Origin of the sequence: Metabacillus sp. 22489 (genome assembly GCF_052044855.1) — a bacterium.
Classification (GTDB): Bacteria; Bacillota; Bacilli; order Bacillales; family Bacillaceae; genus Metabacillus; species Metabacillus niabensis.
In genome coordinates this window covers 1-57,671 of record NZ_JBQENT010000017.1, presented here as the reverse complement: position 1 = coordinate 57,671, position 57,671 = coordinate 1, and the positions used below count along the sequence as shown (strand labels likewise).

The window sequence follows — 57,671 nt, the reverse complement described above, 5'->3', positions numbered from 1 at the left end:
TGTCGGCTCTGGATCTGGTGTTGGTGCTGGATCCGGTGTCGGCTCTGGATCCGGTGTCGGCTCTGGATCTGGTGTCGGCGCTGGATCCGGTGTCGGCTCTGGATCCGGTGTCGGCTCTGGATCCGGTGTCGGCTCTGGATCTGGTGTCGGCTCTGGATCTGGTGTCGGCTCTGGATCTGGTGTTGGTGCCGGGACCACTGAATCATCATTATAAGTGATAGACATTATAATTAAATGTGCACTTTCTAATGTATCTAAATTAACAGGTCCTTCAGTTAGTGCTGTCTTAAAAGTATAATCACCGTTAGCAATTCCCTTATAACTTGTTTCTATTTCGACCCAAAACCCGTAACTAGTGTCTTCAACGGTTTTTAGCCCATAGGATTTTAAATAGTCAGAGAATTTAAAAACCACACTGTTTGTATTTTTATTAATTTGTACATAATTTTCAGGTGGATGGTAATAAGAACTTAATGTAATCTGCTCATTATTACTGTCCAATACAAAACCTGTAACTACAAACTCATCTACTAACCTACTTACAATTTGGTCATCATCAAGTAAATAAGCAAGTTCATCAGGAAATTTAATTGTATAAACAAGATTATTTTGCTCAGCCGTTAGATAAGTACGTCCGTCATTTACCAAAGTGTGAGAAGTATATTCATTATCGTATCCATGATTTATATGAAATTTACTTGTGATTTCAGATGAATCCATAAGGTTGCTTGATTGAGCGTACGCTACAGACGAACCAAACAAAGAATTATTCAAGGGATTATTATAGAGAGTTGGGGTAACAGTCAAAACTAATGTCGAAGCAACCGTTAAAGTAGCGATTCGTTTGACAAATAGTTTTCTGCTTTGATTTAATTTTGTTTTGTAATCAAAACTACTTTTAGTCATTATATACCATCCTTTTACATTTTTTATAACATTTTACATATTAACAATCAAAAACTAGATTTTCAAAAGAAAAATAGACTAAAAGATCATTTTGATTCATAGAACCTACTCCATTTATACTATTTTCATTTTGTGCAGTCGCAAACTTATCATACCTTTTCCCTATTTTTCGGTAAGACAAAAGCTTTTTTCATAATATCTTCTGTCCGTTCCATATATACAATGTACCTGTCTATTACTCTTTATTATATTTTTCAATATCATTTGTTACTAATGATACATTACTAATTTTCAAAAACTTCTTTCACTGCTAACAAAGCACTGGAAAATAGATAATTTTTTTCATATGCCCTCTATGGATTTCAACCCTTAAAAAAAGGACTGACATTGAATGTATTGTCAGCCCAATTGTTTCAATTTTTCTATTCTGTTGTTACCTTCGATTTACGAATAACAAAGATCGTTATGCCAACAGCAAGAACTACTAAACCTAGTAATAACCAATTATATTGACTAGTTGCTGTACTTGGTAATTCATTCCTGCCCTTTTCCTTATTCCTATCAGTTTGATCTACTTGTACAGGAGTGGCTGCTTCTTTTTCTGGTTTGTTTGTTACCGTCTCCTCTTTATCTGGAGTTTCCGTAGCTGGGACCTCCGTTTTAGGGTCTTCTGGAATTTCTTTTCCGGGATCTGTTCCTGGACCTGTTCCCGGATTTGTTCCTGGGTCTGTTCCTGGATCTGTTCCCGGATCTGTTCCTGGGTCTGTTCCTGGGCCTGTTCCTGGGTCTTCACCTTCACCATGTAACTCAACCTCATCAACGTAAGCTTTGGCTGTACCTTCCCCACTTAGTGGTTCAATTTTCACACCAATTGCATTAACACTATCAGGATTTGCAATATCCTCCAACGGTATCGTTAATGTTTTGAATTCACTATCATCTACAACAACGACACCACTATCTACCCATGCCCAATCAGAGCCTGTTTTAATATATAGGCGTGCATTCGCTGTACCAGTTGATAATTTAACCTTCGTACTTATCGCTTTGACTGCAGATAGATCTAGAGCTTGTACCTTTGCAAATTCAAAGCCTGGAGCTTTTGTTAAATCAAATATTGACATTAATGACTTTGTACCATGTGAAGCAGCTTCATCAGTCACTACCGCATTTGTTGCATTTGCTTCATTCGATTCAATGACCCAACCATCAGTTCCCTCTTCAAAATCATATAATAAGCCCGGTTGCTCCGGCATACTTCCAGGACCATCTCCACCGTTTGGCACACCGCCGCTACCATCGTTAACAACCTTGATATCATCAAAATAAAGTGTACTGTTAATTGGCTCTGCTAAGTCATCTTGCGCATTAATATAAATTGAGAATTTCGTAACGTTTTTTAGGTTCTCTTTTGTAATGACCTTACCGGCATTGCCAGCATCCCAAGGTGCAGGAGTAAATTCACTAAATGGAACATCAATTAATCCTGAACCATCAGCAGCTAAAGATGGATAAGCTTCAAATGAAATTCCGCCAATATTAATTTGGATAACTAGCTTTTGCGCTTTCCCGTCAGAATCTAACCAAAATTGAAGCTTGTTAAACTCTGACCAATTTACATTATTTAATGTTTTTGTAACACCTGTATAGTCTCCTGGACCACTAAGTGAGTAGTCATACTTTAATCCGTACGTACCAGATTGCTTATTCGCACCACTTAAAGACGTTGAAACACTTCCATTTGCAGGAACAAACGCCTTACTTAATGCAGCATCACTTCCGAGATATGATTCAAAATCATCAACTAATGATGGATCATTAGGAGCCTCAGCAAAAACACTAAGAAGTCTAATATTATCAATAAAGAAAGCACCACTCTCTAGTTTCAGCTCTTTTCCGATTAATGAAAGAGCGAGACCTGTAGCAGCCTCTGACTTAGCAGGATCATTTAAATCAATTGACGCTGTATATTTTGCATATTCATTTCCTTCAATTGTCGTTGTTTCAAGTTCAGCCAATTGTTTACCTGTTGTAGATTCACCATACTTTGTATTCCAATCTTGAGGAAGCATGGCTATCCCTAAAACACTTGCGTTCGCCGTTTTAGCTTTAACAGGAATTAACGCATCAAACGTCACTCGTTTTACAGCACCAAGGTTTACGTCAGGTAAATCGTTCAATTCTAGCTTTAATTCTTGCCACGTTTGATTTTGTTCCATGTTCGTCGCATTAATTTTTAACATTCCATTATCATTTATTATTGCATGCTCAATAGACGTTTTAATCGTATCAGGATAAGCACCATTGCTTTGAATCCCTTCGATCCCTTCATCAAACGTAAAACTCTTTATCGCAATTTCAGAAACCTTAACAATTACTGTAACTGCCTGTTCATGCAATACATTATTAGCATTATCATAAGCTTTGACAGTAATTTTTGCTGTTCTTCCGTTAACGGCTGCAGATGGAGACCAGTCAGCTGTATAATAGAATCCGTCTTTATCAAGTGTCATCGGGAACTCTTCATCTGAACCCTCTACAGTGTAGACTACCTTTGCCGGATGATCATTCAATACTCTTGCACGTATTGTTGTTGTATTTGCTTTAATTTCAGCATTTTCTGTTGGTGAGACAACATGCATAAATGGTGATTCCTCTGTAGTCGGAATTTGCTCACCTGTATACACAGTGCCAACTTCCTTTAAAAACGCAGAATAAGAGTCATTATAGAAATCGGTGAAATCCGGTAATAATTCATGGTCCTCTCCACCCTCTGGAGCATTTTTATAGCCTTTATATGGGACAAATAAGTTTCCACCTAAAGCAAAGTTAGCCCATGTTTGCATATATGAAACCTTTTTAGCATCAGGGTTGCTCTTTATTGCATTTGAAATTTTTGTAAACCACTTCAAATCTCCATTTCCTGTTGTTTTCATCCCTTGAGGACTATAGCCATATTCAGAAAACGCAGAGACTTTCCCCTTTTCTTGAGCGATTTGTGAAATCATCGCTAAATCATTTACTAGCTTACTAATAAATGACTCTGAACCAGGATTATCTTGATTATCATATTGGTCTAGTCCAATAATATCAACATAATCATCCCCCGGATATGTTTTTAAATATTCCTCTCTATTTCCATCAAAAGGTCCGTTCGGTGAGAATGCATATAAAAAGTTGCTCACCCCCTTTTTATCGCGTAAGTACTCAACTAAATAACGATATAACTCCTTGTATTCGCTTGTAGTAGTCGTTTGAGCTCCCCACCAGAACCAGCCTCCATTTTGTTCATGGAAAGGACGGAATATTACTGGGATTAATTCTCCATTATCATCCTTCAAATTATTAGCAAATACTGCAAGATTATCTAACCATGCATTAAATTCGTCATTGGCAGGACCACCCGGAAGAATATCTGCAACCGCACTTTTACTACTCGTATCATTATAACGACCGCCTGTCGCGAAGTTAGGAGGATGCATACTAAGGGCAACAATTCCGCCTAAATCATGTGCTACCTTCATTGATGTAATTAAATTTTGCCGATTTTGTTCATCCGTATTATCAGGTGAACCTGGTTTTTCATCTCCATCAAGACTTAATGTATCCCATCCAAATATAGCTGGATAATCACCAACTGAATTTAACACCTCAGATTGAGTTGACCCCACACGAGTTCCTGAACCTGTTATCGTCAATCCTTCATCTGTCGCATGCTGATGTCCAAACAACACTTGGTTACCACTTATGTTTTGCAAATATGCAAACAATTGTTTCGTATAGCTTGAAGCATTAGAATCTACAAGATTAATCGCATTTGATTTCGTTTCCGTTGCAGCAAAAGCTGTCGGTAGGACTGAAAAAATTAAAGCAACTGTTAATATAATAGATAAGTACTGTTTCCCCTTCTTCAAAATATCCTCCCCTTACTTAAAATATAATTTGTATGACCGCTACAATTAACAAAACACTAAAAGGAACTAGATTCCTTTAACCTAGTAAATCGCACCCCTCCTTTTTTGAAAGCGTTATCTTTTTGTCACTATTATACTTCCTTAACTTATTAAATTAAAGTAATTTTCTGAAAAATTTCCGAATATTTTAATTACAATAATATTAATCGATTACCTAATATCTGTTATATCCTTCTATCCATCAAAAAGATAACCCTATTTCTTTCAATTTCATTTAGTAGATTCGCATTTTCAAGCTATAAAACTATATTCATTTTCGATTTATTGTTAGTTTATCGATTAACTATTGTTGCGATTTAACCTTTTCGATGGTGAACCCATATACTGGGTAAATGAATACTTAGATGAGGTGACATATAGATGAAAATAAGAAGAGCAAATATTGCTGAAACTAACGAGTTGCTTCAATTGACTTCATATGTGATGGGCGAAAGTTCAATGGGGTATGTGCAATCAGATATAAATATAGGCTATAACGTTTTTTCCCCTTTACTAAATAATGGGGCTTATTATCTTATCGCTGTAAAAGATCACTGGATTATTGGGTGGGTATTAATTGGGCCAGACTTCAATCCAATTCATACGGAGAAAACAGGAAGTATCCTTTCGATATACGTATTCCCTGATTATCGGAATGAGGGTGTAGGGAAACAACTGATGATGCGAGCACTAAAGGAATTGCAGCAGCAAAACTATCGAAAGGTCCATCTTAATGTCTATACTGGTAATCCAGCAAAAATTCTCTATGAAAAGCTAGGATTTCATGATGTTTCTACTGTAATGGAAATAAATTTAAATTAATAAGTTATCCTTTCTAGTAACAATCATGATCGATTTAAAATACATTTGAATGATTTATCGGTTTGTAAATTATCCGTAAAATTTACTAGTTTTTCATTTTATTCCCTTTTTTTCTTGTACAATGGAATTAAATGTTACTAGGGAGGGCAAATATATGAGGCGTCTCACGAAAGAGGAAAATAGTTGGATTTTATATGATTGGGCAAGCTCTGCCTATTCAATCATTATTACAACAGCAGTATTCCCTATTTTTTATAAAGCTGCAGCTACAAATGCTGGGGTTAGCGCAGCAGACTCAACAGCCTATTTAGGTTATACAGTTGCAATAGCAACCTTTATCCTTGCTATGCTAGGTCCAATTCTCGGTACAATTGCCGATTATGAAGGAATTAAAAAACGGTTTTTTATGTTCTTTTTTTCATTAGGTGTGCTATCTACCGCTTTTTTAGCGTTTATACCGAGTGATCAATGGTTGCTCTTATTAATATGTTATACGTTTGCAGCTGTCGGATCGACCGGTGCAAATGTATTCTATGATGCATTTTTAGTTGATGTAACACCAGAGGAAAAAATGAATGATATCTCTGCGCGTGGCTTTAGCTTTGGCTATATCGGTAGTACGATACCCTTTATTATAAGTATTGCTGTTATCATCCTTTCTCAAAATAACATCATTCCTATTTCAACAACGATTGCCAGTAAAATCGCCTTCCTGATCACAGCTGTTTGGTGGGCAATATTTACAATTCCACTGCTTAAAAACGTAAAACAAAGGTATTACATTAAACGTGAACCGAACCCTGTCATTAATAGTTTTAGACGTTTAGGAACGACACTAAAGGAAATTCAAAAATATAGAGCTTTGTTTTTATTTTTACTCGCTTATTTCTTTTATATTGATGGTGTTGGAACAATTATTTCAATGTCCACTGCATACGGAACAGACCTTGGAATTAGCTCGACAAGCTTATTAATTATTTTGTTTATCACACAGGTTGTTGCAGCACCTTTTGCGATACTTTATGGACGTTTATCAGAAAGATTTACTGGAAAAAAGATGCTATATGTCGGCATCATTGTCTATATGATTGTCTGTATTTACGCTTACTTTATAAAGACTACATTAGATTTCTGGATATTAGCAATGCTTGTCGCAACCTCACAGGGAGGGATTCAAGCTCTAAGCAGATCCTATTTCGCTAAGCTTATACCTAAAGAAAAGGCAAATGAGTTCTTCGGCTTTTATAATATATTTGGCAAATTCGCCTCGATCATGGGCCCGCTTCTTGTTGGTGTCACTTCCCAGCTGACAGGAAGTTCAAATGCCGGCGTATTAAGCCTAGTTCTACTATTTATTATCGGTCTCATTATTTTAATACGTGTTCCAGAACAAAAAACAAGTAATAAGAACTCGTCTGGTTCTATTTCCGTTTAAACGTTATAGCTTGTAATCCCGAAGAGGAATTCTTTATGAATATCCTCTTCAGTTTTTAAAAGCGGTTTATGTAATGACACTATTTTCCCCTTCAAAAACCGCCTCTACGTTTAATTACACTTAACTTATAAAAACATTTCATACAATCCTTTTCCAATCATTCACTATTTTAATTTCTATTCAAACTGTATCATTTTTACATTTCCAGTTTTTGGATTCCCATTAGCTTCTAATCTCCTAAGTATTCAGAACATTTTATAAAAGTTACTAATTTCAAACTTTATTTATATTGACATTTAATAAAGAAAAATTTATATTAATATCGTAATCAATATTGATAATCATTTTCATTTATTATATTACTATGGAGGTCATAAAGATGGTTCGCCTACTTACTGATGCATTAAACATTGGCTATGGTGAACGATTAATTGTCAAGAATCTCAGTGTAACGATTCCAGATAAAAAAATAACAACCATTATCGGATCCAATGGTTGTGGAAAATCAACATTGCTGAAGGCAATTACTCGCATTATTGCTCATCAATCAGGATCAGTCCTATTAGACGGCAAAGATATTTCAAAAGAAAATACAAAGGTTCTTGCTCAAAAAATGGCTATCCTTCCTCAAACCCCTGAAGGTGCAGCTGGATTGACCGTTGGGGAATTAGTCTCCTATGGAAGGTTTCCCTACCAATCCGGCTTAGGCAGATTGACGAAAAAGGATTATGAAGTCATCGATTGGGCATTAGAGGTTACAGGTACTACTAGCTATAAATTTCGGCCTGTCGATGCACTATCAGGAGGTCAACGTCAGCGAGTCTGGATCGCAATGGCGCTCGCTCAGGAAACAGAAATCATTTTTCTTGATGAACCTACGACATATTTAGATATGGCTCACCAATTAGAGGTTTTAGAATTGTTACAGAAATTAAATCGTGAACAAAATCGAACTATTATTATGGTTCTACATGATTTGAACCAAGCTGCTCGTTTCGCTGATTATATTATCGCCCTAAAAGATGGTGAGATTGTGAAAGCAGGTGCTTGTGAAGAAATTATCACGAAAGAAGTACTCCATGAAGTTTTTCAAATTGATGCAATGATTGGCCGTGACCCGAGAACAAATAAACCAATGTGTGTTACTTATAATTTATTAAAAGGAGAAACAACATATGAAGAAGAAACTATTAGTCCCGTTTATGCTAATGCTAACGCTCATTATTAGCGCTTGTGGAAACTCAGAATCTAGCAAAGAAGAAAGCGGCTCGACACCAAAGGAGAAAGAGCCAGAAACCTTTACATACGAATCTGAAACAGGTCCAGTTGAGGTTCCATCTGATCCACAAAGAGTTGTTGTGCTTTCAGGCTACACTGGAGATGTCATTAAATTAGGCGTCAATGTTGTTGGTGTAGATACTTGGTCTAAAAACAATCCAACCTTTTCAGAGGAATTAAAGGATGTTGCGGAAGTATCAGAGGATGACCTAGAAAAAATTATCGAATTAGAGCCAGATTTAATCATCGGACTATCAACTCTTAAAAATGTGGACAAATTAAAGGAAATTGCTCCTACAGTTACTTATACATGGGGCAAAGTAGATTATTTAACACAACACTTAGAAATTGGTAAGCTATTAAACAAAGAAAAAGAAGCTCAAGCCTGGGTTGATGACTTTAAGAAACGTGCTGAAGAGGCTGGGAACGAAATCCGTGCAAAAATCGGTGAGGATGCAACTGTATCTGTTATCGAAGCATTTGGTAAAGACCTATATGTTTACGGTGACAATTGGGCACGCGGAACAGAAATTTTATATCAAGCTATGAAATTGAAAATGCCTGAAAAAGTAAAAGCAGACGTATCAAAGGCAGGTTATTACACACTGTCAACTGAAGTACTTCCGGAATATGCAGGAGATTATGTCATTTTAAGTAAGTATTCTGATGCAGATACAGCATTCCAAGAAACTGAGACATATAAAAACATTCCAGCTGTTAAAAATGGCCATGTCATTGAAATGCAAGGGGAAGGTGCATCATTTACTGACCCAGTTACTCTTGAAAAGCAACTTGCCTTTTTCAAGGAAGCTTTTCTCGGCAAATAAAACACTAAGAAGCTAGGATTCTACTGCTTGTATGTTAAATGAATCACCAAGATAAGTGGTGGTTCATTTGACAGGGGTTGATTGACAATTCAATCAACCCCTTTCCCTATTCAAAAGAAAGGAATAAATAAGAGACTCATGACAAACAACAAAACTCGAAATTCAATCCCATTTATTTTCAAACTGATTATAACTATCATAGTATTTATCAGTATGTTTGTCGTAGCAATGGTTTTTGGTGCAGCAGACGTCTCGGTTAGGGATGTATGGTTAGCTCTGACATCTTCTGCTTCGGGAGAAAAAATTTCAATCATCCGTGAAATTCGTTTACCCCGTGAAATAGCAGCTGTTTTTGTTGGCGCTGCTCTTGCCGTTTCCGGCGCAATTATGCAAGGAATGACAAGAAACCCACTTGCTGATCCAGGCTTACTCGGGCTGTCTGCTGGCGCTTATGCAGCATTGGCCTTTACGATCGCCTTTATCCCGTCAGCCAATTACTTTATCACAATGCTCGCTTGCTTTATTGGAGCAGCCGTAGGAGCAATAATGGTATTTGGGATTAGCGCTATTAGAAGGGGAGGTTTCTCTCCACTTCGGATTGTCTTAGCAGGTTCAGCAATTTCCTCCTTTTTATTCGCACTTGCAGAAGGAATTGGCCTTTATTTTAAAATTTCAAAAGATATTTCCATGTGGACAGCGGGGGGAATGATCGGTACAACGTGGAATCAGCTCCAAGTGATTGTTCCTTTTATTATCGTTGGGATCATTATTTCTCTTTTTCTTTCAAGACAGCTTACAATTCTCAGTTTAAGTGAGGAAGTAGCGGTTGGATTAGGACAAAATATTACACAAATCAAAATTCTTCTATTTATTGTCATTATCATTCTTGCAGGTGCATCTGTTGCTCTGGTTGGGAATATGGCTTTTATCGGTCTGATGATCCCGCATATTGTTCGTGTAATAGTAGGAACTGATTACCGTTATATTTTACCGATGTCAGCCATTGTAGGAGCCACTTTTATGCTATTTGCCGATACACTCGGTCGTACTCTTAATTCGCCATACGAAACACCAGTAGTAGCAATTGTAGCTATTTTTGGATTACCTTTCTTCCTAATCATTGTCAAAAAAGGAGGAAAAGCATTCTCATGATCCATCCAGCACTAATAAAAAAACAACGACTCATATTATTTATTTCTCTACTTCTTATTCTAGCTACTATTGTTATTGGCTTAGGAATGGGGAGTGCGAGTGTGTCATATGATCGACTCATCCATATTTTGTTAGGTCAAGGTACCTTTAAAGAGGAATTTGTTTTATTTTCTATTAGATTGCCACGAATATTGATCACTTTGTTAGCAGGGATGGCACTAGCCGTTTCCGGTGCAATTTTACAAGGAATCACTAGGAATGATTTAGCAGACCCTGGCATCATCGGAATCAATTCTGGTGCAGGTGTTGCCATTGCTGTTTTCTTTTTATTTTTCCCAATCGAAGCTGGTTCTTTTGTTTATATGATACCACTCGTCGGCTTTTTAGGTGCTGTTTTAACAGCTTGTCTGATTTATTTGTTAGCTTTCAACAAAAATAGTGGCCTGCAGCCTGTACGAGTTGTTTTAATTGGAGTAGGATTCTCAACAGCCCTCTCTGGAGCGATGATTGTTCTAATCTCCTCCGCTGAACGAACAAAGGTTGATTTTATTGCCCAATGGATTGCAGGTAATATTTGGGGCACGGATTGGCCATTTATATGGGCGCTCCTTCCTTGGTTAATCGTCCTGATTCCATTTACGTTGTATAAAGCTAATCGATTAAATCTCTTAGGATTAAGCGAGCCTGTTGCTATTGGGGTAGGGCTTTCGATTGAAAAGGAACGGATTATTTTACTTCTAACAGCTGTTGCATTAGCTGCTTCTGCAGTTTCAGTTACAGGAGGCATTTCATTTATCGGACTGATGGCCCCACATATTGCAAAGGCATTAGTCGGCCCGAGAAATCAATTATTTATCCCTGTTGCGATCTTGCTTGGTGGCTGGCTATTGCTGTTCGCCGACACGATCGGACGAAACCTCATTGAACCAAGCGGCGTACCAGCAGGCATCATGGTCTCACTCATCGGTGCTCCTTACTTTGTCTATTTATTATTGAAGAAGTAAAGAGAATTTGTATCTTAAAAATTCAAATCCCCCTTCAACCGTTAGCTCATTTAACAGTTGGAGGGGGATTTAATATGTATTTGGATTTTCTAAGCAATGAAAATGGAGAGCCTCACCTTTTAGGAGACTCTCCATTCCTCTTAACTAACCCTTGAAACCTCTCTTCCTAGCTGAAGCTGATGCATTTGATAGTATTTTCCTTTTTGTCTAAGAAGCTCTTCATGGTTTCCTCTTTCAACTATTTCTCCTTGATCTAAGACAAGGATTTGATCAGCATTACGAATCGTTGATAGGCGGTGGGCAATAATGAACGTTGTTCTGCCCTCCTTAACAATATTTAACGCTCGTTGAATCATTGCTTCTGTTTCAGTATCAATATTCGCTGTTGCTTCATCTAAAATAAGAATAGCGGGATCATAAGCAAGTGCGCGGGCAAACGAAATAAGCTGACGCTCACCTGCAGACAATGTACTTCCTTTCTCAAGAACAGGCTCATCATACTGCTTTGGAAGCTTTTCAATAAACCTGTCAGCACCAACATCCTTTAAAGCCTTTATAACTTGCTCCTCAGAAATATTTGGATTATCTAAACTAACATTTGACGAAATAGTCCCTGTAAATAAAAACGGATCTTGAAGTACAATGCCCATATGCTTTCTTAAATGCTGTCTTGGAAGTGCGCTCACATCGTTACCATCAATCGTGATTTTGCCCTTCTCAATATCATAGTAACGGAATAATAGGTTTATAATCGAGCTTTTCCCCGACCCAGTATGCCCGACTAATGCGACAGTCTCACCCTTACTCGCTTGGAAATTTATATTTTTGAGAACGTCATGCTCTCCATCATACGAAAATGTCACATTAGTAAATTGAACATTTCCCTCATATCGAGAAATCTCACCCTCTGCAACATTTTCTCCCTTTTCATCTAACAATTCAAACACCCGTTCCGAAGCAACACGCGCCTGCTCAAGCTGGGCAAGTTGGTTCACAATATCTGTAACAGGTTGGAACAATCTATTTAAATAATCAACAAAGGCATAGAGCATTCCAATTGAAATAATACCGGCAGCGTCCATCGATTGCCCGCCGAAGTACCAAATTAGTACGACAAAGGTTCCATTACGGAGAACACCGACTAAATTATGAGATGTTAAAGAATTTAAACTTAGCAATTTATTTTGATACGTAAAATGTTCATAGTTCAAATCCTCAAATTCCTTTGTGATCTGTTCCTTCCGCTGAAATGCCCGAATAATTGGCATTCCTTGAATAGATTCATTAATCATTCCATTGATATCACTTACCCTTGTGCGAATAAGGTGGTTATATTTTGATGCAAGTTTCCGATAGACGATAACCCAGAGAGCGATAATAGGTACTAGTAAAAGTGTAATTAACGCAAGCCTTGTATCAAGGAAAAATAATGCGACAAAAATTCCCGTCATATAAATTCCACTTGTAAAAAATGTCGCTAACACTTTTACATAAAGCTCTCGAATCGCTTCAGTATCATTTGTTACACGCGAAACGATCTTTCCAGCAGGTCTGTTATCAAAATATTGAATAGGAACCCGTTGAATATGCTCAAATACATCCTTTCTCATCTTTTGAATGATCCGGTTGGCCGCCTTTTGGAGCATTAAGGTTTTACCGTATTGGAAAAATCCTGCAATAACTAATAAACCTACATAGAAACTTAATAATATAACGATAGGTTTAATTTCCGGCTGATAAAAGGCGAAAATTTCCTTTTGGCTTAACTTTTCAATTTGATAAGTTGCCTCCTGATTTCCCTTTATAACAGTCAATTGTTGCCCATTAACTTCTCTATCTCCATCAAATGATAAATGTTGATTTGTTGAATAGAAGGATCGCCCAACCTGGACGATTTGCAGTTGGGCATCTCCTACCGTATCTTGTTCTGTCACGTTTGAACTTCTCTTATAGAAAAGCCCATTATATTCGACTGTCTGATCATCCTTAGCTTCCACTTCAATCCAAGGACTTTCAATGCCCCTCATATGCTCATCAATCACTTTCTTTGCGATAAACGGCCCTGTTAATTCAGCTGCAACAGCAAATGTTAACATGACGAGGGCAAAGATAATTGTCCTTTTATAAAGAAGTGCGTAGTGAAACAATCGTTTTCCTGTTGATATCCGTTTCAATTAGCTCACCTCTCCATATGATTCAGCCTGCTGCCGATCGAATTGCTCTTTATACCATTTCCCCTTTTCAAGAAGTTGCTCGTGTGTCCCTTCTTCAACGATTTGCCCTTCATCCAAAACAATTATCCAATCAGCATGTTGAATTGCCGACAAACGATGAGCTGTAATAAATGTCGTTTTCCCTGCTCTTTCTTTACGAATGTTTTCTATGATTTCTGCCTCAGTCTTTCCATCAACTGCAGACATCGCATCATCTAAAAGCAAAATTTCCGGATCTTTAATAAGAGCTCTCGCAATAGATATGCGCTGTTTTTGCCCTCCTGATAAAGCAACACCCTTCTCCCCAACGAGTGTGTCAAGCCCTTTAGGCAAGACTGTTAAATCAAAGGCAGCTAGCTTTAAGGCTTGCTGGATTTCCGCTTCACTGACTTCTTCTTTACCGAATTTTAAGTTCTCTCGTATCGATCGGGAAAATAGGATTTGCTCCTGTGGAACGTAACCAATCCAAGAATGAACATCCTCAATCTTAATAGATTCTAGTGATTTATCAGAAATGAGGATTTCTCCAGTTCCTAATGGATATTCCCTTAACAGCTGCTTAAGCAGGGTAGATTTCCCACTTCCTGTTTTTCCAACTACACCAATCGTCTCTCCTCGATTAACATGTAGTGAAATGTTTTTCAAATTATCAGTTGTTGCAGATGGATAACGAAATGAAACATTTGAAAACACTATTGATTCAGCAACCTCGACATGAGCCGGATTACTTTTGTCCTTAACGTCTTGTTCATACGAAAGAACCTCATTAACACGATCTAATGATGCATTTCCGCGCTGTAAAATATTAATTAACTCACCTACAGCATTCATAGGCCAAATTAGCATCCCTAAGTAGATATTAAAGCTCACCAATTCACCTAACGTTATAGCTTGATGGAAAACAAGATATGCACCATAACCAAGTCCAATGACATAACTAATTCCTACCAATATTTTAATTGTCGGTTCAAATAAGGCATCAACCTTAGCTACTTCAATATTTTTTTGATATACATCCTCTGTCATATCGTTAAATCGCTGTTCATCTGCCTTCTCCTGTACGTATGCCCGGATAACCCTAACACCAGCAATCGATTCAAGGACATTATCATTTAAATCACCAAAGGCATCTTGTGCCCTCATAAACCGTTTATGAATCATATTACCGAAATAATTTATCGCAATAGCCATAATAGGCAACGGTAATAATGCAGCTAGGGTAAGCTGCCAGCTGATCGTTATACTCATAACGAGAATAATAATCATCATAAAAATTGTTGAATCTATTAATGTTAAAATCCCAAAGCCAGCTGTCATGGAAATAGCCTTTAAATCATTCGTCGCCCGCGCCATCAAGTCACCTGTTCGGTTTCTCTCATAAAAGCTAGGTGTCATTGATAATAAATGTCTCATAAATCGATATCTCAGGATTCGTTCAATTAAATGCGCTCCACCAAAAAGCTGATACATCCATACGTACGTAATGGCATAGCTGGATACGATAATCCCTCCAAAAAGAAGGAGTAGCTGCACTAGTCTTTCCCCTGTCATCTGACCAAATTGAATATCATCTATAGCAAAACCAATAATTTTCGGCGGAATGATATCTAATACGCTTACAATAATTAATAATGTAATTGCAATTGTATATCTCTTCCAATTCTCTTTGAAAAACCAGCTTAACTTTTTAAAAATCGAAAACATTGAAAAGTACCTCCTTATTGTTTTTTAATTTTTCGTGGTGCAGTTAGCCACCTTTCATCCAATCTAAGTCAATCCGTCTCACCTGTTCTATTAGCATCATCAAAACTCCCTTCACATTTTTATCTATAATAACGAGCAATTCGCTCGGAATATTCATTTGATAAAGCTTCTTCTCGCTTCACTAGACGCGAAAAGGCATCGAGCGTAAGCGCACGATGCCTTATTTTTAGACATAAATAAAACGCACGTTACTGATTCAAGTAACCTGCGTCTACATGTGTAAAGATAAGTGGATTAAATAATAACTATCACTTTTTATGTACTGTTATTGGACGGGTTACTTGATATGAAATTTGATAGATGTCATGAATCATTCGATTTCTCATTGTATAACCCTCCATTTCTTTTAAATTTATTCTTTTCCATTTTATGACTTTCCAATTATTATTGTCAATGCTTTTTTGTTCCTATTTACCGTTTATTTTATCTTAGTTTCTAGCTATCCATTCAACATTCCTATCTTACAGAAAACACGAGTTATTTAACTATTTTGGAAAAATTTAAAAATCAGGTAATTATAGGAATATTTTTGAATAAAATTTGAAAATATATCTTATTTTCACTTATATATCAGCTTTCATACTACCTATTTGGAAATTATTACTTTGACAACGTAAAGCGATAAAAAGTATTATAATATAATAGCAAAAGGAGGTTGTATGATGTCAGACATCAACAAGCAGAAAATTGTCTCTAGCGTCCCACAAAAAGGATTCTTCGGACACCCTAAAGGATTATTCACTCTGTTCTTTACAGAATTCTGGGAACGTTTTTCATATTACGGAATGAAGGCTATATTAATTTATTATATGTATTATTCAGTTTCAAAGGGCGGCTTAGGCTTTGATGAAAGCACAGCACTTGCGATCACCTCAATTTACGGTTCATTAGTTTACATGTCCGGTATTATCGGAGGTTGGTTAGCAGACCGTATACTTGGTACGTCAAATTCTGTTTTTTACGGCGGAATACTGATCATGCTTGGCCATCTCGCGCTTGCGATTCCAGGCAGTGTGTCACTATTCTTCGTCTCAATGGTCTTAATCGTTCTTGGTACAGGCCTACTTAAGCCAAATGTATCGAGTATTGTTGGAGAAATTTATAGCGAAGAGGACAACCGCCGCGATTCTGGATTTAGCATATTTTATATGGGTATAAACCTAGGTGCTTTTATCTCTCCATTAATTGTCGGAGAAGTTGGCTTAAAGCATAATTTCCACTTGGGCTTTTCTATTGCAGCAATCGGTATGTTTGTCGGTTTACTTGTCTTTATGCTTACGAAAAAGAAAAACCTTGGACTTGCTGGAAAGGACATAGCTAATCCTTTATCAGCTGGGGAAAAGAAAAAGGTATTCTCAATTATCGGTTTAGGTATCATCATTATTGCAGTGGCTATTGCAATTTCAATTCCATTAGGACTATTAACATTCAAGTCCTTTATAAGCCTTATTGGTGTATTGGGTATTTTAATTCCAACGATATATTTCATTGTTATGTATCGCAGCCCAAAAACAACTGCCGTTGAGCGTTCAAGAATTATTGCCTATATTCCATTATTTATTGCATCTGTTATGTTTTGGGCAATTCAAGAGCAAGGTTCAACTATTCTCGCCCACTACGCAGACAAACGAACAGATTTAGATTTTGCGGGATTAACGATTTCTCCTGCATGGTTCCAATCGTTAAACCCATTATTTATTATTACTTTAGCTCCTGTTTTTGCTTGGCTATGGGTTAAATTAGGTAATCGCCAACCATCTATACCTAAGAAGTTTTCACTCGGTCTTCTTTTTGCCGGATTCTCATTTATTGTTATTTTAGTACCGGCTTATATAGGCGGAGAACATACTCTCGTTAATCCGTTATGGTTAGTATTAAGCTATTTTATCGTTGTCCTTGGTGAGCTATGTTTATCACCTGTCGGACTTTCAGCAACAACCAAGCTTGCACCAGCTGCCTTTTCAGCACAGACAATGAGCCTATGGTTCTTATCAAATGCCGCTGCACAGGCTATCAATGCTCAAATCGTTAAATTTTATACAGCAGAAACAGAAATGCTCTACTTTGGGATCATTGGAGGAATCGCTATTCTTCTTAGTATCATTCTTTTCTTTGTATCACCAAAAATTCAAAGCTATATGCAAGGGGTTAAATAACTACACCATCGTAATGTAGAGGTGCCTCAAAATAGTGTCTAATTTTGGATAAATAATTCGTTCAAAATTAGACACTATATATAATAGTAGAAACACAACAAATTATGTGATATTTAGTATCGCTATTTTGCCTATTATGTAACATCATTCAACTTTTTCCGCAAGATTACTATAAGCAAAAAATATTATACTAATTTTGCTTTTTTTCTAACATTTCCCGTTCTAATTCCTCACAACAATAATTCAATTATAAATTCATCCATTTTTTCTACTTGCAAAACCCTTTTATAATAATGTTTCAAAGGCATATTTTTCGATTGTTCTCAATTCGGCATTAATATCATCTAATGTTGATATTGTTTAAATTATTTTTCGAGTATAAAATTCATACTATCAAAATTTTTCGATAATTGTTTGTTCGGATTTAGGTTTCGATGAAAAATATAATGAAAAGGAAGACGTGAATAGCATGATTATGACAAAGGACGCAAATCAACAAACTGGTTTACAAGCTGCGAGAGAATATGTTGATACTGTATTTGAAACAGTTAAAAAGAGAAACCCACATGAAAGCGAATTCCACCAAGCTGTAAAGGAAATATTCGACTCATTAGTACCGATTTTTGCTAAGCAACCAAAATATATGGAGCATGGTATTCTTGAAAGAATCGTTGAACCAGAAAGAGTTATTTCTTTTAGAGTACCTTGGGTTGATGATCAAGGAAAGGTTCAAGTAAACCGTGGCTTCCGTGTTCAGTTCAATAGTGCAATTGGGCCTTATAAAGGTGGATTACGCTTCCATCCATCTGTAAATGCAAGCATTATTAAATTTTTAGGCTTTGAACAAATTTTCAAAAATTCCCTAACTGGTCAACCAATTGGTGGCGGTAAAGGTGGTTCTGACTTTGATCCAAAAGGGAAATCTGACGGTGAAGTAATGCGCTTTACACAAAGCTTTATGACAGAGCTGTGCAAGCATATTGGACCTGATGTAGACGTACCTGCTGGAGATATTGGAGTAGGTGCAAGAGAAATTGGCTTTATGTTCGGACAATATAAAAAAATTCGCGGTGGCTTTGAAGCTGGTGTCTTAACTGGTAAAGGTCTAGGATACGGTGGAAGCCTTGCACGTACAGAAGCTACTGGTTATGGAACAGTATATTTTGTTCAAGAAATGTTACAGGATAATGGATTAAGCTTTGACGGTAAGACAGTTGTTGTTTCTGGTTCTGGTAATGTCTCTATTTATGCCATTGAAAAGGCTCACCAATTAGGAGCTAAGGTTGTCGCTTGTAGTGATTCAAACGGCTATATTTATGATAAAAACGGAATTAATCTTGATACTGTAAAGCGTCTTAAAGAGGTTGAGAAAAAACGTATTAGTGAATATGTGAAAGAGCATCCAGATGCACAATATGTTGAAGGTTGTGGAGGAATTTGGTCAATCCCTTGTGACATTGCGCTTCCATGTGCAACACAAAATGAAATTGACGAAGCGTCAGCTCAAACACTTGTGAAAAACGGAGTAAAAGCAATTGGTGAAGGTGCAAATATGCCTTCGACTTTAGAAGCAATTGATGTTTTCCTTAACAACGGTGTTCTATTCGGACCAGCAAAAGCTGCCAACGCAGGTGGTGTTGCTGTATCTGCACTTGAAATGTCACAAAATAGTATGAGACTTTCATGGACATTTGAGGAAGTAGATGCGAAATTACATGACATCATGAAAAACATTTATCGCAACAGCATAAAGGCTGCTGACGAATACGGTCACCCTGGAAACCTCGTTGTCGGTGCTAATATTGCTGGTTTTGTAAAAGTTGCAGATGCAATGATCGCACAAGGTGTAATCTAAAATAGAACAGCATAAATCAAATAGGAATAGAAGATGTTCTTACCTTCTATTCCTATTTTTAACTAGGTTCTAGAACGGATGAAGCCTAGAATTAATATATAAAACGTTTAATAACTTTTATAGCGTTTAAACTGAATCATTGTTAAAGCTAGGAGAACAATGATAAATAAAGCTGAACTTCCCAATGTAATAAAATATTCATTTTCCCACTTACCATTTGTTAATATACTTGAAGCACTGCTCATAGCACTTGCAGGATTCCAAGCCATATATTTAGGAAAAAGTGATTGGCAAAGGACGAACATCGCAACAATAAAAATCGTGATACCCGAAATTTCCCCGTTTTTCTTGAAAATTGTCCCAATAAATACTGTGACTGTCATCACGAATATGATCCAACAACTATACATAATTAAACTCACAACAAATCTTTCTAAATGAACATCATTAAATAAAGTATTCGTATAATAATACGCTAACCCATAGCTAATAATAAACGATACGATTAGAATAACAGCGTTTGCTAGCCATTTGCTTCCGATATAATGAATAGACTCCACAGGCCTAGTCATTAAAAGATGTAATACACCACTTTTTCTTTCTTGTGATATGCATCCCATGACACTTAAGATAAATATTGCAGTTCCGATTATTCCAAATTGTGATAAAGTACTTGAAAGAACCTCTTCTCCAGTTGGAACAGGAATCTTAATTATTGTCCCTTCCGGTAGATTTCCTGCTGCATTTAAAATTTCCGGCATATAATAAAGACTAATAGGTTGTGATATTGCCAGGATTGCCATAGCGATAGGTAACCAAATTAGTTTTTTATCTCGCCAAGCTTCTAGCCATTCCTTTTTAAATAAAATTTGAAAGGTATTCATTATTATCCCATTACCTCCATATAAGCATCTTCAAGCGTACCGCTTCTCTCTTCAAAGTGAATAATTGTTATCTCTTGCTTAATACAGTCTTCAAGTAAACAATTACGGTATTGGTTGCTCGTTAGCTTGAATGTTACAGTTGAGGAATTAGAAAAGTTTGCTTCACGTATATAATCTTTCTTAGATAGCCAACTTTTTATATCACCTTCTGTTTTAAGAAAAAAATAGCCATTTCTGGTCCTTTCTTTTAATCTCTTTATTGAACCAGACCATTTTACTTTTCCAGCCTTCATCATAATAATTTCATCACAAACTTGCTCAGCATCATGAAGAATATGAGTTGAAAACAAAATAGACGTTTTCTTTTTTAACTCTTCTAAAATACGCAAGACATCTCTACGTCCTGTTGGATCTAGAGCAGAAACCGGTTCATCTAAGATTAACAATTTGGGCTCGTGTATCAAAGCTTGTGCCAATCCTAATCTCTGTTTCATACCTCCAGAAAAACCACCTATTTTTTTGTTTTTTGCATGATGTAAATCTACGAAATGTAGGACATTATTGATTTTATCTTTTAGTTTTCCCTTTTCCATTTTCGATAATTTCCCTGCAAAGTAGAGAAATTCCACTGCAGTCATCCACGGAAAGAAGGATGGGTACTGAGGTAAAAAGCCAATCTGAGTTCGATCGATGTTTTTACATCCTTGAAATGTAATTTGCCCTGAATCAGGTTTTAATAATCCTGATAGCATTTGTAAAGTCGTAGTTTTTCCAGCACCATTTGGTCCCAATAATGCAACACATTGATTAGGTTGAATATCAAATTCAATATTGTCGACAACGATATTCGTTTTGTATCTCTTCGATAACCCTTCAACAGTTAATAGCAATAGATTTCCCCCTTAATCTCTTTGACTATTTCGACCGATAATAAAATAAAGAATAGGTCCTATTATACTGATACATACAATGATTAATACCCAAATCCACTTTTCACTGATTGGTTTCTCATCTTTCACACAACTTATAATCGCTGTAAGCATTAATATGAGTTGTAATATAATGAGTGGAGCTATTATTCCCCATGGTATATCCATCATTTCCCCTCCCTTTTAGCTACGTTTTTTCTATAGGGTATAACTACAAAAAGGTAGTAAAACAACAACGGCATCGGAAATTGAATCAACCCCCATACTCCCCAAAACCAAGCGGAAGCTCCCTTCCTCCTCGCATCTAAAAAGAGAGTGATGCTTTGCAGAAATAAAATTGGTGTCATTAACAGTATAAAAGCCCAAGTTTCTAAACCTAGTATCAACGTAAAGACACCTCTTCTCTCTTATTTCTACGTTTCCGCTCAAAAATAAAAGCAATTGGCATAAAACATAAAGTAAAAATTTGCAGCAACATAAAAACACTTGTTAATTTAAATGCTAATGTCATATAAAAGGCTAAAATAATAATTGCTGTGAATATAAATATTATTAGCTCTCGTCTTTGGGCCCTTTTTCTTTCCTTCTTATATTCAATTAAAGTATTCATTAACTGAAAGTGTTCTGGTATCTCCACTTCATAAACAGTTTCTACATCTTTCAAGCTTTGCTTTAAGTCAAAAATAAGCTCTTCATCATTCCTTCCCTTCATGATTCAAACTCCTTTCGTATCCGTTTAAGTCCGTAATGAATACGGGTTTTTACTGTACCTTCCTTTAAATTAAGCATTTTTGCAATTTCCCCATTAGTAAAACCATAATAATGTTTTAACAAAATTGGCGCTCTAATTTCAGGTTCCATTGAGGAGAAAACATCCAAATGGCTAGACCATTCATAACCTTTTCTCATCAGATTCCATTTCATTTTTTCCATCACTTCTACCTGAATTTTTTCTAAGCGAACATTCTCCCTCTTTCTTTTACGTTGGTAATCAATAAATAAACGTGAAGCAATTGAAATTAGCCAAGTAGAAAATTTAGAGCTGCCTTTGAAGCCTGATAGATTCGTATAAGCCTTTAGCATTGTTTCTTGAATTAAATCCTCAGTTAAATCCTTTTGAAGAGTAAGTTTAATAAGATACTTATATAAAAACTGATAATTCATTTGAAACAAATGTGTAAAAGCTTCATCACTTCCATTTTTAGCTTCCCTAACCAATATGATTTCTTCTTGTTGGTCCAATTGATGAAAGCCCCCTAATATTATTTGTTTCTAATGATTTGACGCCTCATCTCTGTCATTCGTTCATGAAAAAGATCATTTTTATCAAAATCCACTTCTTTTTTAAGGTAACACATATATTTTTAAGCAAAAAAAGACTAATGCGCTTTAACATCAGTCTTCCATTTCTACTATTTCCTTCAAAATAATCGCATGATTATATTCTTGATTTTTTGCAGCATAAATAAATGTGATCGGCCTTGATTTTTGCTCTATTACAAATTTTTTTAGTTCCTTTAAACTTGCCTTTTGGGTTCCTTCACTTTTTAACTCTTCCATGTACTTCACTTTAAATTCGGTAAACTTCCCTGGATCATGCTGAAACCACTTTCTTAATTCTGTAGTCGGCGCAACTTCCTTCCACCATTTATCAATTTGTAAATCCTGCTTTGAAATACCTCTTGGCCAAATACGGTCAACAAGAATCCGCATTCCATCTTCTATTGACGGCTTTTCGTATGCTCGTTTCAAGTTTATCACTCAACCCACCCCTCCCGATTCTAGACCGTTTTAACTACGAATTTGTAACACGGTTTGTACCATTATGTATGTAAGCTTCTAAAGTATTTTAACATGGACTAAGTATGATCAAAAAAGGTGGTCCAAAGCTTCTCTTTCAAAAAACTGGACCACCTTTACTATATATGAATTTTAACCTCTTTTTATAAAAACATCCCAGCAATAGCAGCACTTAATAAAGATGCTAAAGTTCCTGCTGCAACAGCTTTTAATCCCATTTTTGCGATATCTGGACGACGATTTGGTGCCATACCCCCTAAGCCTCCAAGAAGAATTGCCATAGAGCTCAAGTTTGCAAAGCCACATAAGGCAAAGCTGACAATCATGACAGTTTTATCTGACAGCTGCTCAATTTGCGGTGCAAAGGCAGAATATGCAACGAATTCATTAAGAACTAGCTTTTGACCGATAAAGCTTCCTGCTGTTATAGCCTCAGACCACGGTACTCCAATCGCAAAGGCAATAGGAGAAAAAATAATACCTAAAATCCCTTCAAGTGATAGTGCATCATAACCAAAAATGCCGCCAATAGCTCCCAAAATACCATTAACCAAGGCAATTAAGGCAATAAACGCTAACAGCATTGCACCTACGTTAAGCGCTAATTTTAATCCATCACTAGCCCCTCTTGCAGCAGCATCAATGACATTTGTAGCTTCTTCATCATTTTCCATCTTAAAATCAGCTTCTTCAACTTTTTCGGTTTGTGGCATCACTATTTTCGCCATAATTAATCCTGCTGGTGCAGCCATAAAACTTGCTGCAAGTAAGTATTCAAGCGGAACACCTAATAAGGCATAGCCAACAAGAACAGAACCCGAAACAGAAGCTAATCCACCTGTCATAACTGCAAATAGCTCAGACTTTGTCATCGTAGCTAAAAATGGACGAATCACTAAAGGTGCTTCTGTCTGTCCAACAAAGATATTTGCGGCAGCTGACATCGACTCTGTCTTTGATGTTCCTAATAGCTTTGCTAACCCACCACCAATGATTTTAATAAACCATTGCATAATTCCTAGATAGTATAATACTGAGATTAATGAAGAAAAGAAAATAATAATTGTTAATATTTGAAAGGCAAAAATAGTACCAAGCTTTCCGCCTGCACCTAAAGGCCCAAAGAGGAAATTAATTCCTTCATTTGCATAGTTGATGATATTTTGTACACGTGCAGAAAACCATTCTAACCCTTCTCTTCCCGCTTCCCATTTCAAAACAATGAATGCAAAGACAAGTTGAATTACAAGACCACCTAAAATCGTTCGGATACGAATCGCCTTTTTATTATTTGATAGAAGTAGTGCGAGAGCTAGTACAACCAAAATCCCAAAAATCCCCCACAATAAATTCATAAGTTCACCTCTTATTTAAACTATTGCCATTTTCAATCTCTCAAAAGCTTCATTAACACGTCAGTCATCAGACAACTTAAAAGATATTATTATTACCACTTCCTTTCTGTAAATGAATAAAATTGAGTATAAGAATATGCCAGTAGTATTTGCAATTATAGATAAGTCATTCACATATAAAAAAGGGAAGAAAACCGCACATGGTTTTCTTCCCTGATCACTAGACTGTTTATATACTATTTAACTTCAATCACGAACGGGTAAACTGTAACCTTACCGTTCTGCTGAAATTCAGCCCAAATTTTATAAATACCTGGTTGTGAAAATTCTGTTTCAAAAACTGTTTCATCCTCTTTCAATGGATGTACGTGTAAATATTGCTCTGCTTTTTCATCTAAAATAACAACATGTCCCATCGCCCCTAAGTACGGCTCAAGTGTTGCTTCATGTACTTTAAATGATAGTGTAACAGGCTGATTTATCACTAAATCTGTTGTAGTAAGAGTTACCTTCTGTCCATCAACAGTTTGAACTAATTGCTTATCCGCTTGTAATGAAGCATGTTCATGCTCCTGCTTTGATTCATTACCGATAGTAAAAGATATAGGGGTAACATTGTATTTTAAGCTTGCTGACTTAATATCAACAAATGCTCGATATGTCCTATCACTTAATTGATGTGATACTTCAAATGTCCCTGGTGCTATTTCTTTAGGGTGTAAATGTTCATAACGTTCTAAGTGTTCATCAACAACGATAAGATGAACAAGCTTCTCATGATTTACTTCAAGATCTGTAACAGGGTTGCCAGACTTATCTTTCATTGTAATTATTAATTTTTGATCGTTTTCAGCTAATCCTACATTGATTTCATTCTCAGCTTTTTCAGCATTATGCTGTCCATGAGCTTCCTCTGAAATGTTATGTGTTTGCTTACTAGTTGTTGTAGCAGAGTGCTTTTCCTCATTGTGCACAGAAACACTCTGATCATCAACAAACAATGAATCATATATAAAATAACCCGCTATGACGATAGCCAAATAGAGCAAAGCTGATGCAATCCATTTCTTCATTCCATTCATCTCCTTGACATTATAGCTTAACTCTCTGTAATCTTAATGCATTTAAAACGACTGAAACTGAACTAAATGCCATAGCTGCTCCAGCTAACCATGGTGCGAGGAAGCCTAGTGCAGCAATTGGAATTCCGATTGCATTATAAGCAAATGCCCAGAATAGATTTTGTTTAATATTACGGATGGTTTTTTTGCTCATGTAAATAGCATCAGCAATACTTGTTAAATCACCGCGAATAAGTGTAATATCCGCTGCTTCCATCGCTATATCTGTTCCAGTTCCAATTGCCATGCCGATGTCTGCTAAGGCAAGAGCAGGAGCATCATTAATACCATCACCAACCATAGCAACAATTTTCCCTTTTGCTTGAAGTTTTTTGACTTCTTCTACTTTCTCCTCCGGCAACACTTCAGCCACTACTTGATCAATTCCTGCCTCAGCTGCAATTGCCTTTGCTGTCCGGCTGTTATCCCCAGTAATCATCATTACTTCAAGACCCATTTCCTTTAGACGATTTACAGCCTTTTTAGATGAATCCTTTATAGTATCTGCTACTGCGATTAATCCTGCATATTGCTGATTAATTGCAACTAGCATCGCAGTTTTTCCCGCGTTCTCCAATTTCTCCATTGTTTGAAGTGTATTACTAACATTTATTTCATACTTCTCCATTAACTTACGAGTCCCTACAACTACGACTTTGTTATCAATTTTTGCACGAATTCCGTAACCAGGAATTGCTTCAAACTCCTCAGGCTTTATGAAGCTGCTGACTTTTGTTTCTATTCCGGCTACAATTGCCTGAGCTAATGGATGTTCTGATTGCTTTTCTGCTGATCCAACGAGCATTAAAAACTGGTTTTCATCAATGCCATTCTCTACTATGACATCTGTTAAAGTAGGGGTTCCATTTGTAACCGTTCCAGTTTTATCTAAAAGGATCGTTGTAATACGGTGCGTCATTTCAAGATGTTCTCCACCTTTAAAAAGAATCCCAAATTCAGCTGACCTTCCTGAGCCTGCCATAATTGAAGTTGGAGTAGCTAACCCTAATGCGCAAGGACATGCAATAACTAAAACTGCAATTAGCTTTTCTAATGCTTCCGCAAATTGTCCCGGAGTAATCCAAATAATCCAAATGAAAAATGTAATAAATGCTATCCCAACTACGATTGGAACAAATATACCCGAAATTTGATCTGCTAATCGTTGAATTGGCGCCTTCGAACCTTGCGCCTCTTCGACAACCTTAATGATTTGTGATAATGCCGTATCACGTCCTACTTTTGTTGCTTGTATAGTGAGAAAGCCATTTTTATTGATTGTTGCACCAATAACCTTGTCCCCTACTGTTTTATCAATCGGCACGCTTTCTCCTGTTAGCATTGATTCATCTAAAGCTGATTGCCCTTCAATAATGATACCGTCGACAGGTATTTTTTCACCTGGCTTCACAAGCACAATATCTCCAACGATAACATCATCTAATGAAATTTCTGCTTCCTTTCCATCACGAACGACTACTGCTGTTTTTGCCTGTAAACCCATTAGCTTTTTGATCGCCTCAGAAGAACGACCTTTTGCTCTTACTTCAAATAACTTTCCTAAAATAATTAAAGTAATGAGAACAGCACTTGTTTCATAATACAGCTCTACCATATGATCGTTTGATCCTAATGAAAGAATCGTTAAATACAAACTATAAAAATAGGCTGCAGATGTACCTAAAGCAACAAGAACATCCATATTTGCACTTTTATTTTTAAGTGCTTTATAAGCACCTATATAAAATTGTTTTCCGACAATAAATTGGACAGGTGTAGCCAAAGCTAACTGTACCCAAGGATTCATAAACATTTCCGGTAAATAAATAAATGATGTGAACTCAAAGTGACTCACCATTGCCCATAATAACGGAATAGATAAAATCAGTGAAAAGAGGAATTTGCCCTTTTGAGTTTCTAATTCCTTTGCTTTATGATCTGCAATTTCATCTTTTTCCACTTCTTTTAAAATTGCCTGATAGCCTAGCTTTTCAACAAGCTTGATCATATCGTTTTTACTAATTTGAGAAGGATTATATTCCACTGTTGCACTTTCTAAAGCTAAGTTTACCGTTGCATCTGTGACACCCTCCTGCTTGTTTAAGCCTTTTTCAATTCTAGTTGCACATGCTGCACAAGTCATACCGAGGATATTAAACTCAGCCTTTTCCTCAATTACTTCATACCCTAAATCATTTATCTTTTTCTTAAAGTCTTGAACATTTGCTACCTTTTGGTCATACGTAATCGAAGCACGCTCTAGTGCAAAATTAACCGTTGCATCCTCTACACCATCTATTTTCTTAATCCCTTTCTCAATACGAACTGCACATGCTGCACAGGTCATTCCTTGAGTAGGAAGAGTCGTTTCCTTTGTTGATGATTGTGACATGACTTCACCTTCTTATACCCCTATAGGGTTTGTTTTTTTATAAAAAGAATACGTGCACAAGTTATGCACGTTCACTCAAACAATAAAACAACTATCTATATTAGACAACCTCATATCCTTGGTCTTCAATTGTCTCCTTAATAGTCTCGAGTAACAGGTCAGAAGAATTGTACTCAACATCGACTTTACCATTAGTTAAATCGACTGCTACCTTTTCAACACCTTGTAATTTGCCTACAGACCCTTCAATTGCTTTCACACAATGTCCACATGACATCCCGCTTACATGTAATGTTACTTTTTCCATCATTTATCCTCTCCTATTATGTCAATTTAAATTATTTTTATTTCGTTGACTTAATAATACTATACCCCCCTAAGGTATGTAAAGAGGATTTTTATATTTTTTATCATAAATAGAATCATTCAGAAGTTAAAAAGCTTAAAACCCTTTTATTGATGAGCTCCGGCTTTTCCATCGACATTAGATGCCCAACACCTGCGATAAGTTCGGCAGTTAATTGTGGTACAAACCTTTTTGCTCTTTCCAACGCTTCAATAGGGTTATACATTACCTCATGTTCACCAATTAATAAAAGGATTGGAACTTGAACAGAAGTAAGTTCTTTATCAGTAAAAACATAAGGAAACCCGTTATCTTTCGGTTTTGTATCCCTTTCCTTTTCTACCCACATCATTCCAGCTACTAGTTGACTCTTCATTTTTTCATCAAGCCGATAACGATTAGCAAATATCCAATCCAAAAATTGGTCAACTCCCTCTTCATTTTGTACCATTCCAAATGCATATGAGTAAAACTCAGGCTTAAAGGATAGAAATGACTCAGCAGGACTCATAAGAACAACTCGATTTAATCTATTTGGAAAATGCAGAGCGAAATTTAATGCATGAAGAGCTCCATAAGATAACCCAACTAAACTTGCCTTTTCAATTTGCAAGCTATCCATTACCTCCTTTAACCAAACAGAATACGATTCTCGATTGATAAATGGCTTTTTAGGAATGCTTTTATTTTTGTCACCAAGAATATCAATACAAATAACCCGATAATGTTTACTCCAATAGAGTACATTAGGATACCACATTGTAGATCTCATACTTCCTCCATGGAGCAACAATAATGGTTGTTTCGCTTTATCTCCACTGTCGATGATGTGTGTACTTCCAAACGAGGTCTTTACATAGTTTAAGGAGTATGGAAGAGGCCATAATGTTAAACCTCTCTCATATGCATTTAAATAATCTATTTTTGCTTCATTTTTATCAAGATACTTCATAAATATAACTCTCCCCACTTAATATAATTTAAATTTGCACGTTCGTTATTTTTAATATTATATTAATTATCCATTTCCTGTCAACTTCAATTAAACGATCATTTAAAAAATAACATTTTGAAAACACTCGTTTATTCTTTATTATTTAATGTGGAGGTGTACAAGGTGAATATTGAGAAACAACTTTTATATTTAATTTCGAAGGTAGAAAAAATGGAAGGAAAGACACTTATCACTATCTTTGAACAAATGAACTATACACAACAAACGATTCGAAATGTACTTACGAAGTTAAAGAAGGACCAATTTATAACCTCCCCACAACGAGCTTTCTATCAAATTACTTCATTAGGAATTGAGACTATCCAATCTTTCTATTCTAAGCGGAACTATTATACAGAAAGCTGGGATAAAAAGTGGTATATTGCAATAATTGAAATACCCGAAACAGAGAGAAAAAAGAGAGATTTATTTAGAAGAAGTATTTTGCAGCTTGGCTTTGGCTCTTTATATAAAAGTGTTTATATATACCCTTGGAATATAACAGAACGGCTTCTTTCCTTAATTGACACGCTCGAGATTGAGAATTATGTCACACTTCTATCTAGCAATGAATTTATTTTAAATGGAGTTAGTGTTGAAGGATCTTCTGGCATCTTTAAGGCTGATACAATATGGGAATTGGATAAGATCCATGCGTTATACGAAGAAAAGTACAATTGGTTTTTACATGACTTTAAGCATAAAGTAAGTTCATACAACAAAAGCGACCAATTACATCCGCTTTATGTATTTATCCACTATTTAGAACTAATTGAGGTTATCCATGAGCTATTAATAGTGGATCCAATGCTTCCACCCGATTATTTACCAGGAAACTGGATTGGCGCAAAAGTATTAGCAGAATTTCAAAGCTGCTCTAATACATTAGCTAAGCTAATTCCTCCTGAATCTTTTTATTATCAGTTTGTTAAAAAGTAGTAAAAAAAGGAGGTTAGTCGCCTCCTTTACTCATTGACTTTTAAATCAAACAATAAAATCATTCTCGCCAATTTGGAATACTAATGACCGATAAAATAGTTGCAATATATCCTAATACGTTATCTTGTATAGCAGATTACCATGATTTGCTATACAATTTATATATCGATTAAGTAAAAATGTGTGGTGAGATGATGTTTAAACTATTATTAATAGAAGATGATAAAACTCTTTTTGAGGAAGTAAAAGAGAGACTAATGAGCTGGTCCTATGAAGTATATGGAATTTCAAACTTTAATAAAGTGATGGAGGATTTCACGAAAATTAAACCTGACTTAGTCATTATTGATATTCAATTACCAAAGTATGATGGATTTCATTGGTGCCGGATGATTCGTGCTCACTCTAATGTTCCAATCATCTTCCTATCTTCACGGGATCATCCTACAGAAATGGTCATGTCCATGCAGCTTGGAGCAGATGATTTTATTCAAAAGCCATTTCATTTTGATGTGCTTATCGCCAAAATACAAGCCATCCTTCGACGTGTTCATGATTATAATAACGAGCCAATCGCAATTAAAAGCTGGTGCGGAGCGACTGTCGATTTTGAACGTAATAGTGTCTCTAATGATCTTGGAACAGTAGAGCTTACAAAAAATGAACTCTTTATTTTGAAGCAATTAATTGAAAAGAAAAATACAATTATTAGTCGTGAAGAACTAATTCAAGCGCTATGGGATGATGAACGATTTGTTAGCGACAATACGTTGACTGTAAATGTAAATCGATTACGAAAAAAATTAGATGAGCTTGGATTAGGTAAATATATTGAAACGAAGGTTGGCCAAGGATATATAGCAAAGGAAGAGAATTTCTTATGATAAAGGAATTTATCCTCGAAAGAAAAAGCTGGATTCTTCTTTTTATCCTCCAGCAAATTCTTATTCTCTTAATAAGTTATCTCGACCCAACTATACCGTTTTCTTCATTGCTCTATATTGTCTTTTTATCGTTCATAGTTTTTGCCATTTTTCTTACGGTCCGTTACTTTAAAGAGATAAAGTTTTATAAAAGCTTACAGGATTGGGATAATAGTCTTGATTTAGCTAGCATTGATACAGCAAATACACCATTTACAAGATTGGTCGTTACCCATTTAACAAATCAGACAGAGCAGCTAAAAGAGACTGCCTCACAAAATCAGCTAGCACTAGACCAGGAAAAGGATGAGCTATTATCTTGGATTCATGAAGTTAAAACACCTTTAACCGCAATGCATCTAATGATTGAACGCTTAGAGCCCGGAACCCTTAAATCACAGCTTTTATATGAATGGCTTCGAATCCATCTTCTGCTTGATCAGCAGCTTCATCAAAAGCGCTCGGCCTTTATAGAAAACGATTTGTACGTAGAAATGGTTGATTTAAAGCAGTTAGTATTTAAAGAGATAAAAGCATTGCAATCCTGGTGCATTCAAAAAGGTATCGGCTTTGATATCAAGCTTGAAATAAAGGAAGTGCTCAGTGACGGTAAATGGCTAGCCTTTATCGTAAGACAGTTATTAACAAACGCAATTAAATATAGTGATTCGTCTGATATTTTAATTCGTAGCTATAGCAAAAATGACAGGACTATTTTAGAAATAGTTGATTACGGAAGAGGAATAAACCAACAAGACCTACCGCGAATTTTTGATAAAGGATTTACTTCAACAACTAATCATCTTGATCATTCTTCAACAGGAATGGGACTTTATTTAACAAAAAAAGTCGCAAAGCCTTTGCTAATAGATATTAATGTACAATCCCAACTCAATAAGGGAACAAAGGTAACCTTAACATTTCCAAAGAAAAATGAGTTCGACAATATGATGAGCATGTGACAAAAATGTCACATGCTTTTTTCAATTGTTAGGATAATAAAAGGAAATACTCGATTATCCCATTTATAATTAGGATAAATTCAGGTGAATGTGGCATACGGAAAGCGAACTCCTACTAGCAAAAGTGTGCGGACATATTTAGCAAAACCTATTATAAAAGGAGTTGGAAACTAAAAATGAATATATTAGAAGCTCACAAAATTCATAAAAGCTATGGAAATAAACTTAATAAACACGAAGTACTCAAAGGGATTGATTTAACGATTGAACATGGAGAATTTGTTAGTATTATGGGTGCGTCTGGCTCCGGAAAGACTACTCTTCTTAATGTTCTTTCATCAATCGACCATCTAAGCCAAGGTTCTATTGTGATAGAGGGGAAAGAAATGACAAGGATGAAGGAGAAGCAGCTAGCAGAATTCCGTAAACAGCACCTTGGCTTTATCTTCCAGGATTATAATCTGTTAGATACTCTCACAGTAAAGGAAAATATTTTATTACCTTTATCAATTACAAAAACCCCCAAAAAAATAGCGGAAGAAAAATTTCAAGGGCTAGCAAATGAGCTTGGCATCTATGATTTAAAGGATAAATATCCGAGTGAAATATCAGGAGGACAAAAACAACGGACTTCCGCAGCTAGAGCATTCATCCATGAGCCAAGCATTATCTTCGCTGATGAACCAACAGGTGCCCTTGATTCAAAATCTGCTTCCGACCTTTTAAACAAGCTAAGTGACTTAAATCATAAACGAAAAGCAACGATTATTATGGTAACACATGACCCTGTTGCCGCGAGCTATTGCAGCCGAGTCATTTTCATTAAAGATGGGCAAATTTACACGCAATTAAATAAAGGTAACCAAGAAAGACAGATTTTCTTCCAGGATATTATGAAAACACAAGGTGTCTTAGGTGGGGTTAAAGCATGAACATCAATCAGCTTATCATCCGAAATCTGAAAAAAAATCTAAAAAACTATTTCTTATATGTTTTTGCATTAATTTTTAGTGTTGCCTTGTATTTTTCTTTTGTTACATTACAATATGACCCATCAATGGATGAAGTTGAGGGTTCAATTAAAGGTGCTGCCTCGATTCGTGCTGCATCAGTATTACTTGTTGTCATTGTTTCGGTTTTCCTCTTATACGCAAATACGATTTTCATTAAAAGACGAAGTAAGGAAATTGGTTTATTCCAATTAATTGGAATGACAAAAAATAAAATCTTCCGCATTTTAACGGTGGAAAATTTTATTTTATATTTTAGTTCATTACTAATTGGGATTATCGTCGGATTTTCCGTATCAAAGCTTATTCTCATGATTTTATTTAAAATCATTGAAGTTAAAGAGCTTGCAAGCTTACACTTTTCTAGCCCGGCCTTCATCCAAACGTTAATCGTTTTTCTCTTTATCTACTTTTTTATTATGATGATGAATTACGGATTTATAAAAAGGCAAACTATCTTGTCCTTATTTAAAGTAACATCAGCAACTGAAGATAAAGTGAAAAAGATATCCTTTTTGGAAATGACGCTTGGCTTAATTGGTTTAATTTTAATTTTGTTAGGGTACTATGTGTCTTCAAGACTTTTTGATGGAGATTATACATCCAGTAATAAACTATTTCTCCTTATGATTTTTATTCTAGGATCAGTTATTATTGGGACTTACCTGTTTTATAAAGGGTCTGTTAGCTTTCTCGCTAATATCATAAGAAAAAGCAAAGATGGTTATTTAAATATTAATGAGGTTTTATCTCTATCCTCTATTATGTTTCGAATGAAATCCAATGCATTACTGTTAACGATTATTACAACAGTTTCGGCATTAGCAATTGGCCTATTATCACTAAGCTACATTTCCTATTATTCAGCAGAAAAATCAGCAAAAGACAATGTACCATCTCATTTCGCCTTATCCAGTCATGAAGATGCAAATAGCTTTAAAAATCTATTACAGAAAAATAACATTGCCTTCTCTGAAAAGGTAATTGATGTTATTCAAGTTGAAGCTAATATAAAGGATATTTCAAATATTAATTTGGGTGAAGTGAACTTTGATGAAAATAAAATGGTGATACCTGTTATTAGTGATAAGTCAGTTGATCATATTAATATATCTGAGGATGAAACAATTTTCACTGGTTATAGTGACTTATTACAGAGGTTTATGTCGTTTAAAAAGGCAGGAGACGTTACTTTCATTGGTCTTAAAGAAGAAATCCCGCTAACCTTCCTAGGGCTAGAGAAAGAATATATTGTTCCATACACGTTTGCAAATGGAGGTCTTCCCCTTGCCATTGTTGACGAAAAAATATTTGAGCGTTTGAAGACAGATATAAATCCTGAGATCCAACTAGATACATCTCTTTATATCGGCATTAATATTAAGGATGAAAAAGAGTTAGAAAAGGCTGACGAGCTATTTAATGAACCAACGTATACAGCTACTGCTTCATCTCAGCTTGAAATGAGTAAAAACCAAAAAAGCAACATGGGTCTCATCATGTTCATCGTTGCCTTTTTAGGATTAGCCTTCCTTATTACATCTGGATGTATCTTATATTTTAAACAGATGGATGAAAGTGAAGAAGAAAAGGGTAACTATACGATTTTAAGAAAGCTAGGCTTTACTCAAGGGGATTTAATTAAAGGTATTCAATTAAAGCAAATCTATAATTTTGGTATCCCTTTAGTTATCGGTTTGTTCCATAGCTATTTCGCCGTGCAATCTGGTTGGTTTTTATTCGGTACAGAAGTATGGGCACCAATGATAATCGTCATGGTCGTGTACACGATGCTATATTCGATATTTGGCATATTATCTGTACTTTATTATAAACGTGTCATTAAAGAAGCATTGTAATCTTAGAAAGCTCCTATTTGATTAGGAGCTTTTATATGTCTATGTAACAAAACCACCTTTTTTTATTTTGTAAGTGGTATCATGGTTATTAATAGTTTTGTAAAACTACAGTTGGAATAAGTATTCACTTAAAGGGGTTTTATTCATGAACCATGACATCTTGCTACGTAACGGTGTGACAGAACCGTTAGACTCCACTCACTTAAGTAGATTAATGGAGAACAATCGGTCGGCACCTCTTTTAAACCTAAAAGGGAAAATAGCCCAAACACTTGATAATTTAGTAATAAATAACTGTAAAAGTGATGATCAATGCTTTATTTTAATCGATTTAAAATAAAGCATTGAACCAATTCATAATGTTTTTGTTAAAGATGAGTTTGTCATTTTATTTGATTTTGCTTTTCTTATTCCTTTTGCCGCTTCTATCCCAGCAAATAAAATATAAGTGAAAATGGCCACCGATAAAGTCCATGTCTCCCAACTAGCTCCTAATGATAACACCTCTGTCATATAATCCTTGAATTCCGGAAGAACCAAGCGAGGATTCGTAATAATAATCACAAAAGCAATTGATGATATAAATTGGTAACAACAATTAAATACCGCTAATTTTATCGTCCAATGCCGTGTGATATATTTCCAAATTGAATTTGCTAGTTCAAATCCAATCACAACTGCTACTAATGGCCAATAAGCATGCAAAACGTCCTGATTAAACGTTGGTGTAACAAACACTAATCCTTCTGGACCTTTTTCATAAATCCCAACAAGGCTTGAAGCACTAAAGAAGACGATTGCCCATATGGCGGTCCAGAGTAGACCACCGAATACTTCAAAGCTTGGAATCCTTTTCTCATTATCTATATATGGAACCAACTCTAAATCATCTGGTGTCCACTCTTTTCCTGTCATCAGAGAATTTTTATGAACTGGGTCAACTCTTTCGATAATTGCAAAAACAACTGTTAGCCAAAAGAAGGTTTGAATAGCCGTTCCTATCATCCTCCATATTCCTAATCCAATTACATCTAAAATGACATTCAATACAGCCTCTTTACCGTCATAAGAAACAATATGGTCCGTTATAACGACTGTCAAGGCTACAAATGCTGCAATAGGCAAAATCATTTTTAGTAAATTTAGATAGATCCCATAATAAGCTGGACCAATTAAAGATCTCGGCTTATCAAGATAATTATTTGCTAACTTTGCTGGGTTTCCCAATTTCATTAAGACCGCTTTGACTTCCTTCTCCGTATAGTCATCCGGAAGCATATCTTCAATTGTCGATCGCAATTCTAAAGCAATATCCTCACGGCTCTTGTCAGGCAACCTTTTTGTCACCTCTTGAATATAAAGGTCAATCATCTTCATGAACCATCTTCCCCTCTTAAAAGATTGTAAAGCTCTTCAGACATCTTTTCCCACTCCAGCTTTAGCTGCGCTAATACCTCACTACCTAGCTCACTTAAAACATAATATCTTCTTGGCCGTGTTTCTGTCGTATCCCAGCTGCTTGTGACAAGCTCCTGTTTTTCTAACCTTCGGAGCAATGGATATAAGGTGCTTTGTTCTATTGATATCCCGCTTTCCTCTAATAATTGAACAAGTGAATATCCATACTGCGGTGTCTTTAATTGGCTTAAAACAGCGAGGGTTAAGGTTCCTCTTCTTAATTCTGTCGTAAGTGAATGAAGAATTTCCTCCACTGATGCACCTCCATTATTATCTGATTTATATTATTGTATATCGTATACTATGCATCATACAGTATTATTGTGAAGAAAGCAATTACTATTTTGTATTATCTTCCAAAAATAGATAAAAAGGGAAGAAGAAATCATAAAGATCCTTCCTCCTACTCTAAAATTTACTTGTTTTCTTGTAATTTATTTTTCTTTTTCACCAATCTATAGGTTATTCCTATTCCAATAAATAGAAGACCAAGTAACAGCATATTATAAGAAGCAGTGGCCGTTACAGGTAATGATTCCCCTTTTTCAGCTTTCTTCTCTTGCTGTTTCGTTGTTTCCTTATCTATATGATTCTTATGATTCTTCCCCTCATTCTCTGAGTTTCCGTTGTTTTGCTCAGGTATTTGAGCGTGGTTGTCATTGCTTATAGGTGTGGTCGGATTCTTAATCTCAGCAGGAGTCTCCGGCTTTTCTTCCATTGGAGTTTCCGGGTTGTCTTCAATACTATCTCCAACTCGGTATAAATAGAAATCATCTAAGCTTCCCCATGCACCTTGATTCGCTTTAATACTCGCTCCTATTGTTATTGTTCCATCTAAGACAAGTATATTTTTTATCACTGGGTTGCTCCAATTAACCCAGCCATTTACTGATGTTTCGACCTTGTATTGTTCGTCATTCGTATTTGCATAAAGAAACATCTCAGATTCCTCTGCATCTCCACCTTGAACAAACATTGCCAAATTGTAATAACCCGGTTCTAACCCTGTTATCCTCTGTTCAACGCGGAATCCTACTGTTTCAGGTGAATAGAAGTGAAGTGAATAATTACCGGATTTTGCATCGGACGCATTGTGTAGAAAGTCAGTATGTGGTGATAATCCATTTTCATATGAAATCTCCCACATACTACGGTTATCGTCCTCAAAACTTGGATTAACCACAAAGTTTTTCGGTTTAATTTCTAGATGTGCTGTAACAATTTGCCCACCTTCAACAGTTCCTTCAATGCTATACTCCCCATTACCATTAGAGATTGCCTCCTCAAGTGCTTTGCGATCCCATGTTATAGGAACCGTCCCCTCACTTCCATCGTTGTAACGTACAGTTACTGTTTCTGGTAATGGTATGTTCTCACCTTCTATTGCACTGATAAATATATCCTGAATTTCATCGATTGTTAATGGTGCCTTTGCTCCCGTGTTTACATATTTGAACACATTTAAGGATGCAAGAGGTTTTCCATTAAAATCAAATAATGCTTGGTTATCCACTGCGCTCCCGCCATACCAATGCCCTGCATCCTCAGGGTCATATTCAGCGGCAAAGCTTGTTGCCCAGCCTGAGCCATATCTTTCCCAAAGCTCCTTATTATTCTCTAATTTATTTGCTGGCCCAACCGGAAGCCATGCAGGTTCCCAATAAAAGACTCCAAGACCCGCATCCCCAACATTTGCGACAGCTTCAATCACATCTCTTACTGCAGTTGCCTGCCCTTGAACTGTAATTGGATAATTTAACGTTTGCCCCGAGTCTTTTGGGGCTGTGTTTTCATGTCCATCCCCATCTTCCTTTGTATATGTATAAGATGTTTCGGCAACCATCACCTTTTTTCCGTACGTATTAGCAACATACTTTAAAACAGTTGTTAAATTGTCTAATGTCCCATGCCAGAAAGGATAATAAGAGCTTGCAAAAACATCATAATCAACTTGATTTTTCTCTAGTGTTTCAGCAATAAATTGATAGCTCCCTGCCTTTTCAGGATTTGTAAAATGCAACGCTATTAATATTTCGGAATCTAAATCTCGAATTGCTCTACTACCTTCATTAAATAATTGGCTCATTTTTGTCCAATCTGTTTCACCAATAAATCCACCAGTTGTTTCATTACCGACCTGGACCATTCCAATATCAATTCCTGCATTTAACAATGTTTGCAGACTTTCCTTTGTATAGGTATAAACCTCGCTTTTCTTCTCTTCAAAACTTAAATTTTTCCATGCCTTTGGAGCTTGCTGTTTCGCAGGATCAGCCCAAAAGTCAGAGTAATGAAAATCTATTAAAACCTTCATCCCATTTTCTGTTGCTCTTTTTCCAATCTCTATTGCTTTCGTTAAATCGTTATTTCCCCCACCATAACCGTTGCCTTCCGAATTATACGGATTATTCCAGACACGAATACGCGTATAATTCACTCCAGCCTCTTTTAATGTTGTGAAGATATCCTGTTCTTTCCCTTCAAAATTGTAAAATTTCACTCCACTTTCTTCTAAGGAAATAATACTAGAAACGTCAACACCTTTTATAAAATCCTCATTCATTCCATCTACCCTTTCAACAAAGATATCTGCTTCCACAGGTTCAGGCAGATGACTTTGATTGGAGATTAAACGCATTTGATCTAAGTACCCCCATGCCTTTGGTTCTCCACTGACAATCGCACCGATTTGTAGATTTGATGTTTCTTCTTTGAGGTCGAATTGCAATGTAATTGTTCCCCATGCATTGTAGCCTGAAGTTGCTATTGCTTCACTCTCCTCATTTCCAGCAAATAGCTTAACAGTACCTTTCTCGGCTACTTCTCCACCCATTGTTCTTATTGAAAGCTCATAGCTTCCTGCCGGTAGACTTGGAATCGTTTGCTTAATTGTAAAGGTCAGTTTTTCTGATGCTGTATCCTTCACCCAATATTTTAGCGCAGCTGTACCCTCATCAACAGTCATCCATGTATCACTTGAATAAAGAAAATGTTGAACATCAACATTTTCTGTCTTTTCGATACTCCATGTTTTGTCTGCAAAAAAGTCCGTTTCAAATCCACCATTTGTCACTAAGTTATTTGATCTAGCTGCTGCATGCCCGACATTATTAGATAGTTGAATAGAACTTAGCATAAGTAAAACAATGAGCAATAGAGAAAAAGCTCTTTTCAATAGTTTCATAATCTCCTCACCTTTAGCCTTATAATTTATATTTAAGCGCTTCCATAGAACTGTAAGAGGATGAGAGGGCTTGTCCATTTTGACAATTCTCTTTTACCATGATGCTATTACTTATAATTAATTATCTCCTCCTGTACAGCTTTTTTGTACAGAAGGAGACCCGAAGCAATTAATCTCTCTTTTTCTCGACAATTCTTACTTCATATTCTTTTAATACTAGCTCTCCAGATAATTCATCCCCTGTTACTAAATCACGTACAGTGTCAGAGAATGTAACAGGTTGATTTTCTTCTGTGAAATTCATAACGAATATATAATCTTTCTCATTATCCTGTCTTACTTGAACAGAAACACCTTTGCCATGTTCAACATTGTAAACAGGCTTTAATGATAACTCATCGATTAATTGTTGATAAAAATCTCGATGGAATTGATCATTTAAGCGAGCACCAATATAATAGGCTGTTCCCTTCTCAAACTTGTTACTCGTAATAGCTGGAGTATTCGCATAGAAATCCTGCATATAAATGCCTTCTACATTTGCTCCACCTACTTCAATCACTGTTGCATAGTCCTTTAATAGATAACTTTCATTCTTATATGTGACGTAATTCTCATCCTTTGGATAAAGCGTATCAGTCTCTACAGGATTAATACCGAATATTTCTTGAAGAGCTTGATGCCATCCACCTGTATATGTTAAGTCATTTTCGTTAACAAGACCGCTAATATATGTCATTACTAGCCTTCCACCATTCGCTACAAATGATTTTAATCGAGCGATTGTCTCTTCGCTTACTAAATAAAGCATAGGAACGATTAATAGCTTATAAGATGAAAAATCTTGTTCCTTTGTAATGACATCAACTGGTATATCCTTTTCCCAGAATGTTCGATAATGTTGCTGCAACGTTTGTGGATATCGCTTTGTATCTAAACCAAAGCCTTGTGCATCATTAATTGCCCAGTTGCTTTCCCAATCATAAAGTATCGCCACATCTGATGTTCGATTCGTTCCAACTACATCAGATAGCTTTTCTAATGTTTCTCCTACCTTAGCAACCTCTTTAAAAACTCGATTCTCAGAACTATTATCATGGTCTACTACTGCACCATGGAATTTTTCTGAAGAGCCACGGGATTTTCGCCATTGGAAATAAAGAATACTGTCAGATCCATGTGCGACCATTTGCATGGAAGATAGTAAGTGCATCCCTGGGCGTTTTGCCTTATTAACTTGATGCCAGTTAACAGCACTTGGTGTTGATTCCATTAATAAAAACGGTTGTTGCTTCAAACTACGATAAAGATCATCAATAAAGCCTACCTTCATTGCTAAATCAGCAGTCGTTTCCCAATCATTGTGCCAAGCTGGATATGCGTCCCAGCTAATTACATCTAGATGCTTAGCAAATTTGCTATAATCTAACGATTGGAACGGAATTAAATCATTCGTATCTGCCATGAAGTTTGTTGTAATCGGAACATTTGGTGTTAATTCCTTAATTGGAACAATTTCATTTTCAAAGAAAGAAATTGTCTGATCGGTAACAAAGCGACGCCAATCTAAGTTATGACCATGTACGGCATTCTCTCCAATCGGAGATGGCGATTCAATTTGTGACCAATCGCTGAATGTATGGCTCCAAAATGGTGTCCACCAAGCTTTGTTCAAGGCATCTAAGTCATTGTTATATTTCTCCTTTAGCCAGCCTCTAAATGCTTGCTGACATTTATTACAATGACACTCACCGCTATATTCATTCGAAATATGCCACATTAAAAGAGCAGGATGCTGACCATACCTTTCTGCTAGCTTACGATTTATTTGCTGTGTCTTTTCTCTGTACACTTCAGATGTAAAGCAGTGATTATGTCTTCCTCCGTGCAATTGCTTCATTCTATGTCCATTTGTGCGCAACACTTCTGGATATTTCTGTGACATCCAAGCAGGACGGGCACCGCTTGGCGTCGCTAAAATAACCCGTCCGCCAATTTTATGGATATTCTCAATTACTTCATCAAGCCATTCAAATTGGTAGACACCTTCCCTGGGCTCAAGAGCACTCCAAGCAAATATCCCTACCGAAAATGTGTTTGTATGTGATAATTTCATTAATTTAATATCATCTGCTAAAATATCTGGTCGATCTAACCATTGGTCGGGGTTGTAATCTCCACCATGGAGCATAAATTTTGCATTCGTTACATATGTTTTTTCTCGTTTTGACATAGTTCTCTCCCTTATCTGTTTGTCCTATGATTATCTAAAATTAGCCTTTCGTACCACCAGCTGTTAAGCCAGATACAAAGTTCCTTTGCAACAATAAAAAGACAATCGCAATCGGGATACTAATTAAGATCGCTCCAGCAGCGAATGTTGTATAGCTTGCTCCCATAACGTCATTAACTAAATTGTAGAGTCCTATCGGTAATGTATATGACTCAGGTGTTCTTAATATTGTTGATGATAAGATAAAATCACCTAATGGCCCTGTAAAACCATTCATGGCAACAACGGCAACCATTGGTTTTGATAACGGCATTATAATTTGCCAAAAGATTCTTGTGTTACTTGCTCCGTCTATTTTCGCACTTTCATCTAAATCAATTGGAATCGAATCCATATAACCTTTCATCAAATACGTGTTCATAGGAATTTGTCCGCCAATGTATAACAAGATTAGCAACCAATGACTATTCATTAAGCCAAGAATTTGCGCTAAAACAAATAGTGCAATTAATGCTGAGAATTGCGGAATCATTTGCAGTAAAAGGAAAATCGTTAATGCGTTTTTTCTTCCTTTAAATCGGAACCGTGAAAAGGCATATGCGGTAAAGGAAACACTCAAAATTGTTCCTAGCATTGTAAAAATACTTATTTTCAATGAATTTAAATACCAATTACCATATTGAAGACTGTCTTTCCCTGCAAATAGCTCTTTATAATGATCCAATGTCGGATTTTCTGGAATAATTGATGTACTTACTAAACTATTACCAGGGTTAAAGCTTGCACCAACCGTCCAAAGCAAGGGGTAGATGATGACCACCACCATGAATGTTAATAGCAAATAGGAGAATAGGAGTCGAAAGAATTTCTTTCTCTTCATATCTGTCAGCATCTCTTAAGCCCCCTCTTTAAATGAATTTGTTCGTCTGAATTGCCATAGAGCGATTGCGATAACAAAAACTGATAACAAAATCGTTAATGCTGCTGCTAAAGAATATTGACTTGATTGCATTGTTAATTTGTAAATCCAAGAAACTAATATATCTGTTCCTCCGGCAGTGCTACCAGGTACAGCTGGGCCTCCACCATTGAAGAGATAAATAATATTAAAGTTATTAAAATTAAAGGTAAACTGTGTAATAATAATCGGTGCCATTGCAATTAAGATCATTGGCATTGTAATATGTTTAAATTTCGCAAAGATGGATGCGCCATCAATAGTAGCAGCTTCATATAAATCCTCTGGAATCGATTGCAGTACACCTGTTGTAACAAGGAATATATATGGAAATCCTAACCACCCTTGCATAAGGATTAACGCTAATTTTGACCAGTTCGCATCCGTTAACCATGGAATTGCGTCAATGCCAAAAAACGCTAAAATATCATTGTTAATCGCTCCAAAGCTATCATTAAACAAGCCTGCAAAAATCAGAATTGTAACAAATCCTGGCACAGCCCATGGTAGCACGAGGATTGTCCGATAAAATTTCTTAAAACGAATCTCCTTCTGGTTTACAACTACAGCTAATAAAATACCTAGACCTACTTGAAGAGATGATGCTACAAGTGTCCAAATGACGGTCCAACCTAAAACATCAAAAAATGTTGAACGCCAAATATCTACTGTGAAAATCTGACCAAATGTATCTAATCCTACCCAATCCGCTAAATTAGCAGGTGGGGAATGATATAAATCATAGTTTGTAAATGCTAATGCAAAGCTAAATAAAATTGGAAAAATAACAGCAAAGATTAAGATAAATAGAGATGGCCCACTAACTAAATATGGGTAACCTTGAGCAATTAAATTTTGATATTGCTCTCTTAAAGAATATAGCTCTTTATTTTCATCTCGCATTTCTCCAGTTTTATATGCATCTCTTAAATTTAAATAATAGATTAATAGCCCTAAACACGTTACGATTAAAGCAATGATCCCTTCTGCTAATAAGAAAACAGAATTATCACGAGGTACCTCTGTCCCCAATGTAAAAAGACCCCAAAACCCCATATTTAATAAATCTCCAAAAGCAGTAAAGAACGATACTCCTAAAATAAGAAACAATAAACCTTTTGCCCACTGCTTGTTGTAAAATTGTCCAAACCCAGGAATTATCGATAATAATAAGGCTTTTTTACGATATGTCACCTTTTTCACCTCTTTAGAACTTAGAAAGCGGAAGCGCCTTGCTATACGCTGGAGCTAGACACTAGACTAAGCGCAAAAATTTATACTTTCTTTCTATAGAATACAATTAACTTTGTATATATCATCGTGTTCTATCTTAATAGGGTCTGACACCTCCAAATATTGCGGATTTAAGATTTTAAACCTTTAAACCGTCATTATTTTTTGTAGGAGGGGTCTGACCCTATTTTTAAGAAATGAACTATCGATTTATTTCTATTTATTTTCCGCCATGTTTTGCTGCGATTTGTCCCTTGATTGTTTCAACGGCTTGATCTAAAGCTTCTTTTGGCTCAGCCTTACCTGTAGCGATTGTTTGTAACGCACTATCAGCAGGTGTCCATACTTCATTCATTTCAGGAATATTTGGTGTTAATTCTGAGAATTGAGATTGCTCAGCAACTGCTTGTGCAGCTTCGCTTTCCTTCACAACTGGATCTTCAGCTAATGCTTTTACTGCAGGTACTTCCTGTGTTACTTCATATCTTGTTTTAGAGTTTTCCTCATTAGTAATAAATTCAACAAATTCCTCTGCCAATTCAGCATTTTTTGAATATTCGCTTACATTGTAGCTTTTCACTCCAACAAATGCGCTCATATTTTCGCCATTTGATAATTCAGGCAATTTTGTTACGCCATAGTTTACCCCAGCCTTTTTGAACGGCTCTAAATTCCATGGTCCAGATATAATTGCTGCTGCTTTACCTTCCGTAAATAATGATTCTAATACATTAATCCCTTGTTCTCCGATAATTCCAGCTGGGAACAATCCTTCTTTATAAAACTTTTGAATATACTCGGCACCTTCAATTGCACCTTCATTATTTAAACCAACATCTGTTGAATCATAATTTCCATTTCCATCATTTCCAAAAATATATCCACCATAGCCACCTAAAACACTTTGTGCATAATAGATTTGGTCGAATAATGCTAAGAACCCATAATTACCATCTTTTGTTAACTCTTTAGACTTTTCATACCATTCATCTAATGTTTTTGGTAGCTCATCTTCTGAGATGATATCTTTGTTATAGTAAAGCAATGTTGTTTCGACAGCTTTCGGCAATCCGTAAATTTTACCCTCAACCATTTGTGATTGAAGTGCAGATTCTGTATAAATAGCTTGTACACCTTCATCTACTTTCAATTCTTTTATTAATCCTTCTGTTACAGCTGTCCCGATTTGGTCTCCAGCCATAGTTAGAACATCTGGTCCAGTTCCAGCAGGACCATCAAGACGCAAGTCTTCAATTTGTTGAGCATATGCCTTTTCTACTACTTTTACTGTTACATCATGCTCTTTTTCAAATTTTGCAACAGCATCTTTAATACCTTCTGCTTTTTCTATATCTTCCCAAACAATTAATTCTTTAGTCCCGGTTGTTTCTTTCTCATTTGCACCACTTTCACTGCTTTCCTTTGGTCCGCATGCAGCTAAGACTAAAACAAAAGCAAGAAAACAGATAATGCTAATATGTCTTTTTACATTTTTCATGGATGTTCATCCTTTCAAAATTTTTTAACGTTTTCCCCCTATTTAGAAAGCGTTCCCAAAAATAATATAGCATCTAATAGGAAAACTGTAAATAAATATTTTACTAGTTTAAGTAAAAAAATTTACGAAAATTAAAAAACAGCTTAATGAATTAAGCTGTTTTCTTCGTTTTAATTTGTACTTTTTCTAATAATCAACTCAGCACCAAGATATAATGTTTTTACAATTTTACGTTTCCCTATTATTTGCTCAAGCAATAATTCAATTGCATTTTTACACATTTCTCGTAAATCAATATGATATGTCGTTAAAGGTGGGGATACATATTTTGCAACACTCGTATTATTAATACTGACAACACTCACTCTATTTGGTATAGATATACCATGTTCATTTAGTGCCTGCAAACAACCAACAGCAATTGGATCAGCTGCAATAAAGAAAGCGGTTGGAAGCTGTTCCCCAAGCTGTTCAATTGCTTTCGACATTAAATAATAGCCGTTTTCTACAGAAAATCCCCTATGGCAAAAAATAAACTCCTCACGCAATAAACCCTTTTTGCTCATATATTCTCGAAAGATTTTTTCACGGATATCCATTTCATCTTCATCCGTATTAGGATTATGGTACGTTCCTCCGATAAGCCCTATCTCCTTATGTCCCTTTTCTAGTAAAAAATCTACGGTTTGAACGGTTAACAGTGCTAGATCAGGTCTAACAGAGTCAAAATGGTATGGATCTGGCGTTGTATCGAGAAAAACTCCATTATTCGTTATCCCTCTAAGATATTCTAGTTCCTTATCCGAAAACATACCAACTGCAATAAAACCCTCTATTTCACTTGGTATTTTCGTAATGCCATCAGTGATTTTATATGTTGTTAGCTCTATATTAAACTTCGATGCTAATTTTTCGACCTCTAATCTCATCGTTTTAAAATAGACATCTTCAAGCTCTTCTTTATCTGATAACCAATATAAAAAGGCAATATTTTTCACTTTAGGTCTTACTGTTTTTTTTCTGTAATTAAGCTTATCTGCGACTTCGAATATTTTTTCTCTCGTTTCATCAGGAACTGACAAGCTTTCATCATTATTTAGAACCCTAGAAACAGTTGATATAGAAAAACCCGCTTCTGTAGCAACATCTTTAATAGTCGCCATTCTATACACCACCATTACATACATCTTATTTTTAATCAGTAATACTAAGATATCACTTTCTTTTTATTTAGTAAAATTTTTTACTAAATATTTATTTTTTAAAATATCAAATTTATATACTAGAGGATGGAGAAAGAAAAAACCCGAAATCGGACTAATTATATTTTCCATGATTTCGGGTTACCAATCAATATGATTATTTAAGGGCTTACAATTTATATTTTAAAGCTATTATTCTATTTGTTAAACTTAAGAAATAAGTACCTATTTTGAACTCCCCAATTATGAACAAGAGGCTAACTTATTTATCTATTAAAAAAGCTGTTTTTGTAAACTTTTTTGCTTTTTACTTAGATGTCCTTTTGGTTAATTTATTTTTTCGTGTAATACTCGCTTTCTGTGGCGTAAGTGATAAGCCTATCCCACACATCCTGCAGGAGCCTCACAATACAATCATTTATCTTAATCGTGCAAAAATAACAATCCTTCAAAAAAGATCTATTAAAAAATAGAGTAACAACTAATGGACCTTGAAAAAACCACGTGGACAAATATTCTTCCCTAAAGATAAAAAGGACATCATACTCTGTGATGTCCTTACATATTTCTTAATTTTGTTCTTTGTTTGTTGGCACTGCACAGCTTCCATCGGCACAAAACGCATCAGTTGACTGGTCTGTAGAAAGATCCTCAAATTTTGGCTTTGGATTCTCTTCTTCCCATACCTTTTGAAGTGCACTTACAAATGTATCTAATGGCTGAGCACCTGAAATGGCATATTTTTGATTAATAATAAAGTAAGGCACACCTCTAATTCCATATTGTTGGGCAATACCTTCATCAATTCTCACATCATTTGCAAATACCGTTTTATCATTAAGTACATCTAAAGCCTTTTGTCTATCTAACCCTGAGCCTTCTGCAATATCTGCTAACGTTTCAAAATCACTTAAATTCTTCGACTCAGTAAAATATGCATATAGCAGCTTTTCTGTTATGATTTTCTCTTTATTTTGCTCCTTAGCAAATTTCGCTAATCTATGAGCATCAAATGTATTTGTTGGCTTCATGTCCTCAAAATTAAATGTCAAGCCTACCGTTGCTGCCTGCTGACCAATTTGAGCATTACTTTGCTTAGCTTGCTCAATACTCATTCCATATTTAGAAGCTAGTGCTTCATGAATACTTTTACCTGAATAGACATCAGCATTTGGATCTAATTCAAAGGCTTTAAATTCGACATCGACAGCATCTTTATGAGGAAATTGCTCTAATGCTAATTCTAATCTACGTTTTCCTATATAACAAAACGGACAAACAAAGTCTGACCACACTTCAATTTTCATTACAATCCACCTCTTTCTTTCGGTAATAACAATTGTAGCATGGACTATTCAGAACTGAAACATACATGCTCATAGCTTTACTGTACTCATTAAAATACATTCTATCTGTCAGAATACAACTAACACCATTTAACAAATTCCACCAATTTCTCCTCGTCCATTTCCTAGGAAATGATCCTATTCTACAAAAAATAACAATATATACTAGAATTTTTAACTCTTACTCAAGTTATGAAATTTGAATCAGTATATAATTAGTAATAGTGGAAAATTCCGGTCATACCTCAATTAGTGAAAAAGGTGGATATAACATGAGCATTTTAGAAATAAAGAAACTAGAAAAGCACGATGAGCATTCTCTCATTTTTCCAGAATTTAATTTGACTGTTTCAGAAAAAGACATTATCGCGATTCATGCTAATACAAATGTACGTTCAATTCTACTAAAAATGTTAATGGGCGAAATCCCCATCTCCAACGGGTCAATTTTCATATGTGGAGAGCAGATTACTAGAACTTCTATGAGATTTGTCCATTCAAAAATTGGATTTTCCCTTTTAGATGATGGCCTATATGAAAGATTAAGCGTTAAGGATAATTACCTTTTTTACAGAACAATATATAGTTCAAAGCTATCTGTAGAAGACTGTATTAGAGCAGTTCAACTTGAAAGTAAAAAAGGCTACCGTGTTAGTAAGTTGACTTATTCAGAAAAAAGAAGGGTTCATTTTGGTCGGTTACTTTTTCAAAATTCTGATCTTTATATATTTGAAGAGCCTGATCAAAATGTTGACTTAGAAACAAAGCAAATATTGATCAAATTGGTTAAACAGCTAGGCCAAGATGGAAAAGCTGTCTTAATTTTAACGAATAATGTAGAAAGTGCCCTTTTTGTAACAAACCAGGTTTATCGATTAGATGAAACGGGGTTACATGCTCTTGATGTTCTCTCCGAAGAGGAAGTAACTATAGAAGAGGCATCAGCTACTAAAGAAGAAGAGGAAGTTATCATTCAACCTGTTCGTTTTGAAAAAATCCCTACAAAGGTTAACGACAAGATTGTATTATTTGACCCTCCTGAAATTGATTATATTGAGAGCAGTGAAGGCAATTCTATTATCTATATTAATGGTGAAGCATACCCATGTGCCTTCACCATGGCAGAGTTAGAGACGAGATTGAATCCATATGGTTTCTTTAGATGCCACAGGTCGTATATCGTTAATTTACAAAAAGTTCGTGAAGTCGTGACATTTACAAGGAACAGTTTTTCTTTAATATTAGCAGATGCTAAAAAGTCCTCTATCCCATTATCAAAAACGAAAATGGCAGAATTAAAAGGAATGTTGGGCTTAAAATAGACTCCATTCACGCTAAATATTCTCCACTCATACATATCATAGCTCCTTTCAGCGAAAATATAATGTGAAATACTAATTTGTTTCCTATGATAGAAGCATAAGAAACGCAGAAGCACCTTGAACAGCTCTCTGCAATAAGAGAGTTTCAGTATAAAAGTGCTCTTTACAATATCGTCAAACAACTACTATAAAAGCAGTGGAGGATGAAGATGGAGAATATTATTGAAGTAAGAAGATTAGCGAAACTGTTTGCAAACCAACAAGCATTAAAGGATGTTTCATTTGAAGTGAAGAAGGGTGAAATCTTTGGCTTTCTAGGTCCTAGTGGTTCAGGAAAAACAACAACGATAAAAATATTAACTGCTCAGCTAGCGCAAACAGATGGAGAAGCACTTGTTTTTGGTGTTCCAGCTTCAAAATTAAAGGAAACGGCCTATCGAAAAAAAATTGGTGTTCTTACAGACAACACTGGTTTATATGAAAGATTAACAGTTTATGATAATTTAAAGCTCTATTGTGACCTTTACGATGTACCACATACTAGAATTTCTGAAGTTTTGGAAATGGTGAATTTAAGTGAGGCAAAAAAGAAAGTTGTATCAAAGCTATCGAAGGGAATGCTTCAGCGTGTTATTTTGGCAAGAGCTTTTTTACATAAGCCAGATCTTTTATTCCTAGATGAGCCTACCTCTGCACTTGACCCCGTTAATACAAAGCATATTTATAAAGGATTAGAAGGCTTAAAGGAACAAGGAACAACCATTTTTCTAACTACACATGATATGAATGAAGCTGAAACACTTTGTGACAGAGTAGCGTTTCTACATAATGGATCCATCCAATTGTTGGATACACCCAAGTCACTTCGGCAAAAATTTGCTAATCATACATTAACTGTTGAGCTTACCGATGGTAATAAGGAAATTATTGACAAAGGACCTGATGGAGCTCAAGCAATCTATGATTATATGAGGCAAGACAAAATTGTATCGATTTACTCAAATGAACCAACACTTGGAGATATATTTGTAGAAGTAACAGGGAGGAAATTATCATGACAACTTTTTCATTTAAACGTTCGGCTGCAATACTTCAAAAGGACTATAAAGATGTTTCTAAAAATCTATTTGTTTCATCGTCAGCACTTATGCCACTTATTATCGCCGCACTTTATGGACGATTCGGTGTTGAAACGGTTAATGAGCATTATTTAGTATTTAATATGGTTTTTTGTTTAGTATCTGCTTATGTACAATGCTCTCTAATCGCAGAAGAGAAGGAAAAGAGTACATTACGCGGTCTCATGCTCTCACCCGCTAGTACACTTGAAATATTAGTAGGTAAAAGTCTTTTAAGCTTATTAGGAACTTTATTCATTATTATCATTTGTGCTTTTTTAACAGAATATCTTCCTAAAAACCCATTAGTTATAGCAATCTCTATAATTATTTCAACCTTTTTCTATATTGGTCTTGGTACTTTATTAGGATTAATGACGAAATCAGTTATGGAAGCATCTGTTATCATATTACCTTTCATATTTATTTTTTCGTTTGGAGATTTTTTAACGGCTTTTTCTGATAGATACCCTTTCTTAAAAGTCGCTGAGTTTATGCCTAACTCGCAATTAATTACTTTAGCAAATGAAGTACAGTTAGGGGCAAATCTTATAGATGTATGGTCCAACCTTGCCATTATTCTTATTTGGGTAGCTGTAGTTTTTATCTTTGTTATCTTCGTCTATCGTAAACGTATGATGGACTAACATAAAAGAATGCACAGCCCCAGGTAACAAAAACTAGTTTAAATTGTTATTAAGAAAGAGTAGCTTGTTAAATTTAGGTCCGTAATTTCTGGAAATGATTATGAAGTAACCTATGAAATTCGTGTTAAAGAAAACGAACAATATTATTTATGGTGTAATAACGTTAAGCTATGATGGTAATTTCACTTCCTAAAAAGTGTAAAAAATAGAGACACTGGATTTGTCCAATGTCTCTATTTTTTTATTTATCAAGGCGATATAAATCTCGGCTTTTATATCCTTCACCAAGAATCATTTTCATTTCTTCACGACGCTTTGCTTTTGTGGCCTCTTGTTTTGCACTGTATACATACCGTGCCCAATCCTTTCGATAGCCTGGAGTAAGGGATTGATAAAATGCAAGTAAATCCGGTGAATCTTGTAAGTCACGTTCGATACTTGGAATGAGATCAATATAATCATCAACACATTGACTAGCCTTTGTTGACTTCTTATTTTTCCCTTTTGCGTCCTCTTTCAGACCGACTACTGTAAATACATCGTCAAATCCTACCATTCTGGAAAACTTTATATTACTGTTGCCAACATAACCATTTGCATCCGCACCTATCCCCTCTAACAGGTCATCACGGTGAATGAATGTTGAATATTTTTTGTTTCCCTTTTTAGGATACGCCACGTACATATAGCCATTTTTATTAAGGGATTTTTGCTCAATTACTTGATTAACAAGTTCTTTTAATGATTCCATGTCTAATACAAAGGCAAAAATTAAATCATATGAACGATTCTTTTTAAGCTCAGTTTCATAATTTGACAGCTCTGTTAAATAGTCTTCACCTTCTGGTAGGTTAAGAATCGCAACATCTTCATACTTTTGTAAATTTAGTTTTTCTACTATTGTTTTAGCCATATACTCCACCTTCACAACGATTCCTATTGCATTAATTATTTCCTGAAAATAATACTGTTTTTATTGTTATCATACCATTCATTTTTAATGAAGTGATCTTCTTGGCGATTGATTTTGCTTTAAATAACAAGTTTAATTTGATTACCTGTCGGATCTTCCGTCGTATAGAAGTCTTCTTCTTTTCTTACTGGTGCCCCAAGCTGCTTTAACCTTTCAACAACAGCTTGTCTTTCCGCCTCATTTGGATACACAAGTGTATACCATTTTAAACCGACACTATTTTTAGATGGTACTTGTGCATTTGCTCCTTGCCACATATTAACGGCAATATGGTGGTGATAATTCCCCGTTGAAAGGAATGCTGCTTGCGGATAGTAACTAACAACGTTAAAGCCTAGCCCTTTCGTATAAAATTCCTCTGCTTTTTTAACATCAGCTACATGTAAATGGATATGCCCCATTATTGTATTTTTCGGTAGCCCTTGCCAACTTTTACTACTTTCGGCTAGAATCCCGTCTCCATCAAGTTGTTCTGTCACCATATGAACCAATTCATTGTTCCATGTCCATTGTGACGAAGGTCTATCACGGTATACTTCAATGCCATTTCCATCTGGATCATTTAAGTACAAAGCCTCACTAACATCATGATCTGCTGCCCCAATTGGATATCCTACTTGAATGATATGACGTAAAAATTGCGATAAATCCTCTCTTGTTGGTAGCAAAATTGCGAAGTGGTATAGTCCTAATGCCCTTTTTTCTTTTGGAATTACATGATCTGGCTGCTCCAAAGTTAGCAAGGGGGTTTGCCCATTTGCTGTTAAAATAACCTTTTTATCCTCCTTCTTTAATAGTTGGAAACCAATTATTTCTTGATAAAAGGCTGTAGCTTTTTCTAAATCTTGTACTTTAATTGTTACTTCTCCAACAAATACATTTGGTTTTTCATGAAATTTATCCATTATTTTCGTTCCCTTCGTCATCATTTTTTGTTGTAATGAATATATTTTAAACGCCTTGACAAAATCCATACAGTCTAATACAATTATCTCGAATTAATAATATTTTAATTCAATAAAAATTGGATGTAAAGGGTTTTCCATTAATTATAGGTGGTGCAATAAATTTGGGATTTTTAAACAAACTATTCGGTAAAAATTCAAAGGAGGAACAGCAAATGACAAATGGTAAATTAAAAATTGGGATTATTTTAGGAAGTACACGCCAAGGCCGTGTGAGTCCACAAGTGGGAGAATGGGTAAAATCAATCGCAGATCAACGTGGTGATGCGGATTATGAAATCGTTGATATTGCAGAATACAAACTTCCACTTTTAGGAGAAGGTACTGGTCAAGAGCCTGGCTTACAAGCATGGAATGAAAAGTTAGCAACACTTGATGGCTTTGTTTTTATTGTTCAAGAATATAACCACAGCATTACAGGAGCACTTAAAAACGCACTTGATTCTGCACGTGAAGCATGGAACAACAAAGCTGCTGGTATTGTAAGCTATGGCTCTACAGGTGGAGCTCGTGCTGCCGAACATTTACGTGGTATTATGGGAGAATTATTAATCGCAGATGTTCGTGTACACCCAACACTTTCATTATTTACTGATTTTGAAAATGGAACTACCTTCAAACCAGCTGAATTACATTTAAAAAATGTAAATGAAATGCTTGACCAAGTAATTGCTTGGAGCGGAGCATTAAAAACCATTCGATAAGTAAAACCATATAAAATAATAAAACAGGAGTCCCTAAAATAGACTCCTGTTTTTTTGCTGCTTAATCCCTCAATTTTACAATTTATATTATGAATTCCGTTTACTAAACGAATGTTTTTCACCCTAGCTTCAAAACAGATGAACTCCCTTTTACATTTAAATCTTTAATAATTAAAATTGTATTATCATTGTTTAATACATGCCTTTTCCATCTTTAAATTGCATTTTAAACAATTTGATAACCATGACGTCATCTTTTCCCCAACGTAAACTATTTTACAATCCTAATCCAAGTTTTTTAGCATAATTTCCCATCACTTGACTTCCTTTTGCAAGACGAAATATATAAAAATTACTGACGCTCTTCCATTAGATGTTTATTTAATTCATTTTCCTCTAATACATCATATGTGTTCCCGTACACTTTCTTTATATGCTTCTCCCCCCATGCACATAGAGAATCTAATATACCCTGTAAGCTCCATCCATATTCACTTAGCTCATACTCCACTTTAGGAGGGATTTGTTGGTATACAATTCGATTAATGACCCCATCTGCCTCTAATTCTCTCAATTGTTGTGTTAGCATCTTTTGAGTTATATCTGGCATAAGCCGCTTCAATTCACTAGTTCGTTTCTTTCCATGGGTTAAATGACATAAAATAACACATTTCCATTTTCCGCCAATTACTTCTAACGTTGCTTCAACAGATATATTATATTTCTTTTTTTGCACAATTAATGTCCTCCTTTTTATAGAAACCAAAAAGTACCTATATCACTTTTTAGTATCTATATTACTTTAAAGTACGTACTTCTCACTTTGTTATATGTGTATCATAATAACATTTGCCGGCTGAAATTTATAGTAAAGGATTTTTATATAGTTTGCGTTATAGAGGGATTTTTTTATCCCTAATCAAAAAGAAGGAGGAGAAAAAATGACATTAGATAAAAAAAGAAGTACCTTTGCACTTCTTGCTTTAGCAGTGAGTGCATTTGCAATTGGTACTACGGAATTCATTAGTGTTGGACTTTTGCCTTTAATATCTGATGATTTACAAATACCAGTAACAACAGCAGGTTTAACTGTTTCGTTATATGCTTTAGGAGTAACATTTGGAGCACCAATTCTTACATCAGTTACTTCAAGAATGTCACGAAAGACTTTATTGCTCTGGATTATGATTATTTTTATTATTGGGAATAGTATCGCTGCTTGTGCACCAAGCATTGCGATTTTACTTATTGCACGTATTATTTCAGCTTTTTCTCACGGTGTATTTATGTCAATCGGTTCGACAATCGCTGCCGATTTAGTACCTGAAAATCGTCGAGCTAGTGCAATATCGATTATGTTTACAGGACTCACTGTTGCAACAGTAACCGGAGTACCTTTAGGAACATTTATTGGTCAACAGTTTGGCTGGCGAATCGCGTTTGTCGTCATCGTTATTGTTGGAATTATCGCTCTCTTTTCAAATAGTATCCTTATTCCTGCTAATTTAAAGAAGGCAACGCGAACTACGTTTAGCGACCAATTAAAATTAGTAACAAACGGACGCTTATTGCTTGTTTTTATCATTACTGCATTAGGGTATGGCGGAACATTTGTCGTTTTTACTTATTTAACACCGATCCTTACTAATATAACCGGCTTTAAAGAGGGAACAGTTGCTATCATCCTTCTTGTTTATGGAATCGCCATTGCAATCGGAAACATGATTGGCGGAAAAGTTTCTAATCAAAATCCGATTAAATCGTTATTTTACATGTTCATTATTCAAGCTATTGTTCTATTTGTTTTAATGTTTACTGCACCATTTAAAATAGCTGGATTAATAAGTATATTCTTGATGGGCTTATTAGCCTTTATGAATGTACCTGGATTACAAGTATATGTTGTCATGTTAGCTGAACGATTTGTTCCTTCTGCAGTAGATGTCGCATCTGCGATTAATATTGCTGCTTTTAATGCAGGGATTGCGCTAGGCTCCTTTTTGGGTGGTGTCATTACTGATTCCATTGGACTTATTCATACTACTTGGATCGGCTCACTAATGGTCTTATTAGCTGTATTCCTTACTGGCTTGAGCCGGTCCCTTGAGAAAAAAGATCACTCTAACTTTAACAATCAAAAAAATATTTAACATTTGGAGGAATTAATGATGATTACTAGCTTACAAGATACAACGAAATTAGCGAACGGTATACAAATGCCTTGGTTCGGCCTCGGTGTTTTTAAGGTTGAGGAAGGTCCTGAATTGGTAAATGCAATTAAATTTGCAATTAAACAAGGGTACCGCAGTATTGATACGGCTGCCATTTATGAAAATGAAGAAGGTGTTGGACAAGCCATTCGAGAAGGAATAAACGAAACTGGCATTTCTAGAGAGGAACTATTTATAACCTCTAAAGTGTGGAATTCTGATTTAGGGTACGAATCTACCATTGCAGCATATGATGCTAGCTTAAAAAAACTAGGCTTAGATTATTTAGATTTATATCTTATCCATTGGCCTGTAGAAGGAAAATTTAAAGAAGCTTGGCGTGCATTAGAAACTTTATATAAAGAAGGTCGAGTTAAAGCAATAGGTGTAAGTAACTTTCAGGTTCATCACTTAAAGGAGTTAATGAAGGACGCTGAAATAAATCCAATGGTCAATCAAGTTGAGTATCATCCTAGACTCACCCAAAAGGAAGTCCAAACATTTTGTAAGGAGCATCACATTCAATTAGAAGCTTGGTCTCCTTTAATGCAAGGACAATTATTAGACCATCCGCTTTTACAAGAAATTGCAAAAAGCTATAACAAAACTGTTGCACAAATCATTTTACGCTGGGACTTACAAAATGGTGTTGTCACAATCCCAAAATCAACAAAAGAACAACGCATTCTAGCTAATGCAAATATATTTGACTTTGAGCTTAATGCTGAAGATATGGAACGAATTAATCGTTTAAATGATAATCATCGTATAGGACCAGACCCAGATAATTTTGATTTTTAATTCTTAAATACCCTTATTCATAAGAAAAGCGCAAGCGCCTTGATCAGCCCCGACAAGCATAAGGCGATTTGGAGTAGAAGGCGTTCTTTGCCTTCAATTCCAAATTGACTTATGACCTCGAGGGGCTAGGCGCTGGAGCTAGACACTAAAACTAAGTTCAAAATGTTATACTTTCTTACCTTGTTAAAAAATCCGCCTCAAATAGAATGAGGCGGACTCTCTTTATCTAACTTCACATTAACGCCTTAAACGATGTTCGAATGACATCACCACGGCTAATAATACCAACTAATACTCCGTTACGTTCCACAGGGAGCTTTTTAATTTGCTTTTTCCCTAACAATGCTGCGATATCCTCTACATCCGTGTCCCAAGATACTTTTTCCACAGATGTTTTTGCAATTTCCATTACATTTAATTCAAGTACTTTTTTTACTCTTTCTTCAAACTCTTCTTCGTCACCTTTTATAACATTTACATAAAAGAAACCATTAATAATGATATCTTTATGCTTTCCGATAAAACGCATGATGTCCCCATCACTTACATAGCCAACAATTTCATTTCGGTCATTTACTACCGGTAACCCACTTATCCCATGTTCGATAAACTTTTCAATTACATTACGAACACTTTCTGTCTCTTTTACTTTGTATACATATTTGTTCATAATATCTTGAGCTTTCATTTTTATCCTCCTCTATGGATCGTGGAATAGTTACTTTATATAGATATTATATCACTTAACTAGCAAAAACCTTTATTATTATCAACTTACCCTTTTTTAGCTTTCGTTAAAAACTTACAAAAGATCCCTAAACATAAGAAAAACCGGGCATAGCCCGGTCCTTTTCATGGTTAGAGAATATCCGATAATTTGTACTCTATGCCATGTACCCCTTTATAATACTCAGGATACATTTCACCCCCACATTTTTCA

General features: G+C 35.7%; 48 protein-coding genes and 2 pseudogenes (1 of these 50 running past the window's edge). 20 read left to right on the top strand and 30 right to left on the bottom strand.

Annotation, left to right across the window (positions count from 1 at the left end; translation table 11 throughout):
• Positions 1-906: the 5' portion of an LPXTG cell wall anchor domain-containing protein gene (locus tag ACTJJ9_RS12075; RefSeq protein ID WP_186324280.1), read on the bottom strand. Its footprint begins 387 nt before the window's first position; the window shows 906 of its 1,293 coding nt (coding positions 1-906); it begins with the start codon at positions 904-906; its stop codon lies beyond the left edge, outside the window.
• A gap of 422 nt (positions 907-1,328) precedes the next feature.
• Entirely contained in the window at positions 1,329-4,820 is a 3,492-nt protein-coding gene (locus tag ACTJJ9_RS12070; RefSeq protein WP_145582570.1) for a glycosyl hydrolase, read from the bottom strand.
• Positions 4,821-5,240: 420 nt separating this feature from the next.
• On the opposite strand from ACTJJ9_RS12070, the gene ACTJJ9_RS12065 reads away from it, so the two are divergent.
• The 6 genes from ACTJJ9_RS12065 to ACTJJ9_RS12040 all read left to right on the top strand — a co-directional run bounded on the left by ACTJJ9_RS12065 (position 5,241) and on the right by ACTJJ9_RS12040 (position 11,377).
• Complete coding sequence (locus ACTJJ9_RS12065) at positions 5,241-5,681, top strand: GNAT family N-acetyltransferase (RefSeq protein ID WP_145582569.1); 441 nt, start codon at positions 5,241-5,243, stop codon at positions 5,679-5,681.
• A 154-nt stretch (positions 5,682-5,835) separates the two neighbouring features.
• A complete protein-coding gene (locus tag ACTJJ9_RS12060; protein ID WP_145582568.1) occupies positions 5,836-7,116 on the top strand; it encodes an MFS transporter in 1,281 nt (426 codons plus the stop codon).
• Positions 7,117-7,495: 379 nt separating this feature from the next.
• Positions 7,496-8,344: an ABC transporter ATP-binding protein gene (locus tag ACTJJ9_RS12055; protein ID WP_095300380.1), complete on the top strand. Its 849-nt coding sequence runs from the start codon at positions 7,496-7,498 to the stop codon at positions 8,342-8,344.
• Complete coding sequence (locus ACTJJ9_RS12050; RefSeq protein WP_145582567.1) at positions 8,292-9,221, top strand: iron-hydroxamate ABC transporter substrate-binding protein; 930 nt, start codon at positions 8,292-8,294, stop codon at positions 9,219-9,221. Before ACTJJ9_RS12055 ends, ACTJJ9_RS12050 begins: the two co-directional genes overlap by 53 nt.
• 138 nt (positions 9,222-9,359) lie before the next feature.
• A complete protein-coding gene (locus ACTJJ9_RS12045; protein WP_095300416.1) occupies positions 9,360-10,373 on the top strand; it encodes a FecCD family ABC transporter permease in 1,014 nt (337 codons plus the stop codon).
• Positions 10,370-11,377, top strand: coding sequence for a FecCD family ABC transporter permease (locus tag ACTJJ9_RS12040; protein ID WP_095300390.1), 1,008 nt, complete (start codon positions 10,370-10,372; stop codon positions 11,375-11,377). The genes ACTJJ9_RS12045 and ACTJJ9_RS12040 overlap by 4 nt, the downstream gene beginning before the upstream one ends.
• A gap of 140 nt (positions 11,378-11,517) precedes the next feature.
• On the opposite strand, the gene ACTJJ9_RS12035 is transcribed toward ACTJJ9_RS12040, so the two are convergent.
• Both ACTJJ9_RS12035 and ACTJJ9_RS12030 read right to left on the bottom strand, forming a co-directional pair.
• The gene (locus tag ACTJJ9_RS12035) at positions 11,518-13,542 is read right to left on the bottom strand and encodes an ABC transporter ATP-binding protein (RefSeq protein ID WP_145582571.1); all 2,025 of its coding nucleotides are present in this window, start codon (positions 13,540-13,542) and stop codon (positions 11,518-11,520) included.
• A gap of 9 nt (positions 13,543-13,551) precedes the next feature.
• On the bottom strand, positions 13,552-15,294 hold the full coding sequence (locus ACTJJ9_RS12030; RefSeq protein ID WP_095300391.1) for an ABC transporter ATP-binding protein: 1,743 nt from the start codon (positions 15,292-15,294) through the stop codon (positions 13,552-13,554).
• 722 nt (positions 15,295-16,016) lie between these two features.
• Between ACTJJ9_RS12030 and ACTJJ9_RS12025 the strand changes: the two genes are divergently transcribed.
• Positions 16,017-17,510, top strand: a complete 1,494-nt coding sequence (locus ACTJJ9_RS12025; protein ID WP_095300393.1) for a peptide MFS transporter — start codon at positions 16,017-16,019, stop codon at positions 17,508-17,510.
• A 475-nt stretch (positions 17,511-17,985) separates the two neighbouring features.
• Positions 17,986-19,365, top strand: coding sequence for an NADP-specific glutamate dehydrogenase (gene gdhA / locus ACTJJ9_RS12020; protein WP_412962639.1), 1,380 nt, complete (start codon positions 17,986-17,988; stop codon positions 19,363-19,365).
• Between the two features lie 107 nt (positions 19,366-19,472).
• On the opposite strand, the gene ACTJJ9_RS12015 is transcribed toward gdhA, so the two are convergent.
• The 12 genes from ACTJJ9_RS12015 to ACTJJ9_RS11960 form a co-directional block, all read right to left on the bottom strand.
• Positions 19,473-20,249, bottom strand: coding sequence for an ABC transporter permease (locus ACTJJ9_RS12015; RefSeq protein WP_095300397.1), 777 nt, complete (start codon positions 20,247-20,249; stop codon positions 19,473-19,475).
• A 2-nt stretch (positions 20,250-20,251) separates the two neighbouring features.
• Positions 20,252-21,139: an ABC transporter ATP-binding protein gene (locus tag ACTJJ9_RS12010; protein WP_145582565.1), complete on the bottom strand. Its 888-nt coding sequence runs from the start codon at positions 21,137-21,139 to the stop codon at positions 20,252-20,254.
• Positions 21,140-21,151: 12 nt separating this feature from the next.
• Positions 21,152-21,346 (bottom strand): PLD nuclease N-terminal domain-containing protein, encoded by a 195-nt coding sequence (locus ACTJJ9_RS12005; protein ID WP_095300399.1) that lies wholly within the window; start codon positions 21,344-21,346, stop codon positions 21,152-21,154.
• Positions 21,346-21,525 carry a transcriptional regulator gene (locus ACTJJ9_RS12000; protein WP_095300420.1) on the bottom strand — a complete coding sequence of 60 codons (180 nt, stop codon included), beginning with the start codon at positions 21,523-21,525 and terminating at the stop codon, positions 21,346-21,348. Before ACTJJ9_RS12000 ends, ACTJJ9_RS12005 begins: the two co-directional genes overlap by 1 nt.
• A 35-nt stretch (positions 21,526-21,560) precedes the next feature.
• Entirely contained in the window at positions 21,561-21,890 is a 330-nt protein-coding gene (locus ACTJJ9_RS11995) for a DUF5345 family protein (protein WP_095300401.1), read from the bottom strand.
• Positions 21,887-22,420, bottom strand: a complete 534-nt coding sequence (sigY, locus tag ACTJJ9_RS11990) for an RNA polymerase sigma factor SigY (protein ID WP_145582564.1) — start codon at positions 22,418-22,420, stop codon at positions 21,887-21,889. Before sigY ends, ACTJJ9_RS11995 begins: the two co-directional genes overlap by 4 nt.
• Before the next feature lie 153 nt (positions 22,421-22,573).
• Positions 22,574-22,939: a DUF488 family protein, N3 subclade gene (locus ACTJJ9_RS11985; RefSeq protein WP_145582563.1), complete on the bottom strand. Its 366-nt coding sequence runs from the start codon at positions 22,937-22,939 to the stop codon at positions 22,574-22,576.
• A gap of 182 nt (positions 22,940-23,121) precedes the next feature.
• On the bottom strand, positions 23,122-24,333 hold the full coding sequence (locus ACTJJ9_RS11980) for a NupC/NupG family nucleoside CNT transporter (RefSeq protein ID WP_440768670.1): 1,212 nt from the start codon (positions 24,331-24,333) through the stop codon (positions 23,122-23,124).
• A gap of 236 nt (positions 24,334-24,569) precedes the next feature.
• Positions 24,570-25,406, bottom strand: a complete 837-nt coding sequence (locus ACTJJ9_RS11975; protein WP_145582562.1) for a hypothetical protein — start codon at positions 25,404-25,406, stop codon at positions 24,570-24,572.
• 19 nt (positions 25,407-25,425) lie between these two features.
• On the bottom strand, positions 25,426-27,846 hold the full coding sequence (locus tag ACTJJ9_RS11970; RefSeq protein ID WP_145582561.1) for a heavy metal translocating P-type ATPase: 2,421 nt from the start codon (positions 27,844-27,846) through the stop codon (positions 25,426-25,428).
• 100 nt (positions 27,847-27,946) lie between these two features.
• Entirely contained in the window at positions 27,947-28,153 is a 207-nt protein-coding gene (gene copZ / locus ACTJJ9_RS11965; RefSeq protein WP_145582560.1) for a copper chaperone CopZ, read from the bottom strand.
• Positions 28,154-28,268: 115 nt separating this feature from the next.
• A complete protein-coding gene (locus tag ACTJJ9_RS11960; protein ID WP_145582559.1) occupies positions 28,269-29,144 on the bottom strand; it encodes an alpha/beta fold hydrolase in 876 nt (291 codons plus the stop codon).
• A 165-nt stretch (positions 29,145-29,309) separates the two neighbouring features.
• Here ACTJJ9_RS11960 and ACTJJ9_RS11955 point away from each other — a divergent pair, with 165 nt between their 5' ends.
• From ACTJJ9_RS11955 to ACTJJ9_RS11930, 6 genes and pseudogenes are all read left to right on the top strand, one after another.
• Positions 29,310-30,125, top strand: a complete 816-nt coding sequence (locus ACTJJ9_RS11955; RefSeq protein WP_095300414.1) for a PaaX family transcriptional regulator C-terminal domain-containing protein — start codon at positions 29,310-29,312, stop codon at positions 30,123-30,125.
• Positions 30,126-30,319: 194 nt separating this feature from the next.
• Positions 30,320-31,009, top strand: a complete 690-nt coding sequence (locus tag ACTJJ9_RS11950) for a response regulator transcription factor (protein WP_095303236.1) — start codon at positions 30,320-30,322, stop codon at positions 31,007-31,009.
• On the top strand, positions 31,006-32,010 hold the full coding sequence (locus ACTJJ9_RS11945) for a sensor histidine kinase (RefSeq protein ID WP_095303235.1): 1,005 nt from the start codon (positions 31,006-31,008) through the stop codon (positions 32,008-32,010). The genes ACTJJ9_RS11950 and ACTJJ9_RS11945 overlap by 4 nt, the downstream gene beginning before the upstream one ends.
• Before the next feature lie 176 nt (positions 32,011-32,186).
• Positions 32,187-32,946, top strand: a pseudogene (locus tag ACTJJ9_RS11940) (ABC transporter ATP-binding protein); the annotation flags it as partial.
• A complete protein-coding gene (locus ACTJJ9_RS11935; RefSeq protein ID WP_145582557.1) occupies positions 32,939-34,879 on the top strand; it encodes an ABC transporter permease in 1,941 nt (646 codons plus the stop codon). The pseudogene ACTJJ9_RS11940 and the gene ACTJJ9_RS11935, both read left to right, overlap by 8 nt.
• Before the next feature lie 145 nt (positions 34,880-35,024).
• A complete protein-coding gene (locus tag ACTJJ9_RS11930; RefSeq protein ID WP_095303232.1) occupies positions 35,025-35,219 on the top strand; it encodes a hypothetical protein in 195 nt (64 codons plus the stop codon).
• A gap of 14 nt (positions 35,220-35,233) precedes the next feature.
• Here the strand turns inward: ACTJJ9_RS11930 and ACTJJ9_RS11925 are convergent, their stop codons facing one another.
• From ACTJJ9_RS11925 to ACTJJ9_RS11885, 9 genes are all read right to left on the bottom strand, one after another.
• Positions 35,234-36,256, bottom strand: coding sequence for an HAAS signaling domain-containing protein (locus tag ACTJJ9_RS11925; RefSeq protein ID WP_095303231.1), 1,023 nt, complete (start codon positions 36,254-36,256; stop codon positions 35,234-35,236).
• A complete protein-coding gene (locus tag ACTJJ9_RS11920; RefSeq protein ID WP_095303230.1) occupies positions 36,253-36,591 on the bottom strand; it encodes a PadR family transcriptional regulator in 339 nt (112 codons plus the stop codon). Before ACTJJ9_RS11920 ends, ACTJJ9_RS11925 begins: the two co-directional genes overlap by 4 nt.
• 161 nt (positions 36,592-36,752) lie before the next feature.
• The gene (locus ACTJJ9_RS11915) at positions 36,753-39,521 is read right to left on the bottom strand and encodes a glycosyl hydrolase 53 family protein (protein WP_145582556.1); all 2,769 of its coding nucleotides are present in this window, start codon (positions 39,519-39,521) and stop codon (positions 36,753-36,755) included.
• Positions 39,522-39,690: 169 nt separating this feature from the next.
• Positions 39,691-41,754 (bottom strand): beta-galactosidase, encoded by a 2,064-nt coding sequence (locus tag ACTJJ9_RS11910; protein ID WP_095303229.1) that lies wholly within the window; start codon positions 41,752-41,754, stop codon positions 39,691-39,693.
• A gap of 40 nt (positions 41,755-41,794) precedes the next feature.
• Complete coding sequence (locus ACTJJ9_RS11905) at positions 41,795-42,646, bottom strand: sugar ABC transporter permease (RefSeq protein ID WP_095303228.1); 852 nt, start codon at positions 42,644-42,646, stop codon at positions 41,795-41,797.
• Between the two features lie 3 nt (positions 42,647-42,649).
• The gene (locus ACTJJ9_RS11900; RefSeq protein ID WP_095303227.1) at positions 42,650-43,906 is read right to left on the bottom strand and encodes a carbohydrate ABC transporter permease; all 1,257 of its coding nucleotides are present in this window, start codon (positions 43,904-43,906) and stop codon (positions 42,650-42,652) included.
• A gap of 259 nt (positions 43,907-44,165) precedes the next feature.
• Positions 44,166-45,443, bottom strand: a complete 1,278-nt coding sequence (locus ACTJJ9_RS11895; protein ID WP_095303226.1) for a sugar ABC transporter substrate-binding protein — start codon at positions 45,441-45,443, stop codon at positions 44,166-44,168.
• Between the two features lie 170 nt (positions 45,444-45,613).
• Entirely contained in the window at positions 45,614-46,606 is a 993-nt protein-coding gene (locus tag ACTJJ9_RS11890; protein ID WP_145582555.1) for a LacI family DNA-binding transcriptional regulator, read from the bottom strand.
• Between the two features lie 608 nt (positions 46,607-47,214).
• The gene (locus ACTJJ9_RS11885; protein WP_095301604.1) at positions 47,215-47,952 is read right to left on the bottom strand and encodes a DsbA family oxidoreductase; all 738 of its coding nucleotides are present in this window, start codon (positions 47,950-47,952) and stop codon (positions 47,215-47,217) included.
• Between the two features lie 311 nt (positions 47,953-48,263).
• Between ACTJJ9_RS11885 and ACTJJ9_RS11880 the strand changes: the two genes are divergently transcribed.
• The 3 genes from ACTJJ9_RS11880 (at position 48,264) to ACTJJ9_RS11870 (ending at position 51,078) form a co-directional block, all read left to right on the top strand.
• Positions 48,264-49,313 (top strand): LytTR family transcriptional regulator DNA-binding domain-containing protein, encoded by a 1,050-nt coding sequence (locus ACTJJ9_RS11880; protein WP_095301605.1) that lies wholly within the window; start codon positions 48,264-48,266, stop codon positions 49,311-49,313.
• Between the two features lie 209 nt (positions 49,314-49,522).
• Positions 49,523-50,371, top strand: a complete 849-nt coding sequence (locus tag ACTJJ9_RS11875; protein WP_145582554.1) for an ABC transporter ATP-binding protein — start codon at positions 49,523-49,525, stop codon at positions 50,369-50,371.
• Positions 50,368-51,078, top strand: coding sequence for an ABC transporter permease (locus ACTJJ9_RS11870; RefSeq protein WP_095301607.1), 711 nt, complete (start codon positions 50,368-50,370; stop codon positions 51,076-51,078). Before ACTJJ9_RS11875 ends, ACTJJ9_RS11870 begins: the two co-directional genes overlap by 4 nt.
• A 241-nt stretch (positions 51,079-51,319) precedes the next feature.
• Here the strand turns inward: ACTJJ9_RS11870 and ACTJJ9_RS11865 are convergent, their stop codons facing one another.
• Together ACTJJ9_RS11865 and ACTJJ9_RS11860 are read right to left on the bottom strand one after the other, a co-directional pair.
• Positions 51,320-51,991: a YdeI/OmpD-associated family protein gene (locus ACTJJ9_RS11865; protein WP_095301608.1), complete on the bottom strand. Its 672-nt coding sequence runs from the start codon at positions 51,989-51,991 to the stop codon at positions 51,320-51,322.
• A gap of 119 nt (positions 51,992-52,110) precedes the next feature.
• Positions 52,111-52,956, bottom strand: coding sequence for a VOC family protein (locus tag ACTJJ9_RS11860; RefSeq protein ID WP_145582553.1), 846 nt, complete (start codon positions 52,954-52,956; stop codon positions 52,111-52,113).
• Positions 52,957-53,120: 164 nt separating this feature from the next.
• Here ACTJJ9_RS11860 and ACTJJ9_RS11855 point away from each other — a divergent pair, with 164 nt between their 5' ends.
• Positions 53,121-53,720 (top strand): NADPH-dependent FMN reductase, encoded by a 600-nt coding sequence (locus ACTJJ9_RS11855; RefSeq protein ID WP_095301610.1) that lies wholly within the window; start codon positions 53,121-53,123, stop codon positions 53,718-53,720.
• Between the two features lie 50 nt (positions 53,721-53,770).
• Here ACTJJ9_RS11855 and ACTJJ9_RS11850 read toward each other — a convergent pair.
• Together ACTJJ9_RS11850 and ACTJJ9_RS11845 are read right to left on the bottom strand one after the other, a co-directional pair.
• Positions 53,771-53,922 (bottom strand): annotated as a pseudogene (locus ACTJJ9_RS11850) (PhnA domain-containing protein); the annotation flags it as partial.
• A 150-nt stretch (positions 53,923-54,072) separates the two neighbouring features.
• On the bottom strand, positions 54,073-54,456 hold the full coding sequence (locus ACTJJ9_RS11845; RefSeq protein ID WP_095301611.1) for a winged helix-turn-helix transcriptional regulator: 384 nt from the start codon (positions 54,454-54,456) through the stop codon (positions 54,073-54,075).
• A gap of 205 nt (positions 54,457-54,661) precedes the next feature.
• Between ACTJJ9_RS11845 and ACTJJ9_RS11840 the strand changes: the two genes are divergently transcribed.
• Together ACTJJ9_RS11840 and ACTJJ9_RS11835 are read left to right on the top strand one after the other, a co-directional pair.
• Complete coding sequence (locus ACTJJ9_RS11840; protein ID WP_145582552.1) at positions 54,662-55,870, top strand: MFS transporter; 1,209 nt, start codon at positions 54,662-54,664, stop codon at positions 55,868-55,870.
• Positions 55,871-55,888: 18 nt separating this feature from the next.
• Positions 55,889-56,731 (top strand): aldo/keto reductase, encoded by an 843-nt coding sequence (locus ACTJJ9_RS11835; RefSeq protein ID WP_145582551.1) that lies wholly within the window; start codon positions 55,889-55,891, stop codon positions 56,729-56,731.
• 232 nt (positions 56,732-56,963) lie between these two features.
• Here the strand turns inward: ACTJJ9_RS11835 and ACTJJ9_RS11830 are convergent, their stop codons facing one another.
• Positions 56,964-57,419, bottom strand: coding sequence for a CBS domain-containing protein (locus tag ACTJJ9_RS11830; protein ID WP_095301615.1), 456 nt, complete (start codon positions 57,417-57,419; stop codon positions 56,964-56,966).
• Positions 57,420-57,671: the final 252 nt, after the last annotated feature.

Coding starts and splice junctions, on each gene's coding strand:
- ACTJJ9_RS12065 (WP_145582569.1), top strand. CDS start 5,241: ATGAAAATAAGAAGAGCAAATATTGCTGAAACTAACGAGTTGCTTCAA.
- ACTJJ9_RS12060 (WP_145582568.1), top strand. CDS start 5,836: ATGAGGCGTCTCACGAAAGAGGAAAATAGTTGGATTTTATATGATTGG.
- ACTJJ9_RS12055 (WP_095300380.1), top strand. CDS start 7,496: ATGGTTCGCCTACTTACTGATGCATTAAACATTGGCTATGGTGAACGA.
- ACTJJ9_RS12050 (WP_145582567.1), top strand. CDS start 8,292: ATGAAGAAGAAACTATTAGTCCCGTTTATGCTAATGCTAACGCTCATT.
- ACTJJ9_RS12045 (WP_095300416.1), top strand. CDS start 9,360: ATGACAAACAACAAAACTCGAAATTCAATCCCATTTATTTTCAAACTG.
- ACTJJ9_RS12040 (WP_095300390.1), top strand. CDS start 10,370: ATGATCCATCCAGCACTAATAAAAAAACAACGACTCATATTATTTATT.
- ACTJJ9_RS12030 (WP_095300391.1), bottom strand. CDS start 15,294: ATGTTTTCGATTTTTAAAAAGTTAAGCTGGTTTTTCAAAGAGAATTGG.
- ACTJJ9_RS12025 (WP_095300393.1), top strand. CDS start 16,017: ATGTCAGACATCAACAAGCAGAAAATTGTCTCTAGCGTCCCACAAAAA.
- gdhA (WP_412962639.1), top strand. CDS start 17,986: ATGACAAAGGACGCAAATCAACAAACTGGTTTACAAGCTGCGAGAGAA.
- ACTJJ9_RS12015 (WP_095300397.1), bottom strand. CDS start 20,249: ATGAATACCTTTCAAATTTTATTTAAAAAGGAATGGCTAGAAGCTTGG.
- ACTJJ9_RS12005 (WP_095300399.1), bottom strand. CDS start 21,346: ATGGATATACCATGGGGAATAATAGCTCCACTCATTATATTACAACTC.
- ACTJJ9_RS12000 (WP_095300420.1), bottom strand. CDS start 21,525: ATGACACCAATTTTATTTCTGCAAAGCATCACTCTCTTTTTAGATGCG.
- ACTJJ9_RS11995 (WP_095300401.1), bottom strand. CDS start 21,890: ATGAAGGGAAGGAATGATGAAGAGCTTATTTTTGACTTAAAGCAAAGC.
- ACTJJ9_RS11980 (WP_440768670.1), bottom strand. CDS start 24,333: ATGAATTTATTGTGGGGGATTTTTGGGATTTTGGTTGTACTAGCTCTC.
- ACTJJ9_RS11975 (WP_145582562.1), bottom strand. CDS start 25,406: ATGAAGAAATGGATTGCATCAGCTTTGCTCTATTTGGCTATCGTCATA.
- ACTJJ9_RS11970 (WP_145582561.1), bottom strand. CDS start 27,846: ATGTCACAATCATCAACAAAGGAAACGACTCTTCCTACTCAAGGAATG.
- copZ (WP_145582560.1), bottom strand. CDS start 28,153: ATGGAAAAAGTAACATTACATGTAAGCGGGATGTCATGTGGACATTGT.
- ACTJJ9_RS11960 (WP_145582559.1), bottom strand. CDS start 29,144: ATGAAGTATCTTGATAAAAATGAAGCAAAAATAGATTATTTAAATGCA.
- ACTJJ9_RS11950 (WP_095303236.1), top strand. CDS start 30,320: ATGTTTAAACTATTATTAATAGAAGATGATAAAACTCTTTTTGAGGAA.
- ACTJJ9_RS11945 (WP_095303235.1), top strand. CDS start 31,006: ATGATAAAGGAATTTATCCTCGAAAGAAAAAGCTGGATTCTTCTTTTT.
- ACTJJ9_RS11935 (WP_145582557.1), top strand. CDS start 32,939: ATGAACATCAATCAGCTTATCATCCGAAATCTGAAAAAAAATCTAAAA.
- ACTJJ9_RS11930 (WP_095303232.1), top strand. CDS start 35,025: ATGAACCATGACATCTTGCTACGTAACGGTGTGACAGAACCGTTAGAC.
- ACTJJ9_RS11925 (WP_095303231.1), bottom strand. CDS start 36,256: ATGAAGATGATTGACCTTTATATTCAAGAGGTGACAAAAAGGTTGCCT.
- ACTJJ9_RS11915 (WP_145582556.1), bottom strand. CDS start 39,521: ATGAAACTATTGAAAAGAGCTTTTTCTCTATTGCTCATTGTTTTACTT.
- ACTJJ9_RS11910 (WP_095303229.1), bottom strand. CDS start 41,754: ATGTCAAAACGAGAAAAAACATATGTAACGAATGCAAAATTTATGCTC.
- ACTJJ9_RS11905 (WP_095303228.1), bottom strand. CDS start 42,646: ATGCTGACAGATATGAAGAGAAAGAAATTCTTTCGACTCCTATTCTCC.
- ACTJJ9_RS11895 (WP_095303226.1), bottom strand. CDS start 45,443: ATGAAAAATGTAAAAAGACATATTAGCATTATCTGTTTTCTTGCTTTT.
- ACTJJ9_RS11890 (WP_145582555.1), bottom strand. CDS start 46,606: ATGGCGACTATTAAAGATGTTGCTACAGAAGCGGGTTTTTCTATATCA.
- ACTJJ9_RS11885 (WP_095301604.1), bottom strand. CDS start 47,952: ATGAAAATTGAAGTGTGGTCAGACTTTGTTTGTCCGTTTTGTTATATA.
- ACTJJ9_RS11880 (WP_095301605.1), top strand. CDS start 48,264: ATGAGCATTTTAGAAATAAAGAAACTAGAAAAGCACGATGAGCATTCT.
- ACTJJ9_RS11875 (WP_145582554.1), top strand. CDS start 49,523: ATGGAGAATATTATTGAAGTAAGAAGATTAGCGAAACTGTTTGCAAAC.
- ACTJJ9_RS11870 (WP_095301607.1), top strand. CDS start 50,368: ATGACAACTTTTTCATTTAAACGTTCGGCTGCAATACTTCAAAAGGAC.
- ACTJJ9_RS11865 (WP_095301608.1), bottom strand. CDS start 51,991: ATGGCTAAAACAATAGTAGAAAAACTAAATTTACAAAAGTATGAAGAT.
- ACTJJ9_RS11860 (WP_145582553.1), bottom strand. CDS start 52,956: ATGGATAAATTTCATGAAAAACCAAATGTATTTGTTGGAGAAGTAACA.
- ACTJJ9_RS11840 (WP_145582552.1), top strand. CDS start 54,662: ATGACATTAGATAAAAAAAGAAGTACCTTTGCACTTCTTGCTTTAGCA.
- ACTJJ9_RS11835 (WP_145582551.1), top strand. CDS start 55,889: ATGATTACTAGCTTACAAGATACAACGAAATTAGCGAACGGTATACAA.
- ACTJJ9_RS11830 (WP_095301615.1), bottom strand. CDS start 57,419: ATGAAAGCTCAAGATATTATGAACAAATATGTATACAAAGTAAAAGAG.